The organism is Gluconobacter kondonii, assembly GCF_002723995.1.
GTDB classification, from domain to species: domain Bacteria; phylum Pseudomonadota; class Alphaproteobacteria; order Acetobacterales; family Acetobacteraceae; genus Gluconobacter; species Gluconobacter kondonii.
The window spans coordinates 1-55,522 of the sequence record NZ_BEWP01000003.1 but is presented as its reverse complement, the minus strand read 5'-3'; the positions used below and the strand labels follow the sequence as shown (position 1 = coordinate 55,522).

Here is a 55,522-nt window from a genome sequence, read left to right as displayed (position 1 = left end):
ATGGCGACCTGGCTGGAAGGTTCTGTCCTTTTCTGTGTCATATTTCGGCACCCGGGCTTAAGGCCGAAAGACGGAGAAAGGGAATCATTCAAACGCAACGCCAAGGAGAGAGACAGTCGGTTGCCCTCCCGCCGGGAGAGGGCAACAGCCGGTCAGGCTTCAGAAAACAGCTTGTGAACAATACGCGTCACGCTGTGGCGCCACTCTGGCATCTTTAAGCCGAAAACGCGATGGAGCTTTGAATTGTCCATCCGGGAGTCCTGCGGACGTTTGGCCGGAGTGGGCCAGTCCTCGGTGCGGATTGCGTTGACCTGCGGCATGGTCTGGCCATGCTTTGCGGCTTCTTCCAGAGCGGCGACGGCAAGACCGTACCATGTGGTTTCGCCGGAGCCGCTGGCATGGAAAATGCCCCTGTATTGCGGTTTCCAGCCATCGCGCCCGATCAGGGCAATGATGGCGAGAATAGCCTCTGCCAGATCGTCTGAACTGGTCGGATTGCCGCTCTGGTCTCCTACGACCTTGAGCACGGGGTTTTTGGCACCCACATTGATCATGGTGCGGACGAAGTTTTTGCCATGGGCGGAATAGACCCATGACGTGCGCAGGATGATGCTCTTGATATTGGCACTCAGGACGGCCTGTTCGCCTTCCGCCTTTGTGCTGCCATAGACGGTCTCGGGAGAGGTGGCGTCGTCTTCGGTGTAAGGCGTGCCTTTGTCGCCGGAGAAGACATAGTCTGTTGAGACGTGGATGAACGGAATATCCGCCTGTGCGCAGGCCGCAGCGAGCGCTGCGGGACCGGAATTGTTCGCGCGTTCGGCTCCGTCTTTTTCTGTTTCCGCCAGATCGACGGCTGTCCAGGCGGCCGCGTTCACGACGACCGATGGTTTGTATTTTTCGACGATGGTGGCGATCGTTTCCGGATGGTCGAAATCGAATTCCGGCCGTCCAACCCGGATGATACGTTCATCTCCGAGATTTTGGAGGGAGGTTGCAAGCTGACCGTTGCCACCTGTGACGAGAATGGGACCTGTGCCGGGCATGGTCATGCTCACTTTTCGTACTGGAACCAGCCTTTGGATTCCGAGAAATGCGGTGCGACCAGATCCTTGTCGGACAGGACGGCATCAGCTTCGGAAACGGGCCAGTCGATCTTCAGTTCCGGGCAGTTCCAGATGACCGCGCGTTCGGAGACCTTGCTGTAGAGCGAGGTGCATTTGTACTGGACTTCGGTATTTTCCTCGAGCGTGACAAAGCCGTGCAGGAAGCCCGGCGGCACCCAGAGCTGCGACCAGTTTTCGGCGGACAGTTCGGCACCCACCCATTTGCCATAGGTCGGCGATCCCGTGCGGGCATCGACAGCAACGTCCCAGATCGCACCGCGTGTGACGCGCACCAGCTTGCCCTGTTCGTAGGGGGCCAACTGGCAGTGCAGGCCGCGGACGACGCCTTTCTGGCGCGACAGGCTCTGATTGTCCTGAACGAAGGGCAGGGTAATGCCAGCGTCGTTCATACGATCAACATTATAGGTCTCGGAGAAGAAGCCGCGATTGTCACCAAAACGGGGAGGCGTAACGAGAATGACCTCTGGAATGGAAAGACGTTCGACCTTCATGCTGAAATCCTGCCGTGAAAATTTCTTATAAAAAAATGGTTCCGGTTGCGTATTTCAGCAGACCGGAACCCTGAAAACAAAATCAGCTGTCAGCCAGTTCCAGAAGCAGGCGGCCGAGTTCGGTTTTGCCCATCTTCTTTGCGTGATCACGAAGCTGGTCGGCGTTGATGAACTTGTTGCGGAAAGCGACCTCGGCAGGGGAGCCAACCAGCATGCCCTGACGGGACTGAATGGTCTGAACGAAGGTTCCAGCCTGCATCAGGCTGTCAGGCATACCGGCGTCGAGCCAGGCGCAGCCGCGACCCAGACGGTCCACCTGAAGGGTGCCCTCTTCGAGATACATGCGGTTGAGGTCGGTGATTTCCAGTTCGCCACGCGGGCTTGGCTTCACCTTCTTGGCGAAATCCACGACGCGGTGATCGTAGAAATAAAGGCCCGTGATGGCCCAGTGAGATTCGGGGTGGGTCGGTTTTTCCTCGACCTTGAGAGCGATACCGCTCTCGTCGAAGGAGACCACGCCGTAACGCTCCGGATCGCGGACCTGATAGGCGAAGACGGTTGCACCTTCGGGGCGGTTGGAGGCCGCGCGCAGCAGGACGCCGAGATGTTCGGAGAAAATCAGGTTGTCGCCCAGCGCCAGCGCGCAGGGTGAACCCTGGATCCAGTCTTCGGCGATCAGGAACGCCTGTGCCAGACCGTCCGGCGTGGGCTGGACGCGGTATTCGAAGGTGACGCCGAACTGCGAACCGTCGCCCAGCAGGCGTTGGAACTGCGGCATGTCATGCGGCGTGGTGATGATCATGATGTCCCGGATTCCCGCCAGCATCAGCGTGGAAAGGGGATAATAGATCATCGGCTTGTCATAGACCGGCAGCAACTGCTTGGAGGATGCCATCGTCATCGGATACAGGCGTGTGCCCGAACCGCCGGCGAGGATGATGCCCTTCATGGGCTTGGTCTCGATGGTGCTCATTTGCTGGCTCCCAGTCTCTGGCCTGTATAGCGCTTGGAGCGGATTCCTTCCCACCAGGCGCGGTTGTCGAGATACCACTGCACCGTTTTGCGGATGCCGCTTTCGAAATCATGCGTCGCTTTCCAGTCGAGTTCCTTCTCGGCGTGTGACGGATCGATCTCGTAGCGGAAATCATGGCCGGGGCGGTCGGTGACGAAGCGGATCAGACGTTCGCGCGGGCCAGCCGGATCGGGCTGAAGCTCATCGAGGACGGCGCAGATCTTCTTGACGACTTCAAGATTGGTGCGGGGCTGGCGCGCACCAATGGCATAGGTTTCGCCCGGTTTGCCGGTTTCGACCGCCTTGACCAGAGCCTCGGCATGGTCTTCGACGAACAGCCAGTCACGGACGTTTTCGCCCTTGCCATAAACCGGAAGGTCGCGGCCTTCGATCGCATTGATCGTGACCAGCGGGATCAGCTTTTCCGGGAAATGCCAGATGCCGTAATTGTTGGTGGTGTTGGTCACGAAGGTTGGCAGGCCGTAGGTGTGGAACCAGGCGCGGACCAGATGGTCGGACGACGCTTTGGAAGCCGAATACGGGCTGCGGGGATCGTAGGGTGTGGTTTCCGTGAACGGGGGATCGTTCGGTTCCAGATGGCCGAAGACTTCGTCAGTGGAAATATGGTGGAAGCGGAAGACCTTCTTTTCGGCATCTCCCAGCGTGTTCCAGTATTTGCGGGCCGCTTCGAGAAGGGAGTAGGTGCCGACGACGTTTGTCTGGATGAAAATACCAGGACCGTCGATCGAGCGGTCCACATGGCTTTCGGCCGCAAGATGCATCACGGCGTCGGGGCGGTATTCCTCGAACAGGCGCTGCATTTCCACGCCGTTCACAATATTCGCACGGGCGTGGGAGTAGCGGGGATCGTCTGCGACTTCGCTGACGGTGTCTTCCGAGGCTGCATAAGTCATGCAGTCAACATTCAGGACCGAGTGGTCCGTGTTTCGGATCAGATGGCGTATAACGGCCGATCCTATGAAGCCGCAACCGCCTGTCAGCAAAATCCGCATTTGAACCTCTTGGTTAAAATCAGGGTCTGGACCCCTGCAGAGTCATTTTATCTTACAGTGTTGTTGGAACAGCGCAAATAACGCTGCGACATTCTCTGTAACATCATATGGATGATTTTGAAGACGGCTTTCGCCTCTCGCGCTGGCCGGGCTGATGGGCTAATCCCACAGTCGTGCGGAGGCAGGAGAGGCAGGCATGCTGGCTGATACTTTGACACGCTCTTTGACGGATGTTCTGGAGCGACCCGATCTGCGGGTGATTGCGGACGGATTGGTTCCGATCCTGGATGTGTCACTGCCGCTTCCGTTCCGGATCGAAGGAGAACTGGTGCCGGGGCAGGCTTTCTGCCTGTCCACGGCGACGCTCAAGCTGGGTGGGTTATGTCTTGAAGCGCCGCGTCTTGCGCCGACCTTCCTGCGCCATGCGATTGAACTCATGCGACTGCTGGAGCCCGGCGCCAATCCATTTCTGGCCAGCTTTGCCGCGGCGCGCGTGGCGGCGCTGTTTCATGCGCTGGATACCGGCGATGTCGCGCCGCTTCCATTCTGGCTTGCGGTTTTCGCAGGCGACGTGCCCGATGTTCCTGCCCTGTTGCGGAGTTGGGAGACGCTGAGCGCGTTTCTGCCGGATCTGCCGCTGTTCACACAGCCTGAAGCCGAGCGTCTGCAAGGCGTTCTGACCCGGTTGTGGCCTGTTCTGGCACCCGCCGAGAGCCTGATGAGCGGGGGCGGGGATTCACGGCTGGCTGTCGATCCACATACCGGGCTGAACCGGTATTCCAGCTCTCATCGTCCTCGGCCTTGGGCGATCACTTTTGGGTCATCGACGGCGTCTTCGCTGTCCGAACGCGGTTTTGGGGGGGCTGAATCCGCTCGACGTGCCATGATGAGTGCGCTGCTGGCCAAGCAGGACCCGGATCTGGTTCAGGAAGGTGTTGTGCGCCGGGCCCGGGCGGCGATTGGCGCTCATTATGGTCTGCCGGAAGATGCGGTTCTGCTATCGGCGTCCGGGACAGACTGTGAATTGGCGGTTCTGGCGCTTGTAGCGGCGGGAACGCAGCGTCCGGTGACGTCCATCCTTCTGGCCCCGGATGAAACGGGCAGCGGGGTGCCTCTGGCGGCTTGCGGTCGGCATTTTGCGACGGATAGTGCGTGCTCCACGCTGGTGGGCAAGGGCGAGGTGATCGAAGGGTTTTCGCCGGACACGCGGTTGATTGGTGTCGATATCCGTGCGGCTGATGGCACGGCGCGGCCTGTCGCGGAGATCAATGCACAATGTGCGGCCCTTGTGCGACGCGAAGCGGCCGAGGGGCGGCATGTGCTGTTGCACCGGCTGGACCAGTCCAAGACCGGGCTTGCTGCGCCGGACATGGATCTTGTCTGGGAATTGTGTACCGGGCTGGGCGATCAGCTCAGCGTCGTTATCGATGTCTGTCAGGCGCGGTTGAGTCCGTCGCGGGTGGCGGACTGGGTGGAGCGGGGGATCATCGTCATGATTACCGGCTCCAAGTTTTTTACCGGCCCACCGTTTTGCGGGGCCATTCTCCTCCCCCCTCAAATCCGCAATCGTCTGCCGTCCCTGTCACTTCCGAAAGGCTTGCGGGCCTATGGCAACCGCGATGAGTGGCCGGAAGGTGCGGATGCTTCGGCGCTCAATAACGGTCACAATATCGGGCTGGCCCTGCGCTGGTATGCGGCCCTTGCCGAAATGGATGCGCTGTTTGCGTTGCCCGACCGGGTCATTCGCAGTCGTCTGACGCGGTTTATGACGGAGGCCGTTGCCATGGTGCGCGCCCGTCCGGTCCTGACCATGCTGCCTATGGGCACGCCTTTTGATGACGGGCGCTGGGACGCGGTTCCGACCATTCTGTCGTTTCTGGTGGAGGACCCTCATGCACCCGGCCAGCCGCTTGCGCTGGAAGACGCGCGACGGTTGCACCGCTGGCTGAATGCGGATCTGTCGCCTTGGGTTATGGAAGGGGAGGGCAGTCTGCTCTGTGTTCTGGGGCAGCCCGTTCCAGTGCCGCATCCGATGCTGGATGGACCCGCGGGCGCGCTGCGTCTGTGCGCGGGGGCGCGGCTGGTGTCGGGAGAGCCATCGCATGAAGGACTGGACGAGGAGCGCCGGTTGCAGCGCGAATGCACGGATGCGCGCCGGGTGCTGGGAAAACTGGAACTGATCCTGAAACACTGGGATGTTCTGCTGGACGCGAACCCCGTCCCCCGTTACGCCCCATTAGCATGACCCAGACAGATAAAGCGGTCCCGCACGGGCATTTTCTCGATACGCCGGAACTGCCGAAGGGCGTGACCCGGTTCTGGATGATTCGCCACGCGGTCGTGGAAGCCAGTGCGCGCAAGACGATGTATGGGGCGCTTGATGTGCCGCTATGTCGGGAAGCGATGGCAAGCCAGCAGGGCGGCTATGCCACGCTGGCGCGGCGTCTGCCGACCGATGCATTGTGGTATAGTTCGCCGCTCCAGCGCGCGCGTGACACGGCGAGCGAGATCCGTAAGGCAGGGGCGTTTTCGCAGGATGTGACGATTGACGGCCGTTTCATCGAACAGTCGATCGGGGAATGGCATGGCACGCCGCATACGGAGTTCATGTCTCTGCTGCGACTGCCGCCTAATCCGTTCTGGTCCATTTCCGCATGTGAACTGCCGCCGGGCGGGGAGAGCATGCTGGATGTCTGTGCGCGTGTGGCGCATGGTCTAGAGGATCTGGCGAATGCCCATGAAGGTGAGGACATGGTTGTCGTCAGTCACGGCGGGGCCATCCGCGCAGCTTTGGCGCATGCGCTGGGCGTGCATCCTGATACGGCTCTGCGGTTTTCGATTCAAAACCTGTCCATCACCATTCTGGAGCGTATCGACTGCCTGTGGCGTGTCGTAACGGTTAACGAACTGCCTGATTTCCGGGGCTGAACTGCGGGACAGTCTCTGGATTTCAGAGACTGTCCAGACGTACGAAAAGACCCGGAGCGGGCTTTAGCGGATAAAGATAGAATTTTTGGAAATAACCGGAGACGGGCATGGTGGGCACACAAGGGCTCGAACCTTGGACCCGCTGATTAAGAGTCAGCTGCTCTACCAACTGAGCTATGTGCCCATGCCCCGTCTACCGGTGGAGCGGCTTATAGCGGGATTCGGTGGGAAGCTGCAAGAGGTTTTTCTTCTTTTCTTCGCGGCTGGTCTGAAAAAGAAGAAAAACCTTGTTTTTCAGTGTGTTATTTCCGGTTGAGGAGGCGCATGACGCTTTCGAACTGCTCCAGAGACGTATAGTCGATCTTCAGGGAGCCGCCTTTTTTGCCGTTATAGGAAATATGGACTTTCAGGCCGAGACGGGAGGAGAGGTCGTTTTCGATCTGGAGAATTTCCGCGTCCCGCGCCTTTTTGGCCGGGGTCGTGGTTTCTTTGCCGCTGGTGAGGGCTTCCGTCTGGCGGACATTCAGGCCGCGGGCGATGACGAGCTTGGCGGCAGCGACCGGATCGGGATGGGTGAGCAGGGCGCGGGCGTGACCGGCTGTGAGGTCGCCGTTGCGGACATGCGCGCGGACTTCCGGCGGCAGGTTCAGCAGGCGCATGGTGTTGGTGATGTGCGGGCGGGACTTGCCAACGGCACCGGCCAGTTCTTCCTGCGTCAGGGTGTAGTCCGTAACGAGGCGTTGCAGGCCCTCGGCTTCTTCGATCGGGTTGAGATCTGCGCGCTGAAGGTTCTCGACCAGGGCTGCGGCCATCGCGTCCGTGTCGTCCAGTTCGCGGATATGGACGGGAACGCTGTGCAGGCCTGCGAGCTGTGAGGCGCGCCAGCGGCGCTCACCGGCAATGATCTGGTAATGACCAGGCTTTTCCGGATCGGGGCGGACGAGCAGGGGTTGCAGGACGCCGCGTGAGCGAATGGAATCGGCCAGTTCGGACAGGCGCTCGGGGTTCATGTCCTGTCGTGGCTGGAAGGGGCTTGGGGCCAGAACATCCACGGGCAGGGACGAGTGTTGTTGTGGCGTGGCGTTTGCGCGTGTGGCGCGGGCCAGTTGCGGCGCCTGATCGCCCAGAAGGGCTGCGAGGCCGCGACCAAGACGCGGGGAACTGTCCTTTTTGGCCATCGCCGGTTACGCCTTTGTCTTGTTCTTGTTGCGTTTGATCAGCTCGTCCGCCAGCGCCAGATAGGCGATGGCGCCTGTGGAGCGGGCGTCGTAATCCAGCACCGGGCTGCCGTGGCTCTGGGCTTCGGAAATGCGGATATTGCGCGGGATGATCGTCTCGAACACCTGATCGCCGAAGAAGCCACGCGCATCCTGCGCCACGAGTTCGGACAGGTTGTTGCGTCGGTCGTACATCGTCAGGATGATGCCTTCGAGATGCAGGTCTGCGTTGAAGGCGCGGCGGACGCGGTCGATGGTGCGGACGAGCTGGCTGATGCCTTCAAGCGCAAAGAACTCGCATTGCAGCGGCACAATTACGCTGTCGGACGCGACCAGCGCGTTGAGCGTCAGCAGACCGAGGCTTGGCGGACAGTCGATCAGAATCGTGTCGTAATCGCCTTCAAGCGCATGCAGAGCGTCGCGCAGACGGTATTCTCGGCGCTCGTCCCCGATCATTTCAAGCTCTGCACCGGCCAGTTCGTTGTTGGCCGTGATGATCGAGAGATTCTCGAACGCGGTCGGCTGGGGCAGGGCGTGGGGTTCGGCTTCGACCATCAGCGCGGCATAGGTGCCGGTGTTGCGCTGGTCGTAGTCGATGCCCAGACCGGTGGAGGCGTTGCCCTGCGGGTCCAGATCCACGAGCAGGACGCGCTGTCCCTGACGGGCCAGACCTGCGGCCAGATTGATGGTGGTGGTGGTCTTGCCGACGCCTCCCTTCTGGTTGGTGACGGCAATGATCCGGGTGGTGGGGGATTCGGTTTTAGACGACACGCTTGAAATCACTGACCTTGATGATGGCTCCGCCGGGGTCGGTGCGGCTGGGAACAATGGTGTGGCTCATGTGCCAGTCGGCGCTGGCCTCGGTCAACTCAGCCTGTGCCTTCTGACCTTTCAGAAACAGGCAGAACCCGTCTTCTTTCAGCAATGGCCGTGCCCAGTCCAGGAGCCTGTTGAGGGGGGCCAGCGCCCGGGCCGTGATGATGTCGGCCGGAGGGGGGCTGGCGGCTTCGATACGCTTGGCGATGACCGCGACCTTCGCCTCGCAGATGCGTCCCGCTTCCCGCAGGAAGGCGCATTTGCGCTGATCCGATTCGATCAGGGTGACCGGGTTGCCTGTGGCGATGGCCAGAATAATGCCCGGAAAACCACCGCCCGAACCCAGATCGGTGATGGTGGCACCTTCGGGGATCAGCTCCGCAAGCTGGAGGCTGTCCTCGATATGGCGAGGCCAGAGCTGTGCGATGTCACGGGGGCTGACGAGATTGATTTTCGCGTTCCACTGCACGAGCAGGTCGGCAAAGCGCTCCAGCCTCTCATGTGTTTCACGTGAAACGGTGGTCATGACAGGGTCCTTACATGGGCCAGCAGGGCGACCAGCGCGGCAGGTGTGACCCCGCGCACGCGCTGTGCTGCGGCGAAACTGGTCGGGCGGGCCTGGGAAAAACGCTCGCGCATTTCGCTGCTCAGGCCACCGATGGCAGTGTAATCCAGATCGGCCGGAAGGGCGATGGCACTTTCCGATGCGAGCTGTCGAATTTCACGATCCTGCCGGTGAAGATAGCCGCCATAGCGGGCTTCGGTCTCGACATGGCGGCGCACGCGCAGGGGGAGGTCGGCGAACCACGGGGCCAAAGCATTCAGAATCGTGTGGTCTCCGTTGCTGGCGAGGACGTCCAGAACCGTACGCCGGCGGCCATCCAGAGAGACTTCGAAACCGACGTCACGGAGGGCCTGCGGCAAGAAGGTTGTTCCGGCGGCGCGGGCCATGGCGGCGTCGAGTTCGGCCTTCTGGGCTGTGAAAGCAGTTTTGCGTTCGGACAGGATGCAGCCTGCGGCGATGCCTTTGGGCGTCAGGCGCAGGTCGGCGTTATCGGCGCGCAGGGTCAAACGATACTCGGCGCGGGATGTGAACATGCGATAGGGTTCGCTGATGCCGTGCAGTGTCAGATCGTCGATCATAACGCCGAGATAGGCGTCGCTGCGATCCAGCGTGAGGGCCTCGTTTCCAGCCGTGGCGCGGGCGGCGTTCAGGCCTGCGAGGAGGCCCTGTGCGCCGGCTTCTTCGTAGCCGGTCGTGCCGTTGATCTGTCCGGCAAGATACAGGCCCGGCAGGCGGCGCAGTTGCAGGGACGGCAGAAGCTCGCGCGGGTCCACGTAATCATATTCGACGGCATAGCCTGCGGTGACGATGCGGGCGTTTTCCAGACCGGGCATGGTGGCGATCATGGCGGCCTGCACGTCGGCGGGTAGGCTGGTGCTGATACCGTTGGGATAGACCAGATCGCCGCCCGGATTTCCCGGAAGGGCTTCGGGTTCGAGAAAGATCTGATGCGAACTGCGATCGGCGAACCGGACGACCTTGTCCTCGATGGACGGGCAGTAGCGCGGGCCGCGCCCGGCGATGGCGCCGCCATACATGGCCGAGCGGTGCAGGTTTTCGTTGATGATCCTGTGGGTCTCGGCGGTAGTCTGGGTAATGCGGCAGACGACTTGCGGGTTGGTGATGGCCGTCGTCATGGGGCTGAAAGCCTCGGGTTCGGCATCGCCGGGATCGGCCGGGAGGTTTTCCCAGTCGATGCTATCTTTGGCCAGACGCGGCGGTGTGCCGGTCTTGAGGCGGCCCATTTGCAGACCGAGCGCATAGAGGCGTTCGCCCAGACGTTTGGCCGGCGCTTCGCCGATGCGTCCGGCGTCTGTCTGGGTGTGGCCGACATGGATGACGCCGCGCAGGAAGGTTCCGGCAGTCAGGACGACGGCGCCGCAGCGGAACTCCCGACCGTCTTCGCAGATGACTCCTATGATGCGGCCGTTCTCTTCGATCAGGTCTCCGGCGGCGCCTTCGAGGATCGTCAGGTTCGGCGTGGCGGCGAGTAGATCCTGAATGGCGGCGCGGTAGAGCGAACGGTCGGCCTGCGCGCGGGGGCCGTGAACGGCGGGTCCCTTGGAGCGGTTGAGCAATTTGAAATGGATTCCCGCGCGGTCTGCGGCTTTGCCCATCAGGCCGTCGAGCGCGTCGATTTCGCGCACGAGATGACCTTTGCCGATCCCGCCGATGGCCGGGTTGCAGGACATAGCACCGATCGTTTCCAGCCGATGGGTGAGCAGCAGGGTGCGCGCGCCGAAACGGGCCGATGCCGCTGCAGCTTCACATCCGGCATGACCGCCGCCGATCACGATGACATCGAAATCGCTCACAACCTACTTCCCGATACAGAACTGCCCGAAAATCGCATCGAGCAGGGATTCAACATCAACACGTCCGGTCAGACGCCCCAGAGCCAGCATGGACAGCCGGAGTTCCTCGCCCCGCAGTTCCGGCCATGTCGCGGTCCGGGCATGATCCAGATGGTTTGCGGCCTCCTGAATTCCGGCGCGGTGTCTGGCGCGGGTCAGTGGGGGCGCAGCTGAACCGGCCATGAGTTCGGACACCCGTTCGGACAGGACCTGACGCAGCGCACCAAGTCCTTCGCCGGACTGCGTGCTGATCCCTAACATACCGGATGGGGCTGGTGCGATGTCGATTTTTGTCCGGATGGGAATTTCCCGTCCGGAGAGGGTTTCAAGGCTCTCATCCGGGCCGATCAGATGCAGCACGACATCCGCCTGTTTCACGTGAAACAATGCGCGGCGGATGCCTTCGGCTTCGATTTCGTCTTCCGTCTCCCGTAGGCCCGCCGTGTCGATCAGACGCAGGCGGACGCCGTCCAGAATCCAGTTGAGTGCGATGGCATCGCGGGTCGTGCCCGCACGATGCGTGACGATTGCGGCATCTGTTCCGGATAACGTATTGAGAAGGCTGGACTTTCCGACGTTCGGCGACCCTGCGATCACGACGGTCAGGCCCTGACGCAGGAGTTCGCCGCGATTGTCCTGAAGGTGGGCGGACATTTCGGTGTGGAGCTTCGAGAGTTCCTCGACCAGTCCGTCTTCCACGTCCTGCGGGAGGTCTTCGTCCGGGAAGTCAATCAGCGCTTCCTGATGGGCGAGGACGAGGCGCAGGCGCTGTGCCCAGTCGTCATACAGGCGGCTCAGGGCGCCGTCAGCCTGACGCAGGGCCTGTTTGCGCTGGCTTTCGGTTTCAGAATCCACGAGGTCGGCAATGGCTTCGGCCTGAAGCAGGTCCAGCCGTCCTTTCTGGACGGCGCGCCGGGTGAACTCGCCCGGTTCGGCTGGGCGGGCTCCGAGATCGGTCAGGGCGTCGGCGACGCGGGCGATGATGGCGGGGCCGGCATGGAGGTGCAACTCGAAACCGTCTTCTCCAGTGTAGGAGTTCGGGCCGGGGAGCCAGAGGGCGACGGCATGGTCGAGCACCTCTGCGTTATGGCGCAGGGTTCGCAGGCTGGCGCGGCGGGGTTCGGGGAGATGTCCGTTGCACAGCGCGCGCAGGATCGTATCGCTGCCGGGGCCGCTGGCGCGCATGATCGCGATGGCGGCGCGGGAGGGGCCGGTTGCCAGTGCGAAAATGACCTGCGGTGTGTGGTCCGGGAGGGAGGAGCGCGTCATGGGGTTCTATGTAGTGCAGGAGGGCCTGTGGTGAAAATGCTTAGGCTGTAATGAGGCGCGTGTGGGCATGAAAAAAGGCGGATCGTTTCCGATCCGCCCTTTTGTTCAGACTGTCAGAGAGTGAGAAACGCTTACTGTGCGTTGTCCACGCCCGTGTGGGTCTGCGGAGAGAAGGTCCAGCCTTCGCCGTAAGGCTGCGGCATATAGGCCATCCATCCGCGGCTGGAGACGTTCCAGCCAGCTGTGGAAACTGGTGCTCCGGTCGTACGCAGCTTCTGCATGTCAGCAGCAGATACGGTTCCCGGTGCCTTGTTGCCCCAGCCCTTGCGCATGAAGTTCACGACATCGGCCATCTGCTGGTCGGTGAGGTGGTTCTTGAAGCCGGGCATGGCGATGGCGGAGGGTGCCGTGTTGGTCGGGGGCAGAATGCCACCGAAGGCCACGACATTGGCGAGCGACGTCGGATCATCCGTCAGGACGACCGGGTTGCCAGCTAGCGGCGGGAACATGCGGTTGACGCCCGTACCATCATTCATGTGGCAGATGGCGCAGTTGTGCAGATAGACTTCCGCACCGGCATTCCCCTGAGCACCCTTGTCCAGCAGGGCGGTCGTCTGACCGTCATCCTGGCCGAGGTTATTGCCTTCCGGAACGGCCGGCATGCTCTTCAGGTACTTGGCCGTGGCGCGCAGGTCGTCGTCTGTCCAATGTTGCGTGCTGTAGGCCACCACGTCGGCCATGCCACCGAAGACGGCGGAGTGGTCGATACGGCCGCTCTTGAGGAAGGTGACGATGTCATCTTCAGACCAGCGACCCAGACCCGTATCGCTGTTGCTGCGCAGGCTCGGGGCGATCCAGTTGTCGATCGGTGCACCGCCGGACAGATAGACGTTGCCGCCGCTCGTTCCGTAAGCCTTGAGCTGCATTGCGAAGCCACGGGGCGTATGACATTCGCCGCAATGGCCCGGTCCGTCGACGAGGTATTCACCGCGAGCGATTTCGGGGTTGCTGATGCTCTTGTCTTCACCCGGCGTCATGCTCGGAACGAACATGGCGCGCCACACTGCCAGCGGCCAGCGCATGGAGAGCGGCCAGCTGATGTCCGGTGCCTTGTTGGCAAGGGCGACCGGCTTCACGCCATGCATGAAGTAGGCATACATCGAGCGGATGTCGTCGTCCGACAGACGCGCGAATTCAGGATAGGGCATTGCCGGGTAAAGCGTTGCGCCATCCTTGCGGATACCCTTGCGGACGGCCTTCGTGAAGTCCTCAAGGGTGTAGCTGCCGATCCCGTGTTCCGGGTCCGGCGTGATGTTGGTCGAATAGATCGTGCCGATCGGGCTCTTGATTTCCAGACCGCCCGCATAGGGCTGTCCGTGCAGAGCCGTGTGGCAGGCGATGCAGTCTGACAGGCGGGCAACATATTCGCCACGCTTGATCAGGGCTTCATCAGCATCCTGGGCATGAGCGGCGCCGAAAGACACCGCCATGAGGCCGATAGCGGCCGCGAATTTCCATCCCTGTTTCATCTCAGATCTCAGCCTATCCCGAGTTAATGCGTTCAGCATGTCACATGCTCCTTATGCAAACCGCTGTCTCAGGGGTGATCCGCGGTCGGAATATCGGCCGAGGACTGCGGGACATCGAGGAACTGATCGTTAGGGACGCCCTGCTTGTTTTCACGGGCTTTCACTTCGCCCTCATAGGACTCGTTAGACCGCTTCACGAGGTAGTTGCGGATATCTTCAATCTCGGCCGGGGACATGGATGTGTCGAAACGATCCATGCCGTAGGCGGTCAGAGCGCCCTTTCCGACGAGGTTGTAGAATTTCTCCTGGCCGCGGATTGCACCGGACCACCGCAGGTCAGGCAGAACGCCACCCGAGATACCGTTGTCGCCGTGGCAGGCCGCGCAATACGTCTGGAACTGGAAATAGCCGTTTTTGATACGGGCTTCATCCCACTTCTCAGGCGGCTTGACCGGCAGGAAGCCGAGTTCGTTCTTCGGCGGCAATGCGTCCTTGCCGTCCAGCGCGAAAGCGATCACGCGGGAATGGTTGACAGTCCAGCCGGAGGTCCGGGCCACGCCACCGAGGAAGAACGGATAGATGCCGCCCCAGCCCACTTCAACCGCGACATACTGCTTGCCGTTGGCGGTATAAGTGATGGGAGGCGCGATGATGGCGCTCTGTGCCGGGAAGCTGAAGAGATCCTTGCCGTTCGTCGCGTCATAGGCATGGAAATCGCCGGTTGCGAGCCCCTGGAAAAGGAGACCGCCGCCCGTTGCAAGCAGACCACCGTTCCACGGACCTTTGTGGTCAACCGCAAAAGCTGCCTGCTGCTTTTCCGGATCCCAAGCCAGAATCCAGCCCTTCAGATCTTTTAGGAACTGGGCCTTATCAGCTTTGTGCTGCGGATCGGAATCGTCGATCAGGCCGATCTTGTTCATGTCCAGCCCAAGATTCCAGCTGTCATGGTGGGCTTTGAAGCCCCCCTTCTGCGGATCATAGACGAACGGAACCTGCTGTGCGGGGATATAGACCAGCTTCGTCTGGGGGCTGTAGGCCATGGAGGCGAAGTTGTGGCCACCCAGATCGCCCGGAATACCGTACCAGGGCTTGCCCGTCAGCGTCCACAGAGCGTCAGGCACGTAGTTCGGACGGCCCGTGACAGGGTCCAGACCATTGGCCCAGTTTTCGTAGGTGTAGGGCTTGCCGGAGATGAATTTTCCGGTCTTCGCATCGATGATGTAGAAGAAGCCGTTCTTCGGGGCATGGACGATTACATGGCGCATTTCGCCGTTGACTGGCATGTCGAGCGTCATGATCTGCTGGACCGAGGTGTAATCCCACTGGTCCATCGGCGTTTCTTGGAAATGCCAGACGTACTTGCCTGTATCTGGGTTGATCGCGACGATGCTGCCGAGGAAGAGGTTGTTACCCTTGCCTTCGGAGCGGAACTTGTAGTTCCAGGGCGAGCCGTTGCCGACGCCGAGATAGACGAGGTCCGTCACGGGGTCATAGACCAGCGAATCCCAGACGGTACCGCCGCCGCCCTGCTGCTTCCAGGCTCCACCCTTGCCCCAGGTCGGATAGGCCTTGGACATCAGGACGTCGTCGGAGGCTGCGCCGTCGGGCTTGTTGTCGGGGTTCGGAACCGTGAAGAAGCGCCAGTCCATCTTGCCGGTTTCGGCATCATAGGCCGTCACGAAGCCACGGGCACCAAACTCGGCGCCGCCGTTGCCGACTATGACGCGGCCCTTGGCGATGCGCGGTGCGCCATCAACCGTGTAGGAGCGCTGGTGGCCGAGTTGGGCTTCCTTGGGGATCGTGTAGACACTCCAGACCAGTTTTCCGGTTTTGGCGTCGAGAGCGATCAGGCGTCCGTCGAACGTACCGAAATAGACTTTGCCGTTCCAGTAAGCAGCACCACGGTTGACAGTGTCACAGCAGCCGCGATCGGCGATGTTGCCCGGAACTTTGGGGTCGTAGGCCCACAGGAGCTTGCCGGTCGCTGCATCCAGCGCCTTCATCTTGCTCCAGTTGGTCGTGGCGTACATGACGCCGTTTACGACCAGAGGCGTGCCTTCCTGACCGCGGTTCGTATCCAGATCATAGTGCCAGGCGAGCTTCAGCTTGCCGACATTGTCCTTGTTGATCTGGTCGAGCGGGCTGAAGCGCTGCTCGGAATAGGAGCGTCCGTAGGACATCCAGTTTCCGACATTGCCACCGTTATCGGCACTTGTAATGGCTGCGCCCGTATCTTCCTGCGCAAAAGCGACGGGAACAGCAGCTGAGAGTGCCAATACGGCCGCGCAGCTGAGAAGGCGCTTTTTCGTAACCTTGATCGGCGTCAGTAGACCAGAAGTCATGATCCAACTGTCCTTTTTGTAAAGACTGTTTCCGCTGTGATATTCTGGACCTGTGCAGTCTTGAAAAGGGCAGGGGGAAATCCTATCCTCTCAATCCAACGATCAGTACCAGATACCGCCAGCATGAGAACTTACTGACCCTATTTTATTGTTTAAGACAAACACGGCTTCTGACGTTTCCGTGAGGGGCGGGGCAGGATGATCCTGAAACGGGCTATGATGTGGCTCAGGGAATGATTACAGAGGCGTTCCGGATAACGTCCTGTCGCGTTTCTGATACAAAAAAGGGCAGTTTTCCAACACATTACAGAGTATTGCTGGAAAGCCTACTGAAGCGGTACAATATGTTTATTTTGCATATTGGTGCCATGCGGTATGCGATATTCGCATGGCTAAAAAGCCTCGCTCTTTATGGCAACGCTGCCGGATTGACGGTTTTGAGCGGCTCGGGCACCGTGTCGTTCATGCCACAGCTATCCTGCCACTCACCTTTCGGGGCCCTTACCATCAGTGAAGATGAGGGCCAGATCGTCGCTCTGGACTGGGGTTGGGGGCGCGATCAGGAGGAGACTCCACTTCTTCTGAAGGCCCGCGACCTTCTGGAGCGCTATTTTGATGGGGAATCGGTCGATTTCGACACGCTGCCCTATCGCCCTTACGGGACTCCGTACCGCCAGAAGGTCTGGGACGCGCTGCGCCGGATTCCCTACGGCAAGACCCGGACTTATGCGGATATCGCGGCCGAGGTCGGCGGGTCTGCGCGGTCGGTTGGCGGGGCGGTTGGGGCGAATCCGATTCCGATCCTGATCCCCTGTCACCGTGTTGTTGGCCGGGCGGGACTTGGCGGATATTCGGGACTGGGAGGCATCGCGGACAAGCATGCCATGCTGCATCTGGAAGGCGTGCTGTAACAGGCAGGTTTTTTCCCGTCATTCCGGGTGATCGGACAACAAAAAAGGGGAGCTGGAGCTCCCCTTTTTCATGTCGGCCATGCTGATCCGGGATCAGTTGTTCATGGCGTCGAAGAAGTCCTGATTGGATTTGCTGTATTTGAGCTTGTCCAGCAGGAAGTCCATGGCGTCCATCGTGCCCATCGGGGCGAGGATGCGGCGCAGAACCCACATCTTGGACAGTTCGGCGCGATCGACCAGCAGTTCTTCCTTACGCGTGCCCGACTTGGTGATGTCGATGGCGGGGAAGGTGCGTTTGTCGGCCAGCTTGCGGTCGAGGATGAGTTCGGCGTTGCCGGTGCCCTTGAACTCTTCGAAGATGACTTCGTCCATGCGCGAGCCCGTGTCGATCAGGGCCGTTGCGATGATCGTGAGCGAGCCGCCTTCCTCGATGTTACGCGCGGCGCCGAAGAAGCGCTTGGGGCGCTGCAGGGCGTTGGCGTCCACACCGCCGGTCAGCACCTTGCCCGAGGAGGGGACGACGGTGTTGTAGGCGCGGGCGAGGCGGGTGATGGAGTCCAGAAGGATGACCACGTCGCGCTTGTGCTCGACGAGGCGCTTGGCCTTTTCCAGCACCATTTCCGTTACCTGGACGTGGCGGGTTGCCGGTTCGTCGAAGGTGGAGGAAACGACTTCGCCGCGAACCGAGCGTGCCATGTCCGTCACTTCTTCCGGGCGTTCGTCGATCAGCAGGACGATCAGGAACACTTCGGGATGGTTGGCGGAGATGGAGGCGGCGATGCTCTGGAGCATCACGGTCTTGCCGGTGCGGGGCGGAGCGACGATCAGGGCGCGCTGGCCCATGCCGATCGGCGTCACGAGGTCGATCACGCGCGGGGTGTAGTCGCGCTGGTCTTTCTTGCCCTTGCTGCGCGGAGAGGATTCCGTGATGGCGGCTTCGGACTGTTCGACTTCCATCTTCAGGCGACGCTCGGGGTAGAGCGGCGTGAGGTTGTCGAAGTTGATGCGGGTCCGGACGGTTTCCGGGGCCTCGAAATTGATAGTGTTGACCTTCAGCAGCGCGAAATAGCGCTCGCCGTCGCGCGGGGCGCGGATCTGGCCTTCAACCGTGTCACCCGGGCGCAGGCCGAAGCGGCGCACCTGCGTGGGGGAGATGTAGATGTCGTCGGGGCCGGGAAGGTAGTTGGCTTCCGGGCTGCGCAGGAAACCGAAGCCGTCCGGCAGGATTTCGAGCGTGCCTTCGCCGTAGATCGCCTGATCGCGTTCGGCAAGGGCCTTGAGGATGGCGAACATGATGTCCTGCTTGCGCATGGACGAGACGTTCTCGATCTCCAGTTCCTCTGCGTAATCCAGAAGGTCGGCTGGGGATTTTTTCTTGAGTTCGGCAAGATGCATGAAAGACGCGCCTTGATGTGCCGGTAGTGGCAGACCTGATAGGGGGAGGGATGCGCGACCGTACAGAAGGCGGGGCTACTGAACGGGAACTGCTTGTGTCAGGCGGTGATCTGTGAGGATTTCGCAGGACGGGGGAAGCAGGAAGCATCCGTAAGGAAAGGGAGACCGGGTGACAGGACGCCACCGGAAAGTCGTCCTTCGCTTACCGGAGCGCGCGAAGCAGTGTCAAGACTCCTGCGCAGGCTCCGGATCACTTTGATCTATGTCAGATTTCAATCAGGCCTTCAGCATGGCCTCCGCAGTGCGGAGGGAGAGCGCCATGATCGCCAGAGCCGGGTTGGCGGCGGCGGCGCTTGGGAAGATCGAATGATCGGAGATCCACAGATTATCGATATCGAAACTGCGACCGACCGGATTGATGACATTGCTGTCGGCGTCAGTGCCCATGCGGCAGGTGCCGATCATGTGGGCGGCGCGGTCGATGACGCGGATATCCTTTGCGCCCACGGCCTCCCACATCTGCGTCAGCAGGCGGGCAGCATGGTGGTGCATGGCCCATTCATTGGGGCCGTAGGAATGTTCGATCAGCGGTTTGGGGATGCCGAAGGCGTCTTTTTCGTCCGAGAGTGTGACGCGGTTTTCGGGGCGGGGTAGGCATTCGCCGTTGATGCCCATGCCTGCGGAGCGGTTGTATCCGGCCAGCGACCGGGCGAAGGCCGGGCCGCGTGTCGTGGTGCTGCGGGCGAGGTTCTGGCCCCATGTCGCGGGCATCATGCCCAGCGACTGCACGAGGTAGCCGCCGACGAAATCCGCGTCTTTGGGGCGCATCATGTCTTCGGTGATGGTCAGGGACGGGTAGCCGCGATTGGGACGGATGTCTTCGTCGAACTCGCCCCAGACCTGTGTGGAGACATGGGTCATGTAGTTTTGGCCGACCTGACCGGAGCTGTTGGCGAGGCCGTTGGTCAGGAGCAGGCGCGGGGTTTCGACGGCACCGGCGGCGAGGACGAGGGTCGCGCATTTCTGGCGGTGCTCGACGCCGTTCTGACGATAGACCACGCCGGTCACGCGGCCGGAGCTGTCGCGTTCGATTGTGTGGGCGAAGCAGCCGGGGCGGAGTTCCGCACCATAGGCGACGGCCATGGGGAGCCATGTGTTGTCCGTGCCCGACTTGGCGCCGTTGCGGCAGCCCTGATGGCAGGCCCCGCAGTTGGCGCAGGCGTGGCGGGTGCCGAAATGCGGCTGTTCGATATCGCGTGTGATGAGGGCAGCGGGGCCGTCTGCGTGGCGGAGGCCGAGTGCGTCACAGCCTTCGCGCATCTTGAGTGCGGCGGAATTGGCGGGCGGGGGCGCATAGGCATAGCGGCGCTCCGGGTCCCATGGGTAATAGGCCGGGCCGGAGACGCCGATGAAGGATTCCACGCGCTCGATATAGGGCAGCAGTTCGTCCAGACCGAAGGGCCAGTCCACGCCCTTGCCGGTTTCGGTGTGCAGGTGAAAGTCGCGGGCGTCCATGCGCGGCATGAAGGCACCGTAATGGAGCATGGAGCCGCCAAGACCGGTGCCGCTGTTATTGCCACCGAAAGCCTGCGGGTTTGTGCCTGCGGAGAGGCGTTCGTGCAGCCAGTAGAGTTCGCGGGCAGCCACTTCGTCCGGCGTGTGTCCCGTAGCGGAGAAAGCGGGTCCGGCTTCCAGCACCACGACGCTTTTGCCGTTGCGGGCGAGTTCTGCGGCCAGCGGCGCGCCACCGGCACCGCTGCCGATGATGAGGGTATCGATGATGTCCGTTTCGGCGAATGTCTTCATGACGGTCGTACTGCTCATTCGCTGGACTCTGCCATCTGGAGAAGGGGAGCGGTGGTTTTGGGTTCAAAGGACTCGCGGCTGTCGGGGCCGACTTCGGTGAAGCCCTGAAAGACAGTGTCGCCGCCGGTGAGGCTGGAGGAAATGCCGAGTGCCTGCTGGATGCGCGGGTCGCTCATGAGGCAATCTACGACCTCGCCACGCAGGTCTCCGGCCCAGCGTTTCATCTGGGATGCCGTGAGACGGCCTTCGCGTTCGAGACCGATCTGCCCGTCCATGACGGCGTCGAGCAGGGCGCCGCGCAGGTCCGGGGCCAGGTGGATGAAGGCGAGTCCGTGCTGTTCGGCCGCGACGTCGTCGAGGGTCAGGAGAGCGGATTCCCAGGCTTCGGCATCGGGCGGGAGGTCCGCGAAACGCCAACCGTCGCGGGGGCCAGAGAGCGCGGCGTCGATCCGGGCTGTCATGGCAATGTCGGTGGCGGGAGGTAGGATTTCGTCCAGCGGGAGCAGGACGGGCAGCAGCGCGTCGAGGACGGCATAGGCCCGGAGCGACAGGGTGCGCGGCTGTGCGGTGGAGACCGAAAGCCGCGATGTCAGGATCTCGCGGGTACGGGTGGAAAGATGGTCGGAGTCCAGAATTTCAGGACGGTCGGGCGGGTGGGACATTGCGGCCTCCTGTGTTTTGGTTTCAAAGTCCGGCGACGGGGAGGGTTCCGCCTCCCACTGGGAACGAAGATGCAGTATTCTGCATTCTTAACCTTTTCCGGACAGAGTGCCGGGTACGGCACAGACATTTCCCCGCTTCGCGGCGGGACGCAAGACAGGGAAGCAGCATGACGGTCGAAATCAGGGTTCCGGCGCTTGGAGAAAGCCTGACGACTGCGACTGTCGCGCGGTGGCTTAAAAACTCCGGCGACTATGTGCAGCATGACGAGACCATCGTGGAGCTGGAAACGGACAAGGTCAGCGTTGAAGTGACCGCGCCTTCCGCCGGGCGTCTGGAAGATTGTGTGGCGGTGGGCACGGAAGTCGAGATCGGCGGCCTACTCGGGGCTGTGGACGAAACGGCGGAGGCACCGGCTGCGCCTGAACCTGTCGCGGCTGAACCGGCTCCTGCTCCCAAGGCTGCGGCTTCGGAACCTGTCGCATCGCCTGCGCGCGTCACGCCTCCCGCTCCTGAAGCGCCGAAGCCTGTTTCCGTTACCCCGGCCCCGAAGCTGTCGTCGCATGAAGCGCGGGAGCGTCGGGTTCCCATGAGCCGTCTGCGCCAGACGATCGCGCGGAATCTGAAGGCGGCGCAGAACACGGCGGCCATTCTGACGACGTTCAACGAGATCGACATGTCCGCCGCCAAGGCGCTGCGAGCGGAATACAAGGACGAGTTCGAGAAGAAGCATGACGGGGCGCGTCTGGGCTTCATGTCCTTTTTCGCGCGGGCCGTGGTGGGTGCGCTGAAGGATTATCCGGCGATCAATGCGCAGATTGAAGGCGATGAGATCGTCTATCGCGATTTCGTCAATCTGGGCATTGCGGTGGGCACGGAGCGCGGACTGGTGGTGCCGGTGCTGCATGATGCCGATCAGATGAGCTTTGCCGAGCTGGAGCGTCGCATCGCCGATTATGGCAAGCGGGCGCGGACGGGCGGTCTGAAGCTGGAGGAACTGTCGCACGGGACGTTCTCCATCACGAATGGCGGAATTTTTGGGTCTTTGCTTTCCACGCCGATCCTGAACACGCCGCAGTCGGGAATTTTGGGGATGCATGCCATTCAGGACCGTCCGGTTGTGCGGGACGGGCAGATCGTGATCCGGCCGATGATGTATGTTGCGCTGTCCTACGATCACCGGATCGTGGACGGGCGGGAAGCGGTAAGCTTCCTCGTCCGAATCAAGCAGCTTGTGGAAGATCCGAGGCGCCTGCTTCTGGATTTGTGATGCCTTTTGCGTGGCTGCTGCGTTGAAGACGTTCCAGTCATGCCGAACGCCGGACAGGTCTCTGTTCCCTCGCGTTCTGTCTGTTGTTCCGAACCCGAGGATGGTGCCCTGAAGATGCGTGATGTTTCCAGACTGACGCGGTTTGCAGTTCTGTTATGTGCGTCCACAACAATGATTGTGGGGTTGGCACCGCTAGCGGCCTGTGCGCGGCCGGATGGCGCGGGCCCCGAACTGTCCGGCCATCAGCCGGATACGATGCCGTCTCTGGGGGTATCGGTTCCGCCGCCAGCCAGCAATCCGCCGACCGATACACCGCCACGGCCCGATCTGGCACCGCCGCCGCTGGATATTCCGGATCTGCCGGTTGTGTCCGATGAGGCTGCGCGGGAGGAGGCGTCGCGTCTTTCTGTGCTGATGAAGCATAATATCAAGGGGTTTAGCACCTATACGCCCGAGCGCCGCCGGGCGTTCCTGACGCTTGCAAAGGAGCAGGTGACGCAGGCGAACATGCCGATTTCGCGGCCGCAGCTCATTATGGTTGTGGATCGCAACGAGCAGATCCAGCATCTGGATTACGTTCTGGCATTACCAGATGCGCCGTGGGAGTCTCTTGGGGGGACGCCGGTTTCGACCGGGACGACGGGGCGTAAATATTATTACATTACCCCGGTCGGTGTTTTTCAGAACACGGCGGACCGTCTGGGCTACCGGGCGGAAGGCACCAAAAACAAGAACGGCATCCGTGGCATCGGCGCGAAGGGATCGCGCGTGTGGGACATGGGGTGGCAGACGGCGATGAAGGGCTGGCTGCCGCGTCATGAAACCGGACAGATCCGGCTGGAGATCCATGCGACGGACCCGCAGTTTCTTGAATGGCGTCTGGGGCATCCGGCGTCGGAAGGCTGCATTCGCATTCCGACGACCATGAACAAGTTCATGGATCATTATGGCTTGATTGATGCTCTCTATGAACAGGCTGCGAGCTACGATCCGCGCTTTCAAGCACTGCTTCCAAAAGATCGTCAGCCCACGCCGATTGCAGGAGATCTGGTGGTTGTGGTGGATTCAGGACCACTAACTGAGCCGAAGATTGACCCTATTGCAGATAAAAGACCGTTACCGTAAATATAAAATAAGGAATATTTCAAAATAAGTATGAATATTTGAATTAAAACGTGTGAAAGTTTCATTTCAGGAGCGGTAAAGCGGTTTTCCTGATCTGAAGCCTTCCGTATGGAGTGCGCGCCAATCACTGGAGCCCACTCCCCATAACGTTCAAGATGCGTAACCATGCCCTGCCTTCCGGGTGCTTTGCCGGTGCCCTATTGCTGGGAGGAAGCGCCCAGGCTGATGTTTCTGACGCAAAACAGAAGAAGCATGAGGAACACAAAGTCGGAAAAGAAAAAGACGCGACGCCCGGTGTGGAAAATCTGACCGTTCTGGGTCATGCCGCGCGAATTGCGCCTGCGACAGTTCCGCTGGACATTACGGAGCCGACATCAAAAATTCAGTCCGGCTTTCTGAGCAACAACATTATTCCGCTTGCCAGCATCGACGACATTATCCGCTTTCAGCCGAGCGTTTATTCCCAAAATCCTAACGGTCCTGGAATGGGTAAGGCAGAGGCGATGAGCCTTCGTGGTTTTCAGGACGGTCAGTATAACATGACGTTCGACGGCATTCCGTTTGGCGATGCCACTGATCTGCATCACACGACATCGTCTTTGTTTATTTCGCATTTCCTTGGAGAGGCGCAGATTGATCGGGGTCCGGGAACGGGGTCAACGATTGGCAATGCCACGTTCGGTGGCACGATGGGTTTTACGTCCAAGACACCTCCGGCAAAGAGGGGGGTGTCGCTGTATGGGACCTATGGCAGTTTTAATACGCGGGCTGGGGGTATCGAGTTCGACAGTGGCAAGACGCGTTTTGGTCGTGCATTTCTCGATATGCAGCATGAGGAGACGAAGGGATATTTGACCAATTCGGCAGAGCGCCGGAGCAACCTGATGTTCAAGGACGTGATTGACCTTGCGCCCGAGACGACGCTGACATTGGAGACGACCTATAACAAGGAATGCCAGTGATATTCCCGGGAATATGCGGACGCCAAATTCCGTTCTTATGGCGATACGTTACGATTCAAAGCGCATACGTCTTATGCTGACGTTCTGTTTGGTGTGTGGGCGGAGGTGCAGAAGGACCGTCGGTACACCTATGCACTCGATCTGAGTAAAAATTCGATACCGGTTCCGTCTAAAACAGGGTCGGCTTACAGCTATGATATTTCGGATCTGAACACGACCATTCAGCCCTATCTCGAACTGGATATTCACCCCTGGAAAGGTGCGGTTATCAAGCCGGGTGTGAAATATTCCATGTTCACAAGGGATTATGATGTAGCCATTAACAAGTCCACGAAGATGCCGCTGAATGATACGCAGTATTATGGATCGTGGCAGTCTTCTATTGCGATCAATCAACGGATTATGAAAAACTGGAGCGCGTATGCACAGATCGCGCGTGGTTTTCTGGCGCCTCCGATGTCGGTTTTTCAGGTGAAATCGGTTGGAAACGTGAAGCCTGAAACGACGCTGAATTATCAGGTGGGGTCGGTCTATCACGGCAAGAACTGGATGCTGTCACTGGATGTATATTATATCGATTTTTCCAATTATATCGCCTCCGCACAGATCAAGGTCGATGGGATCGGAACCGCGTCTACATATGTGAACAGTGGTGGCGCGATTTATAAGGGGATCGAGCTTGAGCGGCAGTATGTCATTGGATATGGCTTCTCACTTTACGGCAATTACAGCGTCAATGATGCGCGCTACAAACATAGCAGCGTGCGCGTTGCGACGACGCCGGATTCACTGGCATCGTTCGGCCTGTTTTATGAAAATCCGAAGGGGCCGTATTTCTCGCTGATGGGGAAATATGTCGGGCATCACTGGGGGCTGGACAGCACCACGAATGCGGCTGGAAATGCGGTGTTTGAAAACCAGTACAAAATCCACAGCAACGTAACGGCGGATCTGGCACTGGGGTGGCGTATTCATAATATCGGTGGTTTCATGCGCGACGTGACGCCGAGCCTCAAGATTTCCAACCTCTTCAATAACCGCTCTATCAGCGATTTCGCGGGCAACCAGTCTTATGGCGATGCGCCGCTTTACTGGCGTCTGGCAGGCCGCAGCGTCTTCTTCAACATGACCGCGACCCTCCCGTGAAAAAGACGCACTCTGTTTTTCTGCTGGCCTTGTTCCTGACGGGATGTTCGGGCGATGCCTCCGTGCCGTCAGGACCTGTTCTGGAAAAAGTCGTGCTGCTGTCGCGGCACGGAATCCGCAGTCCGACGACTTCTGCGACGGCTTTGCGGGAGAAGACCGGTTTTGACTGGCCGGAATGGTCTGTTGCGCCCGGAGAAATGACGCCGCATGGGGCTGCGGCGCTTGGGGCCATGGTTCAGGCTGTCAGGACGCATTATGTGGATCTTGGATTTGATCCGTTGCGATCCTGTTCCGACGGTGTGCGGATCTGGGCGGATGGCGCGGATCATCGGACGCAGCAGACCGGGCAGGTCTGGGCGCGCAATCTGGCTCTGGACTGTCATGTTTCTGCGCAATGGCAGGAGCATGGGCCGGACCCTGTGTTCAATGCCATTTCGGCTGGTCGCGCGGTGCCGTCGAAGCAGGAGACGGAGCAGGCGTTTGCTTCCATGTTGCCTGTCTCGAAGCATTCGGATGTTCGGGGTGGTTTGCAGGCTTTGCAGACACTGATGGCGCCCGGCGCGTGTGAGGGTATTGCGTCTACGGCGTGGTGTCTGCGCGATGATGCGGTGCTTGAATGGAAGAAAGGCGCGCCGCGTCTCTCGGGAGGGGTGGCGACGGGCGGCATGGCGGCTGAAAGTCTGCTGCTGCTGTATTCCGAGGGCTTTCCGTTCGATGTTTTCGGGTCTGCCAAAGTGGATGTTCCGGGGCTGCTGAAAACCGTTCTGCCGGTTCATGAAGCAGAGAGCCGGATGTTGCGGCGTCTGCCTGTCGTGGCGGCGGCGCGTAACGGGGTGATGGCCGAGAGCATTCGGGCGTTTCTGGCGGACCGTCCGGTGACGGAAATTCCGGGTGTGACGGACTCCACGCGTCTGCTGGTTCTGGCGGGGCACGATACGAATCAGGATGCGCTGGCAGCGATTTTCGGGCTGTCATGGACGTTTGACGATCAGCCGGACAGCACTGCGCCGGATACGGTTCTGGCGTTCGAGCGCTGGCGTTATCCGGACCGGCACGTTGTGGTCAGAGTGCGGATATTCCATCAGTCTCTTGAGGAGCTGCGTGCGGGGCAGGCGTCCGGTGTGGAGCGTTCGATGCAGACGCTTGAGCCGTGGAAGGCAATCCTTCTCTGAGGTCAGCGTTTCATAAAAAAAGCCCGGCTGTCACCAGCCGGGCTTTTTTCGTGATGGAGAGGGCGCGGATCAGTGCGTCCAGTCAGCCGGAACCTTGCCGCCGTTCTTGGCCAGCTCGGCATAGACCTGCTTGATGAGCCAGACGTTCATCGTCGCGGTGTCGTCCGTGCTGCCCGAATAATGCAGTTCGCCTGCCAGTTCCTTGCGGGACTGGAGTGAGCTGTCGAGGCCGAGCAGCTTCAGGAGGTCCACGATGGAAGTCTTGTAGTTCAGCGGCTGGCCTGCATTTGCGGCCAGACCGGACAAGACGGCGTCCACATCCACGGGCGCTGCTGCCGGGGCTGCTGCTGCGGCCGGAGCGGCTGTGGCGGAGGGTGTGGCGGCTTCTGCATGTCCGAAGATCTTGGACATGATCGTGCTGAAAAGACCCATGGGTGTAACTCCTGCTGGTTAAGGAAATCTGGAAGGGCGCAACCGGGTTTCGCCCTTCCAGACCGGCCTCGTCTTAGTAGCGGTATTCTTCGTGTTTGAACGGACCGTTGACGGGAACGTCGATGTAGTCCGCCTGTTTCTGTGACATTTTGGAAAGTTCTGCGCCGACCTTTGCGAGGTGCAGGGCAGCGACCTTCTCGTCCAGAGACTTCGGCAAGGTGTAGACCTTGACTTCGTACTGACCGGGCTTTGCCGTCCACAGTTCGATCTGCGCGAGCGTCTGGTTGGTGAAGGATGCGGACATCACGAAGGACGGGTGGCCCGTTGCGTTGCCCAGATTCACCAGACGGCCTTCGGACAGAAGGATGATGCGGCGGTTCGGAGCCAGCTCGATTTCGTCGACCTGCGGCTTGATGTTGTTCCAGCGATAGTTGCGCAGGGCTTCGACCTGAATTTCGCTGTCAAAGTGACCGATGTTGCAGACGATCGCACGGTCTTTCATCTCACGCACATGGTCGATCGTGATGATGTCCACGTTGCCGGTGCAGGTGACGAAGATGTCGCCGCGCGGGGCTGCGTTTTCCATCGTGACGACTTCATAGCCTTCCATGGCGGCCTGAAGGGCGCAGATCGGATCAACTTCTGTCACGAGCACGCGGCAGCCTGCGTTGCGCAGGGAGGCAGCGGAGCCCTTGCCCACGTCACCGTAACCGGCAACCACGGCGACCTTGCCGGCCATCATGACGTCCGTGCCGCGACGGATCGCGTCCACGAGGCTCTCACGGCAGCCATACAGGTTGTCGAACTTGGACTTCGTGACGCTGTCGTTCACGTTGATGGCCGGAACCTTCAGCGTGCCCTTCTTGGACATTTCCCACAGACGATGCACGCCCGTTGTCGTCTCTTCGGAGATGCCGCGCACGTCCTTGAGCATTTCGGGGTATTTGTCGTGCATCATGATGGTGAGGTCGCCACCATCATCGAGGATCATGTTCGGCGTCCAGCCATCGGGACCATGGATGGTCTGCTCGATGCACCAGTTGAACTCCTCTTCCGTCAGACCCTTCCAGGCGAAGACGGGGATGTTCGCTGCGGCGATGGCGGCGGCGGCGTGATCCTGCGTGGAGAAGATGTTGCACGACGACCAGCGGACCGTGGCGCCGAGGTCGATCAGCGTCTCGATCAGAACGGCGGTCTGGATGGTCATGTGCAGACAGCCAGCGATGCGTGCACCCTTGAGCGGCTGTGTGTCCTTGTACTCTTCGCGAAGAGCCATCAGGCCCGGCATTTCGCCTTCGGCGATGGAGATTTCCTTGCGGCCCCAGTCTGCCAGAGTAATGTCGCGAACCTTGTAATCCTGCGTCGTCATGAAATGGCCCTTGCTGCCCATCTTTGGATGGCTGCCTGTATAAAGGCTTGGCGGAGCCGCGCAAAGGGCGGGCCCGGCAATAGGCTTTTACCTCTTATTCCGGCGCAGACGTCTTGCTGGGGGCGGACGTCTTCTTGTGCGTGTGATGGTGTTTGCCGGGGAGCGTGTGCACGTCCTTCTGGTCTGACGGGACGGGACCGGTTTCGTTCGTGCTGCGGGTCATGGGGCTGGGCGCGGCGGGAGCGGGTTGGTCCGGCTGTTCCGTGATGGTGCGCGGGTTGGTTGGCAGGGCGTTGTTCGGCTGGCTGATTGTGGAGTTCTGCGCTTTCTGGATCGCGGAGGTCGAGGTCTGTGGCTGATCGTTGCTGGGTGCGCTGACAGCCTGAGCCATTGCAGGAGCGGCGATTGCGGTGCCAAGCAGAAGGCTTGTGGCGAAAAATGCTGTGCGGATGGACATGGATATTCCTTTCCGGAGGAGCGTGCCCGTATGTCGGGGCAGACTCATTGCGATATGGTGTTTTAACTGTCTGTTTGGGGTGGAGTTGCATTTCTGTGACGGTTTGGGTGCGCAAAGGCGGGTATATTGCGTCTGTATGCAGGGCATGCGAGAAGCCGGAGAGGGCGTGTTGCCCCGTCGTTTCTGTTGAACCTGCATGCCGGTTCTGCCGGTCCTGAACCCCCTGAAAACAGGAGGATGTCGTGTCAGACAGCACTGCCTACAACTTCCCCTTCACGGTTCTGGACCCACAGCATCAGGAAACCGGCGCGCCTGCGTTCGCAAACGGGCTTGTCTGGGCGGTGCATGCCGTTCCGGGACAGGAACTGCGGACGCTGGGATCGGCTGAGGTCGAGGCGCTTCTGGCGCCGGGACGTCCGCTTGAGAATGAAGGCTGGTACTGGCTGCATTTCGATACGGTGCACAGTTCGGCGCGGGGCTATGTCGCGCATCTGCCAGATCTGCCCGAAGACGTCTGTGCCATGCTGGCCGAGACGGAATATGGCATTGCGCTTGAGGCGTTCGAGGATCTGATCTGGGGTGCGCTGCCCGCTTTTGATGATGCGCTGTCCGAAGAAGACCGGGAGATCTGTGCCTGGCGGTTTGCGATGCGCCCGGATCTGCTGATTACGACGCGACGCAATCCCATTCCGGTACTGGGGGCGGCTTATCGCTCTCTGAGGCCGGATCAGATCCCCAGGACGCCTGCGGGGATTATTGACCGGGCCTTGCGGGAATTTACCGGAACTGTTCGGCGTCAGCTCGGGCATCTGGATGATGAGCTGGATCGGGCGGAAGATGTGCTCCTGCTGATCGAGCATCGCTCTGATCTGGGGCATCTGGGTAGTATTGTGGGCAAGGTGCGTCGTCGTGCGACCGAGCTGCGCCGGGTTGTGACGCCAATTGACCGCGTTCTGAAAGACGAGGATCTGGATCTTCCGGACTGGGCGGAGGACGAACTCCGGGACCGTGCGGAGCGGCAGGTTCATGCGGCGCTGGACGATCTGATCGCGCTTCAGGACCGTGCGCGGTCATTACAGGACGAGCTTGGGTCCAATCAGGCGGAAGAGACCAACAGGCGGCTGTATATCGTTTCGGTTGGGACCACGTTGATGCTGCCCGCGACATTCGTAACCGGGTTCTTCGGCATGAATACCGGTGGGATGTTTCTGGCTCAGGGGTCTTTGGGGACCGTGGAGGCAGGCATTGTCTGTTTCGTCTTCATGAGCGTGACGTTTCTGTTCATGAAGGTGGCGCGTCTGCTCTGACGGTCGTCAGGTTTTCATGTGGTACACAAGAAAAAACCCCCGTGTCTGACACGGGGGTTTTTCGTTAGAGACCTGATTATGATCAGGTGTTGATCAGGTGTTCTGGGGCTTGCGGGAGTTTGCGGCTGCAACAGCCTTGCCCCACTGGACCAGTGTCTTGGTGCAGTCCGTCCGGTCGAGCTTGCACTCGATGAGCGTCGGGCCACGGGTGTTCTTCTTGGCCTTGGCGATGGCTTCGGCCAGTTCCTCGCCCGTCGTGGCATGCAGGCCGAGACCGTACTTGCCGCTTTCCTCGCCGGGGACGCCCTGATTGAAGCACTGCATCAGAGCGGCGTAGTCCCAGTTCTGGATGTAGTTGTACGGGCCGTCATGGATGGCGATTTCGATGACGTAGCCGTGGTTGTTCACGAGGAAGATGATGACCGGCAGTTCGTAGCGGACCATCTGGGCCACTTCCTGCGCGGTGAGCTGGAAGGAGCCGTCACCGACCATCAAAACATGTTTGCGCTCCGGCGAGCCGGTGGCGTTGCCGAACATGGACGGAACGGACCAGCCAATATGGCCCCACTGCATTTCCGTCTCAAGCTTCGCGCCTTCGGGAAGATGCATACGCATGGCGTTGAACCATGAATCGCCGGTCTCTGCGAAAAGGGTGGTGTTGCCGTCGACCAGTTCGTTGATCTGGCGGGTCATTTCGTCGTTGGTCAGTGCCTTGGACGGATCGGCCTTCGGCAGGATGACGGGCTTGTATGCGCCGGTCAGGGCGGCGGACTTCTTCGGGGCCTTCTCGCTCAGTGCTTTGACGAATTCCTTGAGGCGGAAGCCGTTGAAGGTTTTGCCGTTGACGGTCACGCGGTCCGGATCGACCTCGAGAACCTTTTCGCCACGTACGACGCTCTGCCAGCCACCCGAGGAGTAATCGTTCCAGACCGGTGCAAGGGAGATCACGGCATCCGCGCCTTCGATGATCTCCTGTGCGCCCGGGCTGCTGACATCGCCCCAGTACACGCCACGGAAGCCCGGATGCGTTTCGGGGAAGTAGCTCTTGCCCGCGGCCATGACCGTGACGGGGCAACCGAGCTTGTCGGCCAGTTCGACCGTTTCCTTAAGGGCTTCGGCGGCGCGCAGCTTGGTGCCGACGAGGATGGCGACCTTGGTGGCCTTGTCGAGGAAGCTCAGGCTCTCGTCCAGAGCGGCCTTGAGGCTGGCTTCGTCAGGGCGCGGGTGGGCGTGTAGGGACGACACCGGACCTGGATGGACGCAGGGTGCGGCCGAGACGTTACAGGCTATTTCGAGATAGGCTGGCTTCTTCTCGCGAAGCATGGTGCGGATGACATGGTCGATCTTTGCCGGGGCTGTCTCAGCACATGTGATGCTTTCGGCCGCACAGGTGACGTGCTTGGCCATTTCCATCTGGTAACTGTATTCTGTCGTGCCGATCGTGTGGTGCAGGACGTGGCCCGAACCGTGATCGTTGGAGTTTGGTGCTCCGGAAATGACGAGGATCGGCAGGTTTTCGGCATAAGCGCCGCCGAGGCCATTCATGGCGGAAATCGCGCCGACGCTGAAAGTGATGATGGCTGCTGCGGCACCATTGGCGCGGGCATAGCCTTCGGCGGCGAAGGAGCAGTTCAGCTCGTTACAGTCATAGATCTGCTTGGTGCCGCCCTGTTCGATCATCTGGTCGAGCAGAACGAGGTTGTAGTCACCCGCGACGGCGAAATGATGCTTCAGGCCGATCTGTGTCAGGCGTTCGGCAAGATAATGTCCGACAGTGTAGGTCATGATTTCGATACCTCAGGAGCCATAGAGACGATCAGATGACTGGATGGTCTGGCGTGCTGACAGGATCATGCAGTCATCCGACCCGAGACAAGGCGGATGGCGGGTTGCTGGCTGATGTCTGGAGCAGGGTTGTGAGGGGCGATGTGCCGTCAGGGAGGAGCGGAAAATCGTGAAAGTCGGGAGAGCGATTGTCTGTCGTTAAATCATCGGGAGTGTAAGAGAAGAGACGGTCCGTTCCGTTAAGGTGGCCTCCTGAAGCGGCAAGAAAATAATCTGTTACTGACATATCTTCCCATGACAGCCGGAAAATAGACCGGCTTAGTATTAAATACCTGTCTGCTCCAGACGTATGAATGTTTAGAACAAAAATCCTGTCTGTGAAGGACATCGATCAAAAATTACAATTAATTGAAAAAAACCCTTTCTCATGAGGGGGAATTGAATACAGGCAGACAATTTCTGTGGAAATGATGAGGACTGGAATGGTCTTGTTCAGGTATTGTATCCGACAGGGATAATTATAGTATGTTTTATATCTGGGATAAAACTTTTCATATATTTCGTTATTGGATCTGTTTTTATATTATTGCTGATGAAGCGGGTGTTTCGCGGGATACATTAAAATGGATGGGCTGGGCGTTGGTGTCCCACGTCAGTGCGATTTTGGCGGTGGCTCCTGGCATGATCTGGCCGATCTGGATCAGGGCAGCCGTATTCAGGAACAATGGAAGATGCCTGTCGCCAAACTGGAGCATGAATCCCTGTTGGAGCGTGGGTGTAGGAAGGTCGTGCCCCGCATCGTCTTGCAGCTTTACGGTGTTGGGCTTGAGGATCAGGGACAACCCACGCAGCATCTCGACTGTCATGGGAAAGAAGATTTCCCATCCCCCTGGCTCCGGGGCCAAAAAATCTACGGGCTCTGGACCAAGAGGGGAGCTTCTCAGATAGGTGCCGGTCCGCGGGATGAAAAAGACCACGCGGTTCGGGAGGAATTCCTGCATTTCCATTTCAGGAAAAGGGCGTGGCATCGAAATCCGCTTTTCCAGAACCGGACGGCAGGGAAGCTGGAAAGGTAAGGGAACGGCGGTGCTGAGGCCCGGAAGGCGGCCTTCCTGAAAGGGGGTGCGGTCGAGGGCGTCCCTTACGGAATTATGATCGAGCATCCAGCCGAACCAGTCCATGAACCAGAGGCGGAGTGTCGGAGGGGTCTCAGTCATCATGTCTCCGAAGGCTGTTGGGTGAGAGTCAGACATTTCTTCATGACGCCGGGCAGAGCGGCGCGTTTCGTTGAACGGAACGTGCCGAAAGAGGAATCGATCCCTGCATTATGGCCCTGTGGAAGGCAAGCCTCATAGACCGTGAGGAACAGGGTGAAATGGGTGAAGACGTGGCGGATTTCGCCTCTGTTGGTCCAGTCGGTCAGGCAGGGCGCATGACCAAGGGCTTCGTCTTTGCTCCAGGGTGCGCTGCGCCAGTCCGTTCCGGGAAGCTCGTCCATGCCGCCCAGAAGGCCGGTGGGAGGGCGGGTTCGCAGCAGGATCTGACCGCTGGAATCGTGCAGGAGGAAATGTACGCCGTAACGGGTGGGGCGTGTCTGTTTGGGCTGTTTGGCCGGGAGTTGGGCTGCGATTCCGCGAGTATGGGCGATGCAGGAGGTCTGCCAGGGGCAGGTCAGGCATGCAGGGTTGCGGGGCGTGCAGATCGTTGCGCCGAGGTCGAACAGGGCCTGTGCGAAGTCGGAGGGACGGCTTTGGGCGACAGGATCGGCGTTCAGGAATGCGGCCTGTTTCGCCAGAAGGGGCCGCGCAGCCGGGAGCGGCTCTTCGGTTGCGTTGAGGCGGGCCGTGACGCGTTCGACATTGCCGTCAACGGGGACGACGGGGCGCCCAAAGGCGATGGCGGCAATGGCGCGTGCCGTGTAGGCACCGATTCCGGGAAGGGTCAGCAACTCTGTGACCGTGTCTGGGAAACCGCCGCGTTCAAAGACGCGTTTCGCACAGGCATGGAGATTGCGGGCACGGGCATAGTAGCCGAGTCCGGCCCAGAGGTGCAGGACGTCTTCGAGCGGGGCTGCTGCGAGATCCTGGACTGTAGGGTAATGCGTGAGAAAGCGCTCGTAATAGGATATGACGGCTTTGACGGTCGTCTGCTGGAGCATGATCTCGCTCAGCCAGACGGCATACGGGTCTGGACGCTGGCCGGGCAGGCTGCGCCAGGGAAGGGCGCGGCGGTGGTGGTCGTACCAGCGCAGCAGGGCGGATGCATCAGGAGTCACGGGAACGGATATGACGAAGGATCGCGGTTCGGACAAGCGCCCGTTGCGAAATACGGCCCGAAAGAAACCGGCGCAGGAGCCTGATGGCTGGGTTCCCGCGCCTGATCGCAACTGGACGCCGCGCCGTTCGGGCACGAAGCAGATCGGGTCTTTCGTGCAGGCGCTGACACAGCCTGTCTTCAAGAAGAAGCCACCGGTTCTGGCGCGTCTGATGATGGACTGGGCGGATTTTGTCGGTCCGCGACTGTCCAAACAGACCGAACCGCGCCGTTTGTCGGCGGGAACGCTGACGCTGGCCTGTGCGGGACCGATTGCCATGGAGCTTCAGCATCTGGCGCCGCAGATCATCGAGCGCATCAATGTGGCCTGTGGGCTGCGGGGCGAATATGGGATCGAGCGTCTGAAGATTGTTCAGGATCTGGTGGCGTTCGAACGGCCGACGCCGAAGCGTCCGAAACCGTTGCAGATCGAAGTGCCGGATATCGAGGACGAGGAGCTTCGTCTGGCGCTGGAAAGCCTTGGGGGGCATCTGGGCGCGAAGCGGAAGCGAAGGTGACGGAAGTGTTTCACGTGAAACAAGTTGTTTCGTCATGGAAAGGCCCTCTTCCTACACGATCTGGTAATGCCGATATGGGACATATGATCGGGCTTTCCCGCAGGAGACTTGCCATGACCCTCACATACAAACCGGCCGTTGCACTGATGCTGGCCTTGCTGGCGTCCACGATTTCCGCTCCCGCCTTTGCGCAGCATGGGGGCGGCCCGGGCGGCCCGGGCGGAGGTCCGGGTGGCGGAGGTGGTGGATTTCATGGCGGTGGAGGCCCCGGTGGGGGCTTTCACGGTGGTGGCATGGGACCCGGCGGGATGGGAGGTGGCTTTCATGGTCCGGGCGGTGGTGGGTTCCGCCCTCCCGGCGGTGGATATCATGGAGGTTGGGGCGGCGGTGGCTATGGCGGTGGCCGTCCCGGCTGGGGATTCCGTGGTGGCGGCTGGGGCGGAGGCTGGGGTGGCCCGCGCTTTGGCGGCTGGGGCTATCCGGGCTGGGGTGGCTGGAACGGCTGGGGTGGACCAGGCTGGTTTGGCTATGGCTGGGGAATGCCGGGCTGGGGCGGCGGCTGGGGCTGGGGCGGTTGGGGCCTGGGTGTCGGACTCGGCGTTGCGACCGGCATGGCGATCGAGGCTTCGCCTTATGGCTATGGTGGTGGGTACGGCGGATACGGATATGCGCCGGGTTATGCTCCCGGTTATTACGCCGCGCCGTCCTATTCGGGTGTGCCGCCTTACACCTGGGGATACTGATCAAAAAAAGCCGCCGGAGAATCTCTCTCCGGCGGCTTTTTCGTATTCTGCGGGTTTGAGCCCGGTCAGTCCGTGACGAAATCCTTCGCATGATAGCCCTGTGCGAAAAGATGCGCGCGCAGGCTGGCGAAGTTGATTTGGGTGGGAATGATGCGGCGGACATTCGGTTTGGCATGGAAGGCCAGACCGAGGCCCGCGCTGGCGAGCATGGGGATGTCGTTGGCGCCGTCGCCGGTTGTCAGGGCTGCGCGAAGCTGCACGCCGCGCTCTGAGGTCAGGCGTTCGAGATGATCGCGCTTGGCGTCGGGTCCGAGGATCGGGCCAGCGAGACGACCGGTGATTTTGCCGTCTGCGATTTCCAGTTCATTGCCGTAATTCTCGTCGAATCCGCACAGTTCGGCCACGCGCTGGGTGAACCATGTGAAGCCGCCTGAGACGAGCGCCGTGCGGCCATTATGCTTGCGCATGGTCTGCACGAGTTCGCGGGCGCCTTCCGTCAGGGTGACGGATTCCCAGACCTGTTCGAGAACCGAAGCCGGTTTTCCGGCCAGAAGGGCCACGCGCTGTTCGAGCGCGGTTTCGAAATCCAGCTCGCCGTTCATGGAGGCGCGGGTGATGGCCGCGACGTCTTCCCCGCAGCCCAGAAGGTCCGCCAGTTCGTCCAGCGTTTCGCCCGTGACAATGGTGCTGTCCATGTCCGCGACGAGGACAGCCCGGCGGCGACCGCGCGTTTTGAGAAGCAGCGCATCGACACGATAGGGCGCGAGCGTTGCGCGGATCGTGGCGATGTTGGCCGAACCGGGGCGCGGCGGCGGGCAGGGAATGTCGACCGCTTCGCCCGGAGACAGGACGATCGGCGCGTTACCCTTGACGAGCGCGCGGGCCATGTCGATGGCCTCGGGTTTGAGGGGGCCGGATTTCCGGTCGGCGATGAGGGTCAGGACGGCAGGAAGGGACATGAGATCTCGTAACGGTCCGGCACGTGTGGCAGGAGGGGAGAATGAACGCCCCGAAGACAACAAAAACTGCGATCATTGTGGCCGGACCGACGTGCTCCGGCAAGTCAGCACTGGCGCTCGATCTTGCGCGACGCTTTGACGGTACGGTTATCAACGCGGATTCCATGCAGGTTTACCGCGATCTGCGGATTCTGACGGCCCGGCCTGATGACGCGGATGAGGCTGCTGTCCCGCACCGGCTTTACGGGGTTCTGGATGCGGCTGTGCCGGGAAGTGTGGCTTGGTGGCGATCCGAAGCCCTGCGGGAAATGGACGAGGCGTGGGCCGTGGGGCGCATGCCGATCCTGTGTGGTGGGACGGGGATGTATCTGCGGGCGCTGACGGATGGTCTGGTGGAGGTGCCGGACCCCGGAGACGCTGCGCGGACCGAAGCACGGGGGCTGGCGGAAGGGATCGGGCCGGAGGCGCTGCATGGGCGTCTGATGCAGGTTGACCCTGAAACGGCGTCTGGTCTGCGTCCGAACGATACGCAGCGGATTTCGCGGGCTTGGGAGGTCTGGACGGGGACAGGGCATGGGCTGGCCTGGTGGCGGTCGCAGCCGGGTTTGCCACCTGCGCCGTGCCGGTTTGTGTCCGTGCAGCTTGACCCTGAGCGGGAGGGGTTGCGCCGGGCGATTGATGTCAGATTCGGGCAGATGCTGGAGGCCGGGGCTCTGGAGGAAGTGTCCCGTCTGCTGGAGAGAGGGCTTGATCCGGTTCTACCTGCCATGCGTGCTCATGGCGTGCCTGAACTGGCCTCCGTTCTGCGAGGAGAAGAAACGCTTGAGGAAGCGCGGAAATCCGCGGTCCTTGCCATCGGGCGCTATACGCGGCGGCAGGCGACGTGGTTCCGGCATCATGCGTTGGGGAAAGAGGGTGGCGCGATGATTTCGTTGCGTAGATATACCCATTTTACGCAAGATTCGGAAAGTGATTATGAAAAAATAGAGAACTTTATATCGGAACGAGTTGACGCCGCCGCGTTGTCGTCCTAAATCCCGCCGCTCATACCTTGGGAGGAAACGGTGACGGCTGCTGAAAGAGACGCAGGAACAGGCAACGAGGCGCTGAATGGCGCGGAAGTGCTTCTGCGCGTTCTCGATGAAGAAGGTGTGGAGGTCATATTCGGATATCCGGGTGGGGCTGTCCTTCCGATTTACGATGCTCTTTTCAAGCAGGACCGGATTCGACACATTCTTGTGCGTCACGAGCAGGCCGCCGTTCATGCGGCGGAAGCCTATGCGCGCTCGACGGGCAAGGTTGGCGTGGTTCTGGTGACGTCGGGTCCGGGGGCGACCAATGCCGTGACCGGGCTTGTGGACGCGCTGATGGATTCCATTCCGCTCGTCTGTCTGGCGGGTCAGGTGCCGACGAAGCTGATCGGCAATGATGCGTTTCAGGAAGCCGACACGACGGGCATCACGCGCCCTGCGACCAAGCACAATTATCTCGTCCGGGAGCCCGGAACGCTGGCGCAGACCGTGCGTGAGGCGTTCGAGGTTGCGCGTTCGGGACGTCCAGGGCCGGTTCTGGTCGATCTGCCCAAGGACATCACGGTCGGCAAGGCGCCTCTGACGAAGCCTGCACTGTCGCGCCTTCAGCGGCTGCGTCATCAGGGTGGACCGGATGCGAGCGCGATCGCCCGGACCCTCGAAGCCATGAAGACGGCGAAGCGTCCGCTCTTCTATACGGGCGGTGGCATCATCAATTCCGGGCCGGAAGCGTCGGACCTGTTGCGTCGTCTGGCGCGCAAGACCGGTTTTCCGGTGACGTCCACGCTGATGGGGCTGGGGGCGTTTCCGTCTCCCGATCCGCAGTTTCTGGGCATGCTGGGCATGCACGGTTCGGTCGAGGCGAACATGGCCACGCATGGCTGTGATCTGTTGATCGCTCTGGGATCGCGTTTCGATGACCGCGTGACGGGGCGTGTGGATGCGTTCTCGCCCAATTCGTTCAAGGTTCATGCCGATATCGACCCGAGCCAGATCGACAAGATCGTGCCGGTGGATGTGCGGATCGAAGGCGATGTGCGCGATACGCTTGAGGCGCTGCTCGAAGGCTGGGGGGAGACGCCTGCGCGGGATCTGTCGACCTGGTGGAACCAGATCGCGTCCTGGCGGAGTGTGGACGGATTCGGCTTCACGCAGGACATGACGCCGTCTGCCATCATCCGTCCGCAGCATGCGGTTCGCCGTCTGTATGAGCTGGCGAAGGAAACGGGGCGCGATACGTTCGTGTCCACCGAAGTCGGGCAGCACCAGATGTGGGCGGCCCAGCATTTCCAGTTCGACAAGCCGAACCGCTGGCTGACGTCGGGTGGTCTGGGGACGATGGGCTATGGTCTACCAGCCGCCGTGGGCGCGCAGGTGGCGCACCCGGATGCGCTGGTGATCGACATTGCCGGTGAGGCGTCCACGCTTATGAACATCCAGGAACTGGGGACGATCGCGCAGTATCGCCTGCCGGTGAAGATCTTCATCCTGAACAACCATTATATGGGTATGGTTCGTCAGTGGCAGGAACTGCTTCATGGCTCGCGCTATTCGCAGTCCTACAGCGAGGCGCTGCCGGATTTCGTGAAGCTGGCCGAGGCGTTCCATGCGACCGGGATGCGGGCGACGCATGTGGGCGAGCTGGATGACGTGATCCGTCGGATGCTGGCGCATGATGGGCCGGTCGTGGCCGATATCTGTGTGGCGGAGGGCGAGAACTGCTATCCGATGATCCCATCGGGTGCGGCGCATAACCAGATGCTGCTGGGTCCGGATCAGGATTCCGAAGCGGCGGGACTGACCGAAGAAGGGAAGATGCTGGTCTGATGACGGAGACAATCCAGAATTCGGTCATTTCCGTCCTGATCGAGGACGAAAGTGGCGCGCTGGCCCGCGTGGTGGGTCTGTTTTCCGGCCGGGGCTATAACATCGAGAGCCTGACGGTGGCGCTTGTGGATGCGGAGCAGAAGCTCTCGCGCATCACGGTGCTGACGTCGGGCACGCCGATGGTGATCCAACAGATCAAGGCGCAGCTCAAGCGCCTGATCCCGGTGCATGATGTCTGCGACCTGACGGAAGAAGGTCCGTATGTGGGGCGTGAGCTTGCGCTGGTGAAGGTTGTCTCGTCCGGCGAGCGCCGGACGGAGGCCCTGCGCATTGCGGATTCGTTCCGCGCACGCCCAGTGGATACGACGGCCACGAGTTTCGTGTTCGAACTGACGGGCTCGCCCGAGAAGATCGACGCTTTCATCGAGTTGATGCGCTCCCTTGGTCTGGCCGAGGTTTCGCGCACCGGGATTGCCGCCATCGGGCGCGGTCCTTCTGTCTTTCATCTTAACAAGGAGCCTGTCTGATGCGGGTATATTATGATCGCGATGCCGATCTGAATCTGATCAAGAGCAAGAAAGTCGCGATCATCGGCTATGGCAGCCAGGGTCACGCTCACGCCAACAACCTCAAGGACAGCGGCCTGACGGATATCGTCATTGGCCTGCGTCCGACGTCTTCTGCCGTCAAGAAGGCTGAAGAGGCAGGTTTCAAGGTCATGTCCCCGGAAGACGCAGCCGCGTGGGCCGATGTGGTCATGGTTCTGACGCCGGATGAAGGCCAGGGCGCCCTGTACAAGGACAGCCTTGAGAAGAACCTGAAGCAGGGTGCAGCCCTTGCCTTCGCACATGGTCTGTCCATCCATTTCCGCATCATTGAAGCCCGTCCGGATCTGGACGTGTTCTTGATCGCGCCGAAGGGCCCGGGTCATACGGTCCGTTCCGAATACCAGCGTGGCGGTGGTGTGCCGTCCCTCGTGGCCGTGGCGCAGAATGCTTCGGGCAATGCGCTCGAAATCGCTCTGTCCTATGCCAGCGCCAATGGTGGCGGCCGTGCAGGCATCATCGAGACGACCTTCAAGGAAGAAGTAGAAACCGATCTGTTCGGTGAGCAGGCTGTTCTGTGCGGTGGCGTCGTTGACCTGATCCGCGCCGGTTTCGAGACGCTGGTTGAAGGCGGATATGCGCCGGAAATGGCCTATTTCGAGTGCCTGCACGAGATGAAGCTGATCGTGGATCTGATCTACGAAGGCGGCATCTCCAACATGAACTACTCCATCTCCAATACTGCGGAGTATGGTGAGTACGTGACGGGTCCGCGCATCATCACGGCGGAAACAAAGGCTGAGATGAAGCGCGTTCTGACGGACATTCAGGACGGCACGTTCGTTCGCAACTTCATCCTTGAGAACCAGTCCGGTGGCGTTGGCTTCAAGGCCATCCGCGCCCGCAACGACGCGCACCAGATCGAGAAGACCGGTGAGAAGCTGCGTGCGATGATGCCGTGGATTGCCAAGGGCAAGCTGGTCGACAAGACCAAGAACTGATCAAACGAGTCTGAGGGGCCGGATTCGGCCTCTCGGGACCGGGACGTATCAGCGTCTGTCGGGCGTCGGGATTTGGGGGGATTCGTTTCCCGCAGATCCGGCGCCCGAACTGTTTCCGGGGCTCGGGGATTTGTGAAATTTTTGGTCTCAGCCCTGTGTGCAGGAAAGGGAAAACCCCTTTCTCATGCAACAGGGACATGGGGCGAAAAAGATATGTGACATATTGGGGAATCGCCCCATAAAGTGCTTGCATCAGGGGGGAGGGGCCGGTAACTAGCGCGCTTCCTGGCCCAAGGGGGCATTTTTTGCCCAACAGGCTGTCTACTGGTTTGGGGGTACGTGATGAACGCACTTGCTCAACTGGGGATGGTATCGGAACTCCCGAGAGATATCCAGAACAGCGCCGCTCACTTCGTCGAGGATGAGCGCAAAGATTACTTCATTGAGCGTGATGGCGAGCGTTTTGCTGGCAATCACCTGCTGATCGATTTCTGGGATGCCCGGAATCTCGATGATCCGATGCGGATCGATGAAACGCTGTGTGAAGCTGCGGTTGCAGCTGGCGCGACGATTCTGCACAGCCATTTTCACCACTTCACGCCCAATGGCGGCGTGTCGGGCGTGATCGTGCTGGCAGAAAGCCATATTTCGATCCATACGTGGCCGGAACGGAATTATGCCGCTGTGGACGTGTTCATGTGCGGCGTGTGTGATCCGAACCTGTCGATTCCGGTGATGCAGCGCCTGTTCCAGGCTGGCCGGATCGAGGTTGACGCCATGCGGCGCGGCCGCGTGCAGGACAAGGCCGCAAAAGCGGTCTGAACTGATGAAAGGGCCGGGTGAAACCGGCCCTTTTTCAATATACTCCGACAAGGAAACGATGATCCATGGCTGAAACATGGCTCAACGAGACACTGTACCCGGACTGGGGACAGCGTTTTCTCGTTACGCGCGAACTCGCACGGGTAAAATCCGATTTTCAGGACGTGGTGGTGTTCGAAAGCTCCAGCCACGGTCGCGTGCTGGTTCTGGATGGCGTCATCCAGATCACCGAGCGTGACGAGTTCGTCTATCAGGAAATGCTGACGCATGTGCCGCTGCTGGCGCATCCCTGTGCGAAGCGCGTTCTGATCATCGGTGCGGGTGACGGTGGCGTTCTGCGTCGCGTGTTGCAGCATGAGACGGTCGAGAAGGCTGTCATGGTCGAGATTGACGGTGCGGTGATCGAGCTGTCCAAGCAGTATCTGCCGAACATTGCCGGAGATGCCTGGAACGACCCACGGGCCGAGGTCATTGTCGGCGACGGCATTGATTACGTTCTGAAGGCGGCTGATGGGTCGTTTGACGTGATCATCGTCGACAGCACCGATCCGATCGGTGTGGGCGAAGTGCTGTTTACGGACGAATTCTATAGCAACTGCGCGCGCATTCTTTCGGACGAAGGTCTGATCGTGAACCAGTGTGGCGTTCCGTTCATGCAGGCGGATGAACTGCATGAGACGAGCCTGCGTCGTGCGAAGTTCTTCCCGCATGTCGGTGCGTATGTGGCGGCTGTTCCGACCTATGTTGGTGGGTTCATGACGCTGGGTGTGGCCTCCAAGGGGCAGGCGCCGAACACGCAGACGGTTGAACAGATCCGTGCTCGTGCGGACGCTGCGAAGATCGTGGGCACGACGCGCTACTGGACGCCGGAGATCCATGTCGGGGCGTTCAACCTGCCGCCTTATATTGCCGAGCATCTTCCGAAGACCGGAAAATGATCTTGCGCCTGCCTCTTTATTAAAGGGGTAGGCGGTTACAGCTGACTTTTCAGGTTGCTGTTGATCCGTTCCAGAAGTGTTACGAGAATATCGCGTTCAAGGGGTGTAAACCCCTTGAGTGCTGTGTTGGTTAAATGTTCCATAATGGGAACGATATTCCGGCTTTTCTGTTGGCCGTCCGGCGTCAGTGTGACCAGTGTGCTGCGGCGGTCTGTTGGGTCTGGTTCGCGCTGGATCAGGCCGTCGCGCTCCATCCGGGCGAGAAGTGTCGTCATGCCCGGCTGTTCGATATCCGCAAAATCCGCGAGGGCTTTCTGATTGAGCGCCTTCCCGTCCTGCAGGACTTGCAGCACGGGAAGCTGACCGATCCGGAGGCCCGTCTTTTTGAGATCGCGTTCCAGCAGGAGCGTGAAGAGTCTGGTGGTGCGTGTGGTCAGGGCGCTCAGAGGAGACGGGGCGGTCATGCGGATTCCGGGGAACATGTGGATGAAATGCATAACATGTTATGCATTTAGAAAATGAAAAACCCGGCGGCCCCGTTCGGGCCTGACCGGGCTGGAAAATCAGGGCTTCATCTTGGCCAGAGGCGCGACGCAGCGGTGTTCGCGGTAAAGCGTCCATTCGTCGCAGATCTGGTTGGGGGGAAAGGTGCAGGTGCCGGTTTCGCCGCCTGGCGTCCGGACGTCGCCGTTTCGGCCGCCCTGCTGCGTGCAATAGACGCTGGCGGGGTTGGGGATGCCGATCAGGCGGGTGCGCGGATTGTGCTGCGGATGGGACGCGCAGGCGGACACCGTGCCGCACAGGAGGGTAATGGCGAGGAGGCGTTTCGTGCTTGAAAGCTGCATTGTTCAGGGAGTCCTTTTCTTCAGGAAGCGGACGCTGCGTTCCTTGATGTCCAGTTCTTTTACAGCGTTTGCGAAGACCTCGAAATGCGGGGTCCTGAGGTGCTCTTCGAAAGCCGCGCGGTCGGTATAGACTTCCACCAGAATGACGGTATCGGCTTCCGTTTCGGGGGAGAGGACCGTGAAGCTGTGGCAACCGGATTCGTCGGCCACGGAGCGTTCGCTGTCATAGGCGCAGACCTTGAGAAATCTGTCATAGGTTGCGGGTGTGGTCTCGAATTCGGCAATGACCGTCAGTTCTCCAGCCATGGAGGTCTCCTTTGTGCATTTAAGGTCTCGGGACACAACGCGGGAGCGATCGTAACGATTGCGGAGTTTTTCGGAAACTGGCAGGATTGGAGCGACCGACACGGGAGAGACTGGCCGAGAGGCTGGCGCCGAAGGAGCAACCGCCCCGGAAACTCTCAGGCCAAAGGACCGAGGCGGTCAGGACATTCTGGAGAGAGGTGCGCTTGACGCATCCGCCGACGGGATAGCGATCTCAGGCGAAAGGACAGAAGGGGCGACGTTTTTCCGGCCGCGTTCTGCGGAGTGCCGGGGGCGTCTGCATCTTCACGTCTTTAGAGAGAATGGACCGGGCTTTTTCGTATGAGCGATTCCCTCCAGCGTACTCCCCTTTACGATCTGAATCTGGAACTTGGCGCGAAGATGGTGCCGTTCGCAGGCTTTGAAATGCCGATCCAGTTCCCTGCGGGGCTGATGGCGGAGCATCTGCATACGCGCGAGAAGGCCGGTCTGTTTGATGTGTCCCATATGGGACAGATCCGCATTGCTGCGAAAAGCGGGGACGTGAAGGACGCTGCTGCGGCTTTGGAGACGCTGGTCCCTGCCGATTATGTCGGGCTTGCCGCCGGGCGTCAGCGTTATGGTCTTCTGACCAATGACGAGGGTGGCATTCTGGACGATCTGATGGTCGCCAATATGGGCCATGATCTTCTGGTGGTCGTGAACGCGGGTTGCAAGGTTCAGGACGCAGACCGGATCGAGAAGGCGCTGTCTGATCGGTGTGTTGTGACGCGTCAGTTTGATCGGGGGCTCATGGCGCTTCAGGGCCCGGCTGCGGAAGCGGCTCTGGTGCCGCTTTGCCCTGCCGTGAAGAACATGCGCTTCATGGATGTGATCGAGACCGAGCTGGCCACTGCGACTGGGCCCGTGAAGGTGACGGTGTCGCGGTCAGGCTATACGGGCGAGGACGGGTTCGAGATCGGCTGTGCGGGCGCGGATTCCGAGAAAGTCGCGCGTGCGATTCTGGCGCAGCCGGATGTGCTGCCGATTGGTCTGGGCGCGCGGGACTCGCTGCGTCTGGAGGCCGGACTGTGCCTGTATGGCAATGACATTGATGTCACGACCACGCCGGTCGAGGCCTCGCTGGGCTGGGCGATCCAGAAGGCGCGCCGTGAGGGTGGTTCCCGCGAGGGTGGCTATCCGGGGGCGGAAGTCGTGCTGAAGCAGACGCGCGATGGCGTGTCGCGTAAGCGCGTGGGGCTGCTGGCGGAAGGTCGGGCTCCGGTGCGGGCGGGAGCAAAGCTCTTTGCCGATGCCGAGGGGCAGAAGGAAATCGGGGTGGTCACGTCCGGGGCGTTTGGTCCGAGCGTGAAGGCTCCTGTTGCGATGGGTTATGTCGCGTCGGATCATGCGGCGCTGGACACACCCGTCTTCGCGGAACTGCGGGGCAAGTATGTGCCGCTGCATGTGCGGGCGATGCCGTTCGTGGCACCCGGCTTCAAGCGCTGAACTTACAGTAGACTTTCAGATCAGGAAAAAGCAGCAATGACGACCTATTACACGAAGTCCCATGAATGGATCCGCGTCGATGGCGGTCAGGCCACTGTCGGCATCACGACGCATGCCTCGGAAGAGCTGGGCGAACTGGTGTTCGTTGAAGCCAAGGACGAAGGCACGGAAGTTGCCGCCGGTGATGCGGCGGCTGTCGTTGAGTCCGTGAAGGCGGCGTCCGACATCTATGCGCCGGTTGCGGGGACGCTGGCTGGCTTCAACGAAGCGCTGTCCGATGATCCGACACTGGTGGGCCGCGATGCGGAAGGCGAGGGCTGGATTTTCCGCATGACGGTTTCTAACCCGGACGACCTTAAGGGCCTGCTGACAGCCGAGCAGTACAAGAGCCTCTGAGGCTTGCGGGGTCTGCACTGGCAGGCCCCGTTTTTCTTTCAGCCTTCCCCAAATTTCTGCTTCCGCTTTTCATGAAATGCCAGAGAACCTGCCTGTGACGACCTTGTGGCCTGCCCAGACCGAAGATTTCAGCTCCCGCCATATCGGCCCGCGTCCTTCCGAAATCGGGGAGATGCTGCGGGTCGTTGGCGCGTCCAGTCTCGATGACCTGATTGACCGGACCATTCCGGCCGCTATTCTCGATCGCGGGGATCACGGGATTGGTGCAGCCCTGACCGAGCAGGATGCGCTTGTGCGTCTGCGGCAGATTGCGTCGCGCAATCAGGTTCTGACGTCCATGATCGGGCAGGGTTATTACGATACGGTTCTGCCGCCGGTCATCCAGCGGAACATTCTTGAAAATCCGGCCTGGTACACGGCCTATACGCCGTATCAGCCCGAAATCAGTCAGGGTCGTCTTGAGGCGCTGCTGAACTTCCAGACGCTGGTGGCGGATCTGACGGGTCTGGATATTGCCAATGCGTCCCTGCTGGACGAGGGCACGGCCTGTGCGGAAGCCATGGCGCTGGCGCAGCGTGTGGGCAAGTCCAAGGCGACAGCATTCTTCGTGGATGCCGACACGCACCCGCAGACGATTGCCGTGATCCGCACGCGCGCCGAGCCGCTGGGCTGGGATGTTGTGGTTGGCGATCCGGAGACGGATCTGGATGCGTCCTCCGTGTTTGGTGCGCTGCTATCCTATCCGGGCTCTTCAGGGCGCGTGCGGGATCTGCGCGGCGTGATTGCGGCGCTGCATGAGAAGGGCGCGATTGCCGCTCTGGCCTGTGATCCGCTGGCGCTCGTGGTGCTGGAAAGTCCGGGTGCGCTGGGCGCGGACATCGCGATTGGCTCGATGCAGCGTTATGGCGTGCCGATGGGGGCTGGTGGCCCGCATGCGGGGTTCATGGCGACGCGCGATGCGTTCAAGCGGCACATGCCGGGCCGTCTGGTTGGCGTGTCGCGCGACAGTGCGGGCAAGCCTGCCTATCGTCTGGCGCTTCAGACGCGTGAGCAGCATATCCGCCGCGAGAAAGCGACGTCCAACATCTGCACGGCGCAGGCGCTGCTGGCGATCATCGCGTCCATGTATGCAGTGTATCATGGTCCGGAAGGGCTGAAGGCGATTGCCGCGCGTACGCACCGGATGGCGGCGATCCTGTCCGCTGGGCTGAAGACTCTGGGCGCGCGCGTCGAGACGGACGTGTTCTTCGACACGATCACCGTTCAGGTTGGTGCTTCTGCGCCGCAGGTTCTGGCGCGGGCCGTGGCGTCCGACATCAATCTGCGTGATGCGGGGAATGGCCGGATTGGCGTGTCCTGTGACGAGACCACGACGCCGGAGACGATCTGTGCGGTCTGGGCGGCGTTTGCGGGTGAGGGTGCGGATCTGGCGTCTGTCGAGCAGGCGCTTGATGTGACGGATACGCTGCCGGAGGGGCTGTCGCGGACGGCCCCGCTGCTGACGCATCCTGTGTTCCATGCCCATCGTTCCGAGACGGATCTGCTGCGCTACATGCGTGCGCTGGCGGACAAGGATCTGGCGCTGGACCGGACGATGATCCCGCTGGGCTCCTGCACGATGAAGCTCAATGCGACGGCGGAGATGATCCCCATCACTTGGCCTGAATTTTCGCGGATTCATCCGTTCGCACCTGTCGATCAGGTTCAGGGTTATGCCGAGCTGTTCACGTATCTGGAGCGCACGCTCTGTGCGATTTCGGGGTATGACGCCGTGTCGCTTCAGCCGAATTCCGGCGCGCAGGGTGAGTATGCCGGGCTTCTGGCGATCCGTGGCTATCACCGCGCGCGTGGGGACGAGAACCGGGACGTCTGCCTGATTCCGGCGTCCGCGCACGGGACCAACCCGGCTTCGGCCCAGATGGTCGGGATGCGGGTTGTCGTGGTGGCCTGCGATGAGAACGGCAATGTGGATGTCGAGGATCTGAAGGCGAAGATCGCGCAGCATGATGGACGCGTGGCGGCCATCATGATTACGTATCCGTCCACGCATGGCGTGTTTGAGGAGCGGATCGTCGAGATCTGCGAGCTTGTCCATGCAGCGGGTGGGCAGGTCTATCTGGATGGCGCGAACCTCAATGCGCAGGTTGGTCTGGCGCGGCCGGGGCTGTATGGCGCGGATGTCTCGCACTTCAACCTGCACAAGACGTTCTGCATTCCGCATGGTGGCGGCGGGCCGGGCATGGGGCCGATCGGTGTGGGCAAGCATCTCGCGCCGTATCTGCCGGGGCAGCATGGTATTGCGGTGTCTGCTGCTCCTTATGGGTCAGCGTCCATTCTGCCGATCTCCGCTGCTTACATCATGATGATGGGCGACGAGGGACTGCGTCAGGCGACGACGATGGCGATCCTGAATGCGAACTACATTGCGTCGCGTCTGGAAGGGCATTATCCGGTTCTGTATCGCGGCACGAACGGCTTTACGGCGCATGAATGCATCGTGGATCTGCGGCCGTTGAAGGATACGGTCGGCGTGACGGTGGACGATATCGCCAAGCGCCTGATCGATCATGGCTTCCATGCGCCGACGGTCAGCTTCCCGGTGGCCGGGACGTTCATGATCGAGCCGACGGAATCCGAAGGGAAGGGCGAGCTGGATCGCTTCTGCGATGCGATGATCGCTATTCGCGCGGAGATTGCCGAAGTCGAAGCCGGGCGTGTGGCGATGGAGGCTAGCCCGCTGCGGTTTGCGCCGCATACCACGGCGGATCTGGCTGGCGCGTGGGATCGGTTGTACAGCCGCGAGGCCGGGTGCTTCCCCGGCGGTGTGGACACGTCGAAATACTGGTCCCCGGTCGGGCGTCTGGACAATGCCTGGGGGGACCGGAATCTTGTCTGTTCCTGCCCGGATATTTCGACCTACGCTGAAGGCTGAACAGCTTCTTCAGTCTGGTATTCAAAGAAAAGGCGTCTTCCTTCGGGAAGGCGCCTTTTTACTGTCCGGGCTCTTTTATCGTGATACCCGGTACGGGTTCTTTCTTACAAAAGTGTGCGGTATGGTTTCACGTGAAACACTGCCCGTCTTCGGAAAGGTCGCGGCCGGGCAGTTGCCATTGTTGATGAGGAATTTCCCCATGAGTCAGACGGTTCACATCACGGCTGTTGTCACGGTCGCGGCGGACCATGCGGCGGCGGCAGAACATGCTTTTGCGGCCTGTATCGTGTCTTCGCGCAAGGAAGAAGCCTGCCGCCAGTATGTGGTCAGCAGGGATATCGAAAAGACTGGCCGGCTTGTGGTTTCCGAAGTCTGGACTTCGGAAGCCGGGTTCGAGGCGCATCTGGCGTCACCGCACTTCAAGGCTCTGGGTGAGGCGCTTGGAAAACTGGATGCGCAGCTCGACATCATGAAAGTCCGGCCGCTGGACGAGGCTGCGGACGCGGTCTGAAAAAGCAGTTTTCATTTCTGCGGGAATATGCCCCATTTCGGGGATCGACTGCTTTGCGGAGCAGCCTTTGAAGACAGGAGAATCTCTTATGGTTTCGATGGTGACGTTCAAGGTTGACGGAATGTCGTGCAACGGATGTTCGGGCAAGTTGCAGTCTGCCCTGTCCAAGGTTCCGGGTGTGTCGTCGGCGGAAGTAACGCTCGATCCGGGGCAGGCTGCCATTCAGTACGATGAGCAGAAAGTGACGCCGGTGGCGTTGCAGCATGTTGTCGAAGATGTTGGTTTCGACGTTATCGCCTGAGAGGCGTCTGAACGGGCCTGCCGCCTATCGTCTGTAATGCGGCAGGCCGAGTCCTTTGATGAGGGCTACGGCGCGCAGGCTGAAGCCAGCCACGACGGCAATTGCGGCCGCAAGGCTTGTATTGAGGCCCAATGCCGTCAGAGAGACATAGCTTCCTGATGCCAACGCGACGGCCGTGACGTAAAGTTCCGGCCGGATGATGATGGACGGCACTCCTGCCAGGACATCCCGGAAAATACCGCCCATGCAGGCGCTGACAATTCCCATGAGGGCCGCCGGAATCAGCGGAATGCCATAGGCCAGTGCTTTGGCTGAACCAAAAACGCCATAGGCGGCGATTCCAAGTCCGTCGAACCATTCCACCGCGAGGGCTGGCCAGAAGCGGGCCGGGGTGAACCAGACGGCGATTGCTGAAAGCAGGCAGGCGGCAATGGGGACGGAAGCGTGCATCCAGAAGACGGGTGCGCCGATCAGCAGGTCCCGCACCGTTCCGCCGCCAACGCCCGTGATGGCAGCAAAGAACATGAACGTCACGATGGTCAGGCGCGCGCGGGCGGCTTCGATCGCCCCCGAAATCGCGAAGACGATCGTGCCTGCGATGTCGAGGACGGGCAGGGCGGACGAAGAGAATGCCTCAAGGGCAGGAGGGATCATCGGGGCGTCTTGGAGTGGTGTGTTGAAAACAGAAAAGCCCGGCGCGAAGGCCGGGCTTTCCGTTAAAGCGATGTTGTGACCCGGATCAGACCGAGTAGTACATCTCGAACTCTACCGGATGCGGCGTGTGTTCGAACTTGTAGACTTCCGGCCACTTGATGTCGATGTAGCTTTCGATCTGGTCCTTGGTGAAGACGCCGCCTTCGAGAAGGAATGCGTGGTCTTCCTTGAGGGCTTCGAGCGCTTCACGGAGCGAACCGCAGACCGTCGGGATCTGGGCCAGTTCTTCCTTCGGCAGTTCGTACAGATCCTTGTCCATGGCGTCGCCTGGGTGGATCTTGTTGCGGATGCCGTCAAGGCCGGCCATCAGCATGGCGGCGAAGGCGAGATACGGGTTTGCCATCGGGTCCGGGAAGCGGACTTCGACGCGCTTGGCCTTCGGGTTGGTCGCATGCGGGATACGACACGACGCCGAACGGTTCGCTGCGGAGTAGGCCAGAAGCACGGGCGCTTCGAAGCCCGGGATCAGGCGCTTGTAGGAGTTGGTGGACGGGTTCGTGAAGGCGTTCAGGGCCTTCGCATGCTTGATGATGCCACCGATGTAGAACAGCGCGTCTTCGGACAGGTCTGCATACTTGTCACCGGCGAAGGTCGGCTTGCCGTCCTTCCAGATGGACTGGTGGACATGCATGCCCGAGCCGTTGTCGCCCGAGATCGGCTTCGGCATGAACGTGGCCGTCTTGCCGTAGGAATGGGCGACGTTGTGCACGCAGTACTTGTAGATCTGCATGAAATCAGCGGACTTCACGAGCGTGTCGAACTTCGTGCCGAGCTCGTGCTGCGACTGTGCGACTTCATGGTGATGCTTTTCGATCGGCAGGCCCATTTCGCCCATCGTCGAGAGCATTTCGGCGCGCAGGTCATGCTCGCTGTCCACGGGCGGAACCGGGAAGTAGCCACCCTTGACGACAGGGCGATGGCCCATGTTGCCTTCCGGATAGGCCTTCATGGAGGCGCCGGGGCCTTCGATGCTGTCGAGCTGGTACGTGCCGAAGTTCGGGCCTGTGCCGAACTGTACGTTGTCGAAGATGAAGAACTCGGCTTCCGGACCGAAGAACGCCGTGTCGCCGAAACCGGCTTCCTTAAGGTAGGCTTCTGCGAGCTTGGCGGTCGAGCGCGGGTCGCGGTTGTAGAAATTGCCCGTCTTCGGATCAATGATGTCGCAGAACAGGATCAACTGCGGCTTGGCCGAGAACGGGTCCATGACGGCCGTTTCCGGGTCCGGAAGCAGGACCATGTCGGACTCGTTGATGGCTTTCCAGCCCTGGATGGAGGAGCCGTCGAACATGAAGCCTTCAACGAAGGTGTCGTCTTCAATGGTCGAGACCGTCTGGGTCGTGTGGTGCCACTTGCCCTTGGGGTCCGTGAAGCGCAGATCGACGAATTCCGCCGCGTGCTCCTGGATCATCTCGAAAACGCGGGCCACGGCCAGCGGGTTCGGAGCGGGCGGCTTGCCTGACGCTGCCGGAGCAGCCTTGGGCGCTGCGGCCTTCGAGGTACGGCGCGCCGGAGCGGCCTTCGGTGTCGCGGAAGAGGAAGTGGGGGCTTTCTTGGCCATCGATCTGTCGCCTTGCATCGTGTAAACGGCTGCAAAACGATTAAGCGACAAATGCCCGTCTGTCGAGTATGGGAAATTACGCTATTCTGCGGATTTGAGGTAGAATCTTGCGGAAGCGGATCAAAGCTTTCCACGTCTGGTCCGGAACCTGCGTAGCAAAGAGGGCAACGGGACTCTTTTTGTGAAATATCCTCATGACCCCTGCTGCGCGATCTGCGTCGGAAAATGCGGAGGCAGGATTGAAAGGCTTTTCAGTCCCGCGCTGGCCTGCAATGGTGAGGGGCTTTGTGTTTTTCGTGTGCTCTGGACCTCATCAATGAAAACTCCGAATCAGTATCTTGCGGGTCTTCCGACGACCATTTTCACGATTATGTCCCAGTTGGCCGTGAAACATGGGGCGATCAATCTCGGGCAGGGATTCCCGGATACAGAGGGGCCGCAGGATATCATTCAGGTGGCTGCGGAGGCGCTTCAGGACGGGCGTAACCAGTATGCGCCGCTGACGGGACTGCCGGAGTTGCGCGAGGCTGTGGCATCTTCCAACCGGCGCTTTTATGGGCTGGAAATCGATCCGGCGACGGAAATTGTCGTAACGTCCGGGGCGACCGAAGCGCTGGCGGCTTGCCTCATGGCTGTGGTGGAGCCAGGGGATGAGGTGGTGGTGATCGAACCGCTTTATGACACCTATCTGCCAGCGCTCAGGCTTCTGGGAGCCGTTCCGCGCTGTGTGCGGCTTCAGCCGCCGCATTGGTCGCTGCCGGAAGCGGAACTTCGGGCGGCGTTTGGGCCGAAGACAAAGGCGATCATGCTTAACTCGCCGATGAATCCGTCGGGGAAGGTTTTTGTCCGCGAGGAGCTTGAACTGATTGCGGATCTGGTGCGGGAGCATGATGCGTATGCGATCTGCGATGAGGTTTATGAGCATCTGACGTTTCACGTGAAACACATGCCTCTGATGACGCTGCCGGGAATGCGTGAGCGGTGCATGCGGATCGGAAGTGCGGGCAAGAGTTTTTCCCTGACGGGATGGAAAGTTGGCTATGTGACCGCACCGGCCGCTTTGGCATCGGTGGTGGCGAAGGCGCATCAGGTTCTGGTGTTCGCGACCGCGCCGAACCTTCAGCGGGCTGTGGCTTATGGGCTGAACAAGGACGAGAGCTATTATCAGGCTCTGTCGGCGCAGATGGAAACGCAGCGGGACCTGTTGCGCGATGGCCTGCATCGTCTGGGCTTTGAGACATTGCCTGCCGATGGGAGCTATTTCATCGTGGCGGATATCTCGCGTCATGCGGAGGGGCGGAGCGACGTGGACTTCGCGCGCTGGCTGGTTGAGCATGCAGGGGTCGCGACGATCCCGGTTTCAGCCTTCTATGACCCTGAGGGCGATGCGCCTCCGCAGAATCTGATCCGGTTCGCATTCTGCAAAAAGCCCGAGATCCTGTCCGAAGCCTTGAAACGGCTGGAAAAAGCCCTTTCTTAAAAGCTCGGTTCTGTCACCCGTTTTCTGTCTGGAGATTTTTCATGTCTGTTGCTGCTGATGCTCTGGGCGCTCTTGCGACGACCGATGCCCTGTTTTTCGGGCGGCCTGATTCAAAGCTGACCCGTGATGACGCCAAAGCGCTCGTTAATCGGGGGCTTGAGGGTGTGGATGACGGTGAGCTTTTTCTGGAATACCGGGAAAACGAGAGCATTAGTCTGGATGACGGGACGATCCGCTCCGCCAGTTTCAATACGTCTTCAGGGTTTGGTTTGCGGGCTGTTCTGGGAACAGAGACGGCGTTTGCTCATGCTGACGATATCAGCCGTGATGCTCTGGCGCGGGCCGTCAGTACGGTGGGGGCTGTGCGGCAGGGGCGAAGTGGTGTGATGGCGCCGGGCCCACAGGCGACGAACCAGCGGCTTTACGGAGACTCCCGTCCGCTTGAAGGGACGGATTTTGCGGCCCGGGCTGCGGTTCTGAGCGAAATTGATGCCTATGCGCGGGGGCTGGATTCCCGTGTGGTGCAGGTCAGTGCCGTGCTGAGTTCCGAATGGCAGGCGGTGCAGATCATGCGTCGGGCGGATGCAGGGGGCGATGTTGCGGATCTGCGGCCTCTGGTGCGGATGAACGTGTCGGTCGTTGTGGAAAAGGATGGCCAGCGCGAGAGCGGAAGCTGTGGTTTGGGTGGGCGGTACGAACTGGACCGTCTGCTGGCTCCGGAAACATGGCGGGATGCGGTCGATCAAGCGCTGAAACAGGCCCTGATCACGCTGGATGCCGCGCCGGCACCTGCGGGCGAGATGGATGTGGTGCTTGGGCCGGGTTGGCCGGGCATTCTGCTCCATGAAGCCGTAGGTCACGGGTTGGAAGGAGATTTTAACCGTAAAGGGACGTCATCTTTTTCGGGAATGATCGGCAAGCGTGTGGCCTCTCCGGGTGTGACAGTGGTTGACGACGGAACACTGCCCGAATGCCGGGGATCGCTCAGTGTTGATGACGAAGGTACGCCGACTTCCCGGACGGTGTTGATCGAGGATGGCATTCTCACGGGTTATCTTCAGGATCGTCTGAATGGCCGTCTGATGGGGACGAAATCGACCGGAAACGGGCGTCGTCAGTCTTATGCCCATGCGCCGATGCCTCGCATGACCAATACGCTGATGCTGGAAGGGAGTGCCACGACGGACGAGATGATCCGTTCGATTAAGCGGGGGCTCTACGCCGTGAATTTTGGTGGCGGGCAGGTTGATATCACGTCGGGGAAATTCGTATTTGCGGCTTCGGAAGCGTATCTTGTGGAAGACGGGAAAATCATCCGTCCGGTCAAGGGGGCGACCCTGATCGGGAATGGTGCGGATGCTATGAACCAGATCTCCATGATCGGGTCCGATGTGGCGCTTGATCCGGGGATTGGAACCTGCGGCAAGGCTGGTCAGGGCGTGCCAGTGGGCGTTGGTCAGCCGACCTTGAAAATTTCGGGTCTGACGGTAGGTGGTACGGGCTGACCCTCGGGAAATCTCGATCGGAACGGCGAAAGCAATCAGCGATGGGACATAATTACGCAAAGCCGTTAACGGCTGAGGCCCGCATGGAACGGGTTTTCTCCCGGCTTCCTGAGGACTGGAACATCAAAATGGAGCGCCAGCGGGGAGAAAAATGGTCCGTCATGATGCAGCGTCCGGACGGGATGCAGCATCATGAAACCGCTGATAGCCTCATTGAGGCGTTGGAAGAGGTGTGGCGCGCCCTGAGATAAAAGTTCTTAAAAGCTGCTCTGGGTTGCGAGCATGAAGAAGATCCGGTTTACGGCGGGATAGACCAGAAACTGGATCAGCAGCAGGACCACCATGGGTGCAAAATCCACGCCTCCTGTATTGGGTAGGATACTGCGGATCGGTGCCATGACAGGCTCGACGATCTTGGCCAGTGTGTTGAAGATGGAATAAAAAAAACGGTTACGGATATCGAGAACTCCGAAACCAAGCAGCATCGACAGAATGCAATATGCCAGAAGAATCCATACGAAAGCCTGGATCAGCATCAGGATAATGGTGTGCAGGGCAACCATGCAAAAACCTCGTCGAATATCGGTCAGGAAACGCTTGTAGCCATAGCAATAGCACAGAACAATATCCTGCGCGCAGGTCCGCTTGACAGCGTGGGGGAAGAGGAGAACTATCGCTCGACCGTGGGGCTGTAGCTCAGATGGGAGAGCGCCTCGTTCGCAATGAGGAGGTCAGGGGTTCGATTCCCCTCAGCTCCACCATGGTTGCCGTATTCTCACTGTCCAGACAGCGAATTTTTGAAAATTACCCTTTTCTGATCTAGAGCGGTTCCACGG

Annotated in this window: 53 protein-coding genes, 2 tRNA genes, 1 pseudogene and 2 riboswitches (1 of these 58 cut by a window edge); of the genes and pseudogenes, 27 read left to right on the top strand and 29 right to left on the bottom strand. The window is 60.4% G+C overall.

Annotation, left to right across the window (positions count from 1 at the left end):
* The 5 genes from GKO01_RS04295 to rfbB form a co-directional block, all read right to left on the bottom strand.
* Nucleotides 1–41: the start of a glycosyltransferase gene (locus GKO01_RS04295; RefSeq protein ID WP_099285929.1), read on the bottom strand. It extends 898 nt beyond the left edge of the window; only the first 41 of its 939 coding nucleotides appear in the window; its start codon is at nt 39–41; its stop codon lies beyond the left edge, outside the window.
* A gap of 111 nt (nt 42–152) precedes the next feature.
* Nucleotides 153–1,043 carry a dTDP-4-dehydrorhamnose reductase gene (gene rfbD / locus GKO01_RS04290; protein ID WP_099286097.1) on the bottom strand — a complete coding sequence of 297 codons (891 nt, stop codon included), beginning with the start codon at nt 1,041–1,043 and terminating at the stop codon, nt 153–155.
* Between the two features lie 8 nt (nt 1,044–1,051).
* Nucleotides 1,052–1,615: a dTDP-4-dehydrorhamnose 3,5-epimerase gene (rfbC, locus tag GKO01_RS04285; protein WP_099285928.1), complete on the bottom strand. Its 564-nt coding sequence runs from the start codon at nt 1,613–1,615 to the stop codon at nt 1,052–1,054.
* 82 nt (nt 1,616–1,697) lie between these two features.
* On the bottom strand, nt 1,698–2,564 hold the full coding sequence (gene rfbA, locus GKO01_RS04280; protein ID WP_174694242.1) for a glucose-1-phosphate thymidylyltransferase RfbA: 867 nt from the start codon (nt 2,562–2,564) through the stop codon (nt 1,698–1,700).
* A 20-nt stretch (nt 2,565–2,584) separates the two neighbouring features.
* Entirely contained in the window at nt 2,585–3,640 is a 1,056-nt protein-coding gene (gene rfbB, locus GKO01_RS04275) for a dTDP-glucose 4,6-dehydratase (RefSeq protein WP_099285926.1), read from the bottom strand.
* Nucleotides 3,641–3,836: 196 nt separating this feature from the next.
* Here rfbB and GKO01_RS04270 point away from each other — a divergent pair, with 196 nt between their 5' ends.
* Together GKO01_RS04270 and GKO01_RS04265 are read left to right on the top strand one after the other, a co-directional pair.
* Nucleotides 3,837–5,885 (top strand): hypothetical protein, encoded by a 2,049-nt coding sequence (locus GKO01_RS04270; RefSeq protein WP_099285925.1) that lies wholly within the window; start codon nt 3,837–3,839, stop codon nt 5,883–5,885.
* A complete protein-coding gene (locus GKO01_RS04265) occupies nt 5,882–6,568 on the top strand; it encodes a histidine phosphatase family protein (protein WP_062107145.1) in 687 nt (228 codons plus the stop codon). Before GKO01_RS04270 ends, GKO01_RS04265 begins: the two co-directional genes overlap by 4 nt.
* Before the next feature lie 108 nt (nt 6,569–6,676).
* On the opposite strand, the gene GKO01_RS04260 is transcribed toward GKO01_RS04265, so the two are convergent.
* From GKO01_RS04260 to GKO01_RS04225, 8 genes are all read right to left on the bottom strand, one after another.
* Nucleotides 6,677–6,752: transfer RNA gene (locus GKO01_RS04260), tRNA-Lys, on the bottom strand.
* A 118-nt stretch (nt 6,753–6,870) separates the two neighbouring features.
* A complete protein-coding gene (locus GKO01_RS04255) occupies nt 6,871–7,746 on the bottom strand; it encodes a ParB/RepB/Spo0J family partition protein (RefSeq protein WP_099285924.1) in 876 nt (291 codons plus the stop codon).
* A 6-nt stretch (nt 7,747–7,752) separates the two neighbouring features.
* Nucleotides 7,753–8,556 (bottom strand): ParA family protein, encoded by an 804-nt coding sequence (locus GKO01_RS04250; RefSeq protein ID WP_099285923.1) that lies wholly within the window; start codon nt 8,554–8,556, stop codon nt 7,753–7,755.
* Nucleotides 8,546–9,127, bottom strand: coding sequence for a 16S rRNA (guanine(527)-N(7))-methyltransferase RsmG (gene rsmG, locus GKO01_RS04245; RefSeq protein ID WP_099285922.1), 582 nt, complete (start codon nt 9,125–9,127; stop codon nt 8,546–8,548). Before rsmG ends, GKO01_RS04250 begins: the two co-directional genes overlap by 11 nt.
* Complete coding sequence (gene mnmG, locus GKO01_RS04240) at nt 9,124–10,980, bottom strand: tRNA uridine-5-carboxymethylaminomethyl(34) synthesis enzyme MnmG (protein WP_099285921.1); 1,857 nt, start codon at nt 10,978–10,980, stop codon at nt 9,124–9,126. The genes rsmG and mnmG overlap by 4 nt, the downstream gene beginning before the upstream one ends.
* Nucleotides 10,981–10,983: 3 nt before the next feature.
* Nucleotides 10,984–12,288, bottom strand: a complete 1,305-nt coding sequence (gene mnmE, locus GKO01_RS04235; RefSeq protein WP_099285920.1) for a tRNA uridine-5-carboxymethylaminomethyl(34) synthesis GTPase MnmE — start codon at nt 12,286–12,288, stop codon at nt 10,984–10,986.
* 131 nt (nt 12,289–12,419) lie between these two features.
* A complete protein-coding gene (locus GKO01_RS04230) occupies nt 12,420–13,856 on the bottom strand; it encodes a cytochrome c (protein ID WP_099285919.1) in 1,437 nt (478 codons plus the stop codon).
* Between the two features lie 29 nt (nt 13,857–13,885).
* A complete protein-coding gene (locus tag GKO01_RS04225; RefSeq protein ID WP_099285918.1) occupies nt 13,886–16,159 on the bottom strand; it encodes a PQQ-dependent dehydrogenase, methanol/ethanol family in 2,274 nt (757 codons plus the stop codon).
* Between the two features lie 464 nt (nt 16,160–16,623).
* Between GKO01_RS04225 and GKO01_RS04220 the strand changes: the two genes are divergently transcribed.
* Entirely contained in the window at nt 16,624–17,070 is a 447-nt protein-coding gene (locus GKO01_RS04220) for a methylated-DNA--[protein]-cysteine S-methyltransferase (protein WP_086647993.1), read from the top strand.
* Between the two features lie 93 nt (nt 17,071–17,163).
* On the opposite strand, the gene rho is transcribed toward GKO01_RS04220, so the two are convergent.
* The 3 genes from rho to GKO01_RS04205 form a co-directional block, all read right to left on the bottom strand.
* Nucleotides 17,164–18,465 (bottom strand): transcription termination factor Rho, encoded by a 1,302-nt coding sequence (gene rho, locus GKO01_RS04215; protein ID WP_099285917.1) that lies wholly within the window; start codon nt 18,463–18,465, stop codon nt 17,164–17,166.
* A gap of 276 nt (nt 18,466–18,741) precedes the next feature.
* Nucleotides 18,742–20,271 (bottom strand): GMC family oxidoreductase, encoded by a 1,530-nt coding sequence (locus GKO01_RS04210; RefSeq protein WP_099286096.1) that lies wholly within the window; start codon nt 20,269–20,271, stop codon nt 18,742–18,744.
* Between the two features lie 14 nt (nt 20,272–20,285).
* Nucleotides 20,286–20,933 carry a gluconate 2-dehydrogenase subunit 3 family protein gene (locus GKO01_RS04205; protein ID WP_099285916.1) on the bottom strand — a complete coding sequence of 216 codons (648 nt, stop codon included), beginning with the start codon at nt 20,931–20,933 and terminating at the stop codon, nt 20,286–20,288.
* A gap of 167 nt (nt 20,934–21,100) precedes the next feature.
* Here GKO01_RS04205 and sucB point away from each other — a divergent pair, with 167 nt between their 5' ends.
* From sucB to GKO01_RS04185, 5 genes and pseudogenes are all read left to right on the top strand, one after another.
* On the top strand, nt 21,101–22,201 hold the full coding sequence (gene sucB / locus GKO01_RS04200) for a dihydrolipoyllysine-residue succinyltransferase (RefSeq protein WP_099285915.1): 1,101 nt from the start codon (nt 21,101–21,103) through the stop codon (nt 22,199–22,201).
* Between the two features lie 114 nt (nt 22,202–22,315).
* On the top strand, nt 22,316–23,326 hold the full coding sequence (locus GKO01_RS04195; RefSeq protein ID WP_099286095.1) for a L,D-transpeptidase: 1,011 nt from the start codon (nt 22,316–22,318) through the stop codon (nt 23,324–23,326).
* Between the two features lie 155 nt (nt 23,327–23,481).
* Nucleotides 23,482–24,288, top strand: coding sequence for a TonB-dependent receptor plug domain-containing protein (locus GKO01_RS16260; protein WP_244901317.1), 807 nt, complete (start codon nt 23,482–23,484; stop codon nt 24,286–24,288).
* Between the two features lie 42 nt (nt 24,289–24,330).
* Nucleotides 24,331–25,434: pseudogene (locus GKO01_RS16255) on the top strand (TonB-dependent receptor domain-containing protein); the annotation flags it as partial.
* A complete protein-coding gene (locus tag GKO01_RS04185) occupies nt 25,431–26,606 on the top strand; it encodes a histidine-type phosphatase (protein ID WP_099285914.1) in 1,176 nt (391 codons plus the stop codon). The pseudogene GKO01_RS16255 and the gene GKO01_RS04185, both read left to right, overlap by 4 nt.
* Nucleotides 26,607–26,675: 69 nt before the next feature.
* Here GKO01_RS04185 and GKO01_RS04180 read toward each other — a convergent pair whose 3' ends face one another.
* The 3 genes from GKO01_RS04180 to GKO01_RS16070 form a co-directional block, all read right to left on the bottom strand.
* Complete coding sequence (locus GKO01_RS04180) at nt 26,676–27,038, bottom strand: DUF3597 domain-containing protein (protein WP_099285913.1); 363 nt, start codon at nt 27,036–27,038, stop codon at nt 26,676–26,678.
* A 73-nt stretch (nt 27,039–27,111) separates the two neighbouring features.
* Nucleotides 27,112–28,407 carry an adenosylhomocysteinase gene (gene ahcY / locus GKO01_RS04175; protein WP_062107190.1) on the bottom strand — a complete coding sequence of 432 codons (1,296 nt, stop codon included), beginning with the start codon at nt 28,405–28,407 and terminating at the stop codon, nt 27,112–27,114.
* A gap of 94 nt (nt 28,408–28,501) precedes the next feature.
* The gene (locus tag GKO01_RS16070) at nt 28,502–28,864 is read right to left on the bottom strand and encodes a hypothetical protein (protein ID WP_174694230.1); all 363 of its coding nucleotides are present in this window, start codon (nt 28,862–28,864) and stop codon (nt 28,502–28,504) included.
* Between the two features lie 242 nt (nt 28,865–29,106).
* On the opposite strand from GKO01_RS16070, the gene GKO01_RS04165 reads away from it, so the two are divergent.
* Complete coding sequence (locus GKO01_RS04165) at nt 29,107–30,171, top strand: transporter (protein WP_099285912.1); 1,065 nt, start codon at nt 29,107–29,109, stop codon at nt 30,169–30,171.
* 93 nt (nt 30,172–30,264) lie between these two features.
* Here the strand turns inward: GKO01_RS04165 and GKO01_RS04160 are convergent, their stop codons facing one another.
* From GKO01_RS04160 to GKO01_RS04150, 3 genes are all read right to left on the bottom strand, one after another.
* The gene (locus GKO01_RS04160; RefSeq protein ID WP_099285911.1) at nt 30,265–31,956 is read right to left on the bottom strand and encodes an alpha-keto acid decarboxylase family protein; all 1,692 of its coding nucleotides are present in this window, start codon (nt 31,954–31,956) and stop codon (nt 30,265–30,267) included.
* 578 nt (nt 31,957–32,534) lie between these two features.
* Nucleotides 32,535–33,176 (bottom strand): hypothetical protein, encoded by a 642-nt coding sequence (locus GKO01_RS04155; protein ID WP_099285910.1) that lies wholly within the window; start codon nt 33,174–33,176, stop codon nt 32,535–32,537.
* Nucleotides 33,173–34,231 carry an A/G-specific adenine glycosylase gene (locus tag GKO01_RS04150; RefSeq protein WP_099285909.1) on the bottom strand — a complete coding sequence of 353 codons (1,059 nt, stop codon included), beginning with the start codon at nt 34,229–34,231 and terminating at the stop codon, nt 33,173–33,175. Before GKO01_RS04150 ends, GKO01_RS04155 begins: the two co-directional genes overlap by 4 nt.
* Nucleotides 34,232–34,241: 10 nt before the next feature.
* Between GKO01_RS04150 and GKO01_RS04145 the strand changes: the two genes are divergently transcribed.
* Both GKO01_RS04145 and GKO01_RS15915 read left to right on the top strand, forming a co-directional pair.
* The gene (locus GKO01_RS04145) at nt 34,242–34,787 is read left to right on the top strand and encodes a DUF721 domain-containing protein (RefSeq protein ID WP_062032570.1); all 546 of its coding nucleotides are present in this window, start codon (nt 34,242–34,244) and stop codon (nt 34,785–34,787) included.
* A gap of 113 nt (nt 34,788–34,900) precedes the next feature.
* Nucleotides 34,901–35,530, top strand: coding sequence for a hypothetical protein (locus GKO01_RS15915; RefSeq protein WP_099285908.1), 630 nt, complete (start codon nt 34,901–34,903; stop codon nt 35,528–35,530).
* 65 nt (nt 35,531–35,595) lie between these two features.
* Here GKO01_RS15915 and serB read toward each other — a convergent pair whose 3' ends face one another.
* Nucleotides 35,596–36,489 carry a phosphoserine phosphatase SerB gene (gene serB, locus GKO01_RS04135; RefSeq protein ID WP_099285907.1) on the bottom strand — a complete coding sequence of 298 codons (894 nt, stop codon included), beginning with the start codon at nt 36,487–36,489 and terminating at the stop codon, nt 35,596–35,598.
* 41 nt (nt 36,490–36,530) lie between these two features.
* Here serB and miaA point away from each other — a divergent pair, with 41 nt between their 5' ends.
* From miaA to speE, 6 genes are all read left to right on the top strand, one after another.
* Nucleotides 36,531–37,523, top strand: coding sequence for a tRNA (adenosine(37)-N6)-dimethylallyltransferase MiaA (miaA, locus tag GKO01_RS04130; RefSeq protein ID WP_099285906.1), 993 nt, complete (start codon nt 36,531–36,533; stop codon nt 37,521–37,523).
* A 30-nt stretch (nt 37,524–37,553) separates the two neighbouring features.
* On the top strand, nt 37,554–39,347 hold the full coding sequence (gene ilvB, locus GKO01_RS04125; protein WP_099285905.1) for a biosynthetic-type acetolactate synthase large subunit: 1,794 nt from the start codon (nt 37,554–37,556) through the stop codon (nt 39,345–39,347).
* The gene (ilvN, locus tag GKO01_RS04120) at nt 39,347–39,874 is read left to right on the top strand and encodes an acetolactate synthase small subunit (RefSeq protein ID WP_099285904.1); all 528 of its coding nucleotides are present in this window, start codon (nt 39,347–39,349) and stop codon (nt 39,872–39,874) included. The genes ilvB and ilvN overlap by 1 nt, the downstream gene beginning before the upstream one ends.
* Nucleotides 39,874–40,893: a ketol-acid reductoisomerase gene (gene ilvC / locus GKO01_RS04115; protein WP_099285903.1), complete on the top strand. Its 1,020-nt coding sequence runs from the start codon at nt 39,874–39,876 to the stop codon at nt 40,891–40,893. The genes ilvN and ilvC overlap by 1 nt, the downstream gene beginning before the upstream one ends.
* Nucleotides 40,894–41,235: 342 nt before the next feature.
* Nucleotides 41,236–41,715 carry an adenosylmethionine decarboxylase gene (gene speD / locus GKO01_RS04110; RefSeq protein WP_099285902.1) on the top strand — a complete coding sequence of 160 codons (480 nt, stop codon included), beginning with the start codon at nt 41,236–41,238 and terminating at the stop codon, nt 41,713–41,715.
* A gap of 65 nt (nt 41,716–41,780) precedes the next feature.
* On the top strand, nt 41,781–42,653 hold the full coding sequence (speE, locus tag GKO01_RS04105; RefSeq protein WP_099285901.1) for a polyamine aminopropyltransferase: 873 nt from the start codon (nt 41,781–41,783) through the stop codon (nt 42,651–42,653).
* A gap of 35 nt (nt 42,654–42,688) precedes the next feature.
* Here speE and GKO01_RS04100 read toward each other — a convergent pair whose 3' ends face one another.
* The 3 genes from GKO01_RS04100 to GKO01_RS04090 form a co-directional block, all read right to left on the bottom strand.
* Nucleotides 42,689–43,117 carry a MarR family winged helix-turn-helix transcriptional regulator gene (locus tag GKO01_RS04100; protein WP_167383426.1) on the bottom strand — a complete coding sequence of 143 codons (429 nt, stop codon included), beginning with the start codon at nt 43,115–43,117 and terminating at the stop codon, nt 42,689–42,691.
* Between the two features lie 99 nt (nt 43,118–43,216).
* On the bottom strand, nt 43,217–43,498 hold the full coding sequence (locus tag GKO01_RS04095) for a putative hemolysin (protein ID WP_099285899.1): 282 nt from the start codon (nt 43,496–43,498) through the stop codon (nt 43,217–43,219).
* Between the two features lie 3 nt (nt 43,499–43,501).
* Nucleotides 43,502–43,804 carry a putative quinol monooxygenase gene (locus GKO01_RS04090; protein ID WP_099285898.1) on the bottom strand — a complete coding sequence of 101 codons (303 nt, stop codon included), beginning with the start codon at nt 43,802–43,804 and terminating at the stop codon, nt 43,502–43,504.
* Between the two features lie 91 nt (nt 43,805–43,895).
* A riboswitch (glycine riboswitch) is annotated at nt 43,896–43,985 on the top strand.
* Nucleotides 43,986–44,062: riboswitch (glycine riboswitch) on the top strand.
* A gap of 81 nt (nt 44,063–44,143) precedes the next feature.
* On the opposite strand from GKO01_RS04090, the gene gcvT reads away from it, so the two are divergent.
* The 5 genes from gcvT (at nt 44,144) to GKO01_RS04065 (ending at nt 49,429) form a co-directional block, all read left to right on the top strand.
* On the top strand, nt 44,144–45,289 hold the full coding sequence (gene gcvT, locus GKO01_RS04085; RefSeq protein ID WP_099285897.1) for a glycine cleavage system aminomethyltransferase GcvT: 1,146 nt from the start codon (nt 44,144–44,146) through the stop codon (nt 45,287–45,289).
* 36 nt (nt 45,290–45,325) lie between these two features.
* Nucleotides 45,326–45,685: a glycine cleavage system protein GcvH gene (gcvH, locus tag GKO01_RS04080; RefSeq protein ID WP_099285896.1), complete on the top strand. Its 360-nt coding sequence runs from the start codon at nt 45,326–45,328 to the stop codon at nt 45,683–45,685.
* Nucleotides 45,686–45,761: 76 nt separating this feature from the next.
* Nucleotides 45,762–48,617 (top strand): aminomethyl-transferring glycine dehydrogenase, encoded by a 2,856-nt coding sequence (gene gcvP, locus GKO01_RS04075; RefSeq protein ID WP_099285895.1) that lies wholly within the window; start codon nt 45,762–45,764, stop codon nt 48,615–48,617.
* Nucleotides 48,618–48,816: 199 nt separating this feature from the next.
* On the top strand, nt 48,817–49,128 hold the full coding sequence (locus GKO01_RS04070) for a putative quinol monooxygenase (RefSeq protein WP_099285894.1): 312 nt from the start codon (nt 48,817–48,819) through the stop codon (nt 49,126–49,128).
* Nucleotides 49,129–49,216: 88 nt separating this feature from the next.
* Complete coding sequence (locus tag GKO01_RS04065; protein WP_099285893.1) at nt 49,217–49,429, top strand: heavy-metal-associated domain-containing protein; 213 nt, start codon at nt 49,217–49,219, stop codon at nt 49,427–49,429.
* A 24-nt stretch (nt 49,430–49,453) separates the two neighbouring features.
* Here the strand turns inward: GKO01_RS04065 and GKO01_RS04060 are convergent, their stop codons facing one another.
* Both GKO01_RS04060 and glnA read right to left on the bottom strand, forming a co-directional pair.
* Nucleotides 49,454–50,083, bottom strand: a complete 630-nt coding sequence (locus GKO01_RS04060; protein WP_099285892.1) for a trimeric intracellular cation channel family protein — start codon at nt 50,081–50,083, stop codon at nt 49,454–49,456.
* Nucleotides 50,084–50,168: 85 nt separating this feature from the next.
* Nucleotides 50,169–51,551 (bottom strand): type I glutamate--ammonia ligase, encoded by a 1,383-nt coding sequence (glnA, locus tag GKO01_RS04055; RefSeq protein ID WP_099286094.1) that lies wholly within the window; start codon nt 51,549–51,551, stop codon nt 50,169–50,171.
* A 466-nt stretch (nt 51,552–52,017) separates the two neighbouring features.
* On the opposite strand from glnA, the gene GKO01_RS04050 reads away from it, so the two are divergent.
* The 3 genes from GKO01_RS04050 to GKO01_RS04040 are packed head-to-tail and all read left to right on the top strand — an operon-like array spanning nt 52,018 to nt 54,937.
* Nucleotides 52,018–53,181 carry an aminotransferase gene (locus GKO01_RS04050; protein ID WP_099285891.1) on the top strand — a complete coding sequence of 388 codons (1,164 nt, stop codon included), beginning with the start codon at nt 52,018–52,020 and terminating at the stop codon, nt 53,179–53,181.
* A gap of 41 nt (nt 53,182–53,222) precedes the next feature.
* Nucleotides 53,223–54,686, top strand: a complete 1,464-nt coding sequence (gene tldD / locus GKO01_RS04045) for a metalloprotease TldD (protein WP_099285890.1) — start codon at nt 53,223–53,225, stop codon at nt 54,684–54,686.
* A 41-nt stretch (nt 54,687–54,727) separates the two neighbouring features.
* Nucleotides 54,728–54,937, top strand: coding sequence for a hypothetical protein (locus GKO01_RS04040; protein WP_099285889.1), 210 nt, complete (start codon nt 54,728–54,730; stop codon nt 54,935–54,937).
* Between the two features lie 6 nt (nt 54,938–54,943).
* Here GKO01_RS04040 and GKO01_RS04035 read toward each other — a convergent pair whose 3' ends face one another.
* Nucleotides 54,944–55,249 (bottom strand): YggT family protein, encoded by a 306-nt coding sequence (locus GKO01_RS04035; RefSeq protein WP_099285888.1) that lies wholly within the window; start codon nt 55,247–55,249, stop codon nt 54,944–54,946.
* Here GKO01_RS04035 and GKO01_RS15910 point away from each other — a divergent pair.
* Together GKO01_RS15910 and GKO01_RS04030 are read left to right on the top strand one after the other, a co-directional pair.
* Nucleotides 55,235–55,381 (top strand): hypothetical protein, encoded by a 147-nt coding sequence (locus GKO01_RS15910; protein ID WP_167383425.1) that lies wholly within the window; start codon nt 55,235–55,237, stop codon nt 55,379–55,381. The genes GKO01_RS04035 and GKO01_RS15910 overlap by 15 nt on opposite strands.
* A tRNA-Ala gene (locus GKO01_RS04030) sits at nt 55,372–55,447 on the top strand. Before GKO01_RS15910 ends, GKO01_RS04030 begins: the two co-directional genes overlap by 10 nt.
* Nucleotides 55,448–55,522 lie beyond the last annotated feature (75 nt).

Bases quoted from the DNA above. Each gene is read 5' to 3' on its own strand.
- GKO01_RS04035 (WP_099285888.1), bottom strand. From the start codon at position 55,249: ATGGTTGCCCTGCACACCATTATCCTGATGCTGATCCAGGCTTTCGTA.
- GKO01_RS04160 (WP_099285911.1), bottom strand. From the start codon at position 31,956: ATGACCTACACTGTCGGACATTATCTTGCCGAACGCCTGACACAGATC.
- ilvN (WP_099285904.1), top strand. From the start codon at position 39,347: ATGACGGAGACAATCCAGAATTCGGTCATTTCCGTCCTGATCGAGGAC.
- GKO01_RS04040 (WP_099285889.1), top strand. From the start codon at position 54,728: ATGGGACATAATTACGCAAAGCCGTTAACGGCTGAGGCCCGCATGGAA.
- GKO01_RS04220 (WP_086647993.1), top strand. From the start codon at position 16,624: ATGCCACAGCTATCCTGCCACTCACCTTTCGGGGCCCTTACCATCAGT.
- rfbB (WP_099285926.1), bottom strand. From the start codon at position 3,640: ATGCGGATTTTGCTGACAGGCGGTTGCGGCTTCATAGGATCGGCCGTT.
- GKO01_RS04270 (WP_099285925.1), top strand. From the start codon at position 3,837: ATGCTGGCTGATACTTTGACACGCTCTTTGACGGATGTTCTGGAGCGA.
- rfbA (WP_174694242.1), bottom strand. From the start codon at position 2,564: ATGAAGGGCATCATCCTCGCCGGCGGTTCGGGCACACGCCTGTATCCG.
- rfbC (WP_099285928.1), bottom strand. From the start codon at position 1,615: ATGAAGGTCGAACGTCTTTCCATTCCAGAGGTCATTCTCGTTACGCCT.
- rsmG (WP_099285922.1), bottom strand. From the start codon at position 9,127: ATGACCACCGTTTCACGTGAAACACATGAGAGGCTGGAGCGCTTTGCC.
- serB (WP_099285907.1), bottom strand. From the start codon at position 36,489: ATGTCCCTTCCTGCCGTCCTGACCCTCATCGCCGACCGGAAATCCGGC.
- miaA (WP_099285906.1), top strand. From the start codon at position 36,531: ATGAACGCCCCGAAGACAACAAAAACTGCGATCATTGTGGCCGGACCG.
- GKO01_RS04205 (WP_099285916.1), bottom strand. From the start codon at position 20,933: ATGTCCCACCCGCCCGACCGTCCTGAAATTCTGGACTCCGACCATCTT.
- GKO01_RS04095 (WP_099285899.1), bottom strand. From the start codon at position 43,498: ATGCAGCTTTCAAGCACGAAACGCCTCCTCGCCATTACCCTCCTGTGC.
- gcvT (WP_099285897.1), top strand. From the start codon at position 44,144: ATGAGCGATTCCCTCCAGCGTACTCCCCTTTACGATCTGAATCTGGAA.
- rfbD (WP_099286097.1), bottom strand. From the start codon at position 1,043: ATGCCCGGCACAGGTCCCATTCTCGTCACAGGTGGCAACGGTCAGCTT.
- GKO01_RS04090 (WP_099285898.1), bottom strand. From the start codon at position 43,804: ATGGCTGGAGAACTGACGGTCATTGCCGAATTCGAGACCACACCCGCA.
- GKO01_RS04060 (WP_099285892.1), bottom strand. From the start codon at position 50,083: ATGATCCCTCCTGCCCTTGAGGCATTCTCTTCGTCCGCCCTGCCCGTC.
- ilvC (WP_099285903.1), top strand. From the start codon at position 39,874: ATGCGGGTATATTATGATCGCGATGCCGATCTGAATCTGATCAAGAGC.
- GKO01_RS16260 (WP_244901317.1), top strand. From the start codon at position 23,482: ATGCGTAACCATGCCCTGCCTTCCGGGTGCTTTGCCGGTGCCCTATTG.
- GKO01_RS04145 (WP_062032570.1), top strand. From the start codon at position 34,242: ATGACGAAGGATCGCGGTTCGGACAAGCGCCCGTTGCGAAATACGGCC.
- GKO01_RS04050 (WP_099285891.1), top strand. From the start codon at position 52,018: ATGAAAACTCCGAATCAGTATCTTGCGGGTCTTCCGACGACCATTTTC.
- GKO01_RS04225 (WP_099285918.1), bottom strand. From the start codon at position 16,159: ATGACTTCTGGTCTACTGACGCCGATCAAGGTTACGAAAAAGCGCCTT.
- GKO01_RS15915 (WP_099285908.1), top strand. From the start codon at position 34,901: ATGACCCTCACATACAAACCGGCCGTTGCACTGATGCTGGCCTTGCTG.
- GKO01_RS04210 (WP_099286096.1), bottom strand. From the start codon at position 20,271: ATGAAGACATTCGCCGAAACGGACATCATCGATACCCTCATCATCGGC.
- speE (WP_099285901.1), top strand. From the start codon at position 41,781: ATGGCTGAAACATGGCTCAACGAGACACTGTACCCGGACTGGGGACAG.
- GKO01_RS04070 (WP_099285894.1), top strand. From the start codon at position 48,817: ATGAGTCAGACGGTTCACATCACGGCTGTTGTCACGGTCGCGGCGGAC.
- GKO01_RS04255 (WP_099285924.1), bottom strand. From the start codon at position 7,746: ATGGCCAAAAAGGACAGTTCCCCGCGTCTTGGTCGCGGCCTCGCAGCC.
- rho (WP_099285917.1), bottom strand. From the start codon at position 18,465: ATGCATCTTGCCGAACTCAAGAAAAAATCCCCAGCCGACCTTCTGGAT.
- gcvP (WP_099285895.1), top strand. From the start codon at position 45,762: ATGCCAGAGAACCTGCCTGTGACGACCTTGTGGCCTGCCCAGACCGAA.
- GKO01_RS04155 (WP_099285910.1), bottom strand. From the start codon at position 33,176: ATGATGACTGAGACCCCTCCGACACTCCGCCTCTGGTTCATGGACTGG.
- GKO01_RS16070 (WP_174694230.1), bottom strand. From the start codon at position 28,864: ATGTCCATCCGCACAGCATTTTTCGCCACAAGCCTTCTGCTTGGCACC.
- tldD (WP_099285890.1), top strand. From the start codon at position 53,223: ATGTCTGTTGCTGCTGATGCTCTGGGCGCTCTTGCGACGACCGATGCC.
- GKO01_RS04265 (WP_062107145.1), top strand. From the start codon at position 5,882: ATGACCCAGACAGATAAAGCGGTCCCGCACGGGCATTTTCTCGATACG.
- sucB (WP_099285915.1), top strand. From the start codon at position 21,101: ATGACGGTCGAAATCAGGGTTCCGGCGCTTGGAGAAAGCCTGACGACT.
- gcvH (WP_099285896.1), top strand. From the start codon at position 45,326: ATGACGACCTATTACACGAAGTCCCATGAATGGATCCGCGTCGATGGC.
- GKO01_RS04065 (WP_099285893.1), top strand. From the start codon at position 49,217: ATGGTTTCGATGGTGACGTTCAAGGTTGACGGAATGTCGTGCAACGGA.
- GKO01_RS04180 (WP_099285913.1), bottom strand. From the start codon at position 27,038: ATGGGTCTTTTCAGCACGATCATGTCCAAGATCTTCGGACATGCAGAA.
- glnA (WP_099286094.1), bottom strand. From the start codon at position 51,551: ATGATCCAGGAGCACGCGGCGGAATTCGTCGATCTGCGCTTCACGGAC.
- ahcY (WP_062107190.1), bottom strand. From the start codon at position 28,407: ATGACGACGCAGGATTACAAGGTTCGCGACATTACTCTGGCAGACTGG.
- mnmE (WP_099285920.1), bottom strand. From the start codon at position 12,288: ATGACGCGCTCCTCCCTCCCGGACCACACACCGCAGGTCATTTTCGCA.
- GKO01_RS04195 (WP_099286095.1), top strand. From the start codon at position 22,316: ATGCGTGATGTTTCCAGACTGACGCGGTTTGCAGTTCTGTTATGTGCG.
- GKO01_RS04230 (WP_099285919.1), bottom strand. From the start codon at position 13,856: ATGCTGAACGCATTAACTCGGGATAGGCTGAGATCTGAGATGAAACAG.
- speD (WP_099285902.1), top strand. From the start codon at position 41,236: ATGAACGCACTTGCTCAACTGGGGATGGTATCGGAACTCCCGAGAGAT.
- GKO01_RS04100 (WP_167383426.1), bottom strand. From the start codon at position 43,117: ATGACCGCCCCGTCTCCTCTGAGCGCCCTGACCACACGCACCACCAGA.